The 57671-nt window shown below is 65.5% G+C and carries 53 protein-coding genes (2 of these 53 cut by a window edge); 25 read left to right on the plus strand and 28 right to left on the minus strand.

The genetic code is table 11. The features are described from left to right. From KVP10_RS13585 to KVP10_RS13615, 7 genes are all read left to right on the plus strand, one after another. Window positions 1–91 carry the end of an ABC transporter substrate-binding protein gene (locus KVP10_RS13585; protein ID WP_217965259.1) on the plus strand. Its footprint begins 1517 nt before the window's first position, so the window shows 91 of its 1608 coding nt (coding positions 1518–1608); its start codon lies off the left edge, out of view; it ends in the stop codon at window positions 89–91. Between the two features lie 46 nt (window positions 92–137). Then, window positions 138–1115 (plus strand): ABC transporter permease, encoded by a 978-nt coding sequence (locus KVP10_RS13590; RefSeq protein WP_217965140.1) that lies wholly within the window; start codon window positions 138–140, stop codon window positions 1113–1115. Window positions 1116–1121: 6 nt separating this feature from the next. After that, window positions 1122–2036, plus strand: coding sequence for an ABC transporter permease (locus tag KVP10_RS13595; protein WP_217965141.1), 915 nt, complete (start codon window positions 1122–1124; stop codon window positions 2034–2036). Then, a complete protein-coding gene (locus tag KVP10_RS13600; protein ID WP_217965142.1) occupies window positions 2033–3022 on the plus strand; it encodes an ABC transporter ATP-binding protein in 990 nt (329 codons plus the stop codon). Before KVP10_RS13595 ends, KVP10_RS13600 begins: the two co-directional genes overlap by 4 nt. A 170-nt stretch (window positions 3023–3192) precedes the next feature. Then, on the plus strand, window positions 3193–4167 hold the full coding sequence (locus KVP10_RS13605) for an ABC transporter ATP-binding protein (protein ID WP_217965260.1): 975 nt from the start codon (window positions 3193–3195) through the stop codon (window positions 4165–4167). Window positions 4168–4204: 37 nt separating this feature from the next. Then, window positions 4205–5122, plus strand: coding sequence for an alpha/beta hydrolase family protein (locus tag KVP10_RS13610; RefSeq protein ID WP_217965143.1), 918 nt, complete (start codon window positions 4205–4207; stop codon window positions 5120–5122). Window positions 5123–5198: 76 nt separating this feature from the next. Further along, window positions 5199–6323, plus strand: a complete 1125-nt coding sequence (locus tag KVP10_RS13615; protein ID WP_217965144.1) for a M20 family metallopeptidase — start codon at window positions 5199–5201, stop codon at window positions 6321–6323. Between the two features lie 91 nt (window positions 6324–6414). On the opposite strand, the gene KVP10_RS13620 is transcribed toward KVP10_RS13615, so the two are convergent. The 6 genes from KVP10_RS13620 to KVP10_RS13645 form a co-directional block, all read right to left on the minus strand. Further along, on the minus strand, window positions 6415–6729 hold the full coding sequence (locus KVP10_RS13620; RefSeq protein ID WP_217965145.1) for a helix-turn-helix domain-containing protein: 315 nt from the start codon (window positions 6727–6729) through the stop codon (window positions 6415–6417). Then, on the minus strand, window positions 6729–7067 hold the full coding sequence (locus KVP10_RS13625; RefSeq protein ID WP_217965146.1) for a type II toxin-antitoxin system RelE/ParE family toxin: 339 nt from the start codon (window positions 7065–7067) through the stop codon (window positions 6729–6731). Before KVP10_RS13625 ends, KVP10_RS13620 begins: the two co-directional genes overlap by 1 nt. Window positions 7068–7360: 293 nt before the next feature. After that, the gene (locus tag KVP10_RS13630) at window positions 7361–8803 is read right to left on the minus strand and encodes a TolC family protein (protein WP_217965147.1); all 1443 of its coding nucleotides are present in this window, start codon (window positions 8801–8803) and stop codon (window positions 7361–7363) included. Next, window positions 8800–10956 carry a peptidase domain-containing ABC transporter gene (locus KVP10_RS13635; RefSeq protein ID WP_376810915.1) on the minus strand — a complete coding sequence of 719 codons (2157 nt, stop codon included), beginning with the start codon at window positions 10954–10956 and terminating at the stop codon, window positions 8800–8802. The genes KVP10_RS13630 and KVP10_RS13635 overlap by 4 nt, the downstream gene beginning before the upstream one ends. Before the next feature lie 2 nt (window positions 10957–10958). After that, the gene (locus KVP10_RS13640) at window positions 10959–12209 is read right to left on the minus strand and encodes an HlyD family secretion protein (protein WP_217965148.1); all 1251 of its coding nucleotides are present in this window, start codon (window positions 12207–12209) and stop codon (window positions 10959–10961) included. Window positions 12210–12380: 171 nt separating this feature from the next. After that, window positions 12381–12542 (minus strand): hypothetical protein, encoded by a 162-nt coding sequence (locus KVP10_RS13645; RefSeq protein WP_217965149.1) that lies wholly within the window; start codon window positions 12540–12542, stop codon window positions 12381–12383. A 362-nt stretch (window positions 12543–12904) separates the two neighbouring features. On the opposite strand from KVP10_RS13645, the gene KVP10_RS13650 reads away from it, so the two are divergent. From KVP10_RS13650 to KVP10_RS13665, 4 genes are all read left to right on the plus strand, one after another. Then, window positions 12905–13645: a FadR/GntR family transcriptional regulator gene (locus KVP10_RS13650; RefSeq protein WP_217965150.1), complete on the plus strand. Its 741-nt coding sequence runs from the start codon at window positions 12905–12907 to the stop codon at window positions 13643–13645. 32 nt (window positions 13646–13677) lie between these two features. Beyond that, window positions 13678–15084: an FAD-binding oxidoreductase gene (locus KVP10_RS13655; protein ID WP_217965151.1), complete on the plus strand. Its 1407-nt coding sequence runs from the start codon at window positions 13678–13680 to the stop codon at window positions 15082–15084. 99 nt (window positions 15085–15183) lie between these two features. Then, window positions 15184–15786, plus strand: a complete 603-nt coding sequence (locus KVP10_RS13660) for a TMEM175 family protein (RefSeq protein WP_217965152.1) — start codon at window positions 15184–15186, stop codon at window positions 15784–15786. 14 nt (window positions 15787–15800) lie between these two features. Continuing rightward, window positions 15801–16010, plus strand: coding sequence for a putative signal transducing protein (locus tag KVP10_RS13665; protein ID WP_217965153.1), 210 nt, complete (start codon window positions 15801–15803; stop codon window positions 16008–16010). A 61-nt stretch (window positions 16011–16071) separates the two neighbouring features. Here KVP10_RS13665 and KVP10_RS13670 read toward each other — a convergent pair whose 3' ends face one another. Next, complete coding sequence (locus tag KVP10_RS13670; RefSeq protein WP_217965154.1) at window positions 16072–16530, minus strand: Lrp/AsnC family transcriptional regulator; 459 nt, start codon at window positions 16528–16530, stop codon at window positions 16072–16074. 168 nt (window positions 16531–16698) lie between these two features. Between KVP10_RS13670 and KVP10_RS13675 the strand changes: the two genes are divergently transcribed. Further along, a complete protein-coding gene (locus KVP10_RS13675) occupies window positions 16699–16932 on the plus strand; it encodes a DUF6356 family protein (RefSeq protein ID WP_217965155.1) in 234 nt (77 codons plus the stop codon). Window positions 16933–17074: 142 nt separating this feature from the next. On the opposite strand, the gene KVP10_RS13680 is transcribed toward KVP10_RS13675, so the two are convergent. Both KVP10_RS13680 and KVP10_RS13685 read right to left on the minus strand, forming a co-directional pair. Continuing rightward, entirely contained in the window at window positions 17075–18478 is a 1404-nt protein-coding gene (locus KVP10_RS13680; protein ID WP_217965156.1) for a sensor histidine kinase, read from the minus strand. Then, entirely contained in the window at window positions 18475–19149 is a 675-nt protein-coding gene (locus KVP10_RS13685) for a response regulator transcription factor (protein WP_217965157.1), read from the minus strand. The genes KVP10_RS13680 and KVP10_RS13685 overlap by 4 nt, the downstream gene beginning before the upstream one ends. A gap of 304 nt (window positions 19150–19453) precedes the next feature. Between KVP10_RS13685 and KVP10_RS13690 the strand changes: the two genes are divergently transcribed. From KVP10_RS13690 to KVP10_RS13710, 5 genes are all read left to right on the plus strand, one after another. Then, window positions 19454–20464 (plus strand): ABC transporter substrate-binding protein, encoded by a 1011-nt coding sequence (locus KVP10_RS13690; protein ID WP_217965158.1) that lies wholly within the window; start codon window positions 19454–19456, stop codon window positions 20462–20464. A gap of 82 nt (window positions 20465–20546) precedes the next feature. Then, the gene (locus KVP10_RS13695; RefSeq protein WP_217965159.1) at window positions 20547–21338 is read left to right on the plus strand and encodes an ABC transporter ATP-binding protein; all 792 of its coding nucleotides are present in this window, start codon (window positions 20547–20549) and stop codon (window positions 21336–21338) included. 13 nt (window positions 21339–21351) lie between these two features. After that, complete coding sequence (locus KVP10_RS13700) at window positions 21352–22236, plus strand: ABC transporter permease (RefSeq protein ID WP_217965160.1); 885 nt, start codon at window positions 21352–21354, stop codon at window positions 22234–22236. Between the two features lie 1068 nt (window positions 22237–23304). Continuing rightward, a complete protein-coding gene (locus KVP10_RS13705) occupies window positions 23305–30204 on the plus strand; it encodes a hypothetical protein (protein ID WP_217965161.1) in 6900 nt (2299 codons plus the stop codon). Window positions 30205–30475: 271 nt separating this feature from the next. Further along, entirely contained in the window at window positions 30476–31213 is a 738-nt protein-coding gene (locus KVP10_RS13710) for a haloacid dehalogenase type II (RefSeq protein WP_217965162.1), read from the plus strand. Window positions 31214–31350: 137 nt separating this feature from the next. Here KVP10_RS13710 and selD read toward each other — a convergent pair whose 3' ends face one another. The 5 genes from selD to argF all read right to left on the minus strand — a co-directional run bounded on the left by selD (window position 31351) and on the right by argF (window position 35948). Then, entirely contained in the window at window positions 31351–32445 is a 1095-nt protein-coding gene (gene selD, locus KVP10_RS13715) for a selenide, water dikinase SelD (RefSeq protein ID WP_217965163.1), read from the minus strand. Further along, entirely contained in the window at window positions 32442–33530 is a 1089-nt protein-coding gene (gene mnmH / locus KVP10_RS13720; protein WP_217965164.1) for a tRNA 2-selenouridine(34) synthase MnmH, read from the minus strand. Before mnmH ends, selD begins: the two co-directional genes overlap by 4 nt. Beyond that, on the minus strand, window positions 33527–34198 hold the full coding sequence (locus tag KVP10_RS13725; RefSeq protein ID WP_217965165.1) for a glutathione S-transferase family protein: 672 nt from the start codon (window positions 34196–34198) through the stop codon (window positions 33527–33529). The genes mnmH and KVP10_RS13725 overlap by 4 nt, the downstream gene beginning before the upstream one ends. A gap of 195 nt (window positions 34199–34393) precedes the next feature. Beyond that, a complete protein-coding gene (locus KVP10_RS13730; protein ID WP_217965166.1) occupies window positions 34394–34855 on the minus strand; it encodes a GNAT family N-acetyltransferase in 462 nt (153 codons plus the stop codon). Between the two features lie 151 nt (window positions 34856–35006). Continuing rightward, a complete protein-coding gene (gene argF / locus KVP10_RS13735; RefSeq protein ID WP_217965167.1) occupies window positions 35007–35948 on the minus strand; it encodes an ornithine carbamoyltransferase in 942 nt (313 codons plus the stop codon). 374 nt (window positions 35949–36322) lie between these two features. Here argF and KVP10_RS13740 point away from each other — a divergent pair, with 374 nt between their 5' ends. Then, window positions 36323–36610, plus strand: coding sequence for a DUF3579 domain-containing protein (locus KVP10_RS13740; protein ID WP_343218737.1), 288 nt, complete (start codon window positions 36323–36325; stop codon window positions 36608–36610). Between the two features lie 202 nt (window positions 36611–36812). Here the strand turns inward: KVP10_RS13740 and rpsT are convergent, their stop codons facing one another. The 12 genes from rpsT to KVP10_RS13800 all read right to left on the minus strand — a co-directional run bounded on the left by rpsT (window position 36813) and on the right by KVP10_RS13800 (window position 46745). After that, window positions 36813–37076, minus strand: coding sequence for a 30S ribosomal protein S20 (gene rpsT / locus KVP10_RS13745; protein WP_217965168.1), 264 nt, complete (start codon window positions 37074–37076; stop codon window positions 36813–36815). Window positions 37077–37211: 135 nt separating this feature from the next. Further along, window positions 37212–37613, minus strand: a complete 402-nt coding sequence (locus KVP10_RS13750) for a Csu type fimbrial protein (protein ID WP_343218738.1) — start codon at window positions 37611–37613, stop codon at window positions 37212–37214. 38 nt (window positions 37614–37651) lie between these two features. Continuing rightward, entirely contained in the window at window positions 37652–38713 is a 1062-nt protein-coding gene (locus tag KVP10_RS13755) for an isocitrate/isopropylmalate dehydrogenase family protein (protein ID WP_217965170.1), read from the minus strand. Between the two features lie 109 nt (window positions 38714–38822). Next, complete coding sequence (locus KVP10_RS13760) at window positions 38823–39809, minus strand: tripartite tricarboxylate transporter substrate binding protein (RefSeq protein ID WP_343218739.1); 987 nt, start codon at window positions 39807–39809, stop codon at window positions 38823–38825. 215 nt (window positions 39810–40024) lie between these two features. Beyond that, window positions 40025–41587: a murein biosynthesis integral membrane protein MurJ gene (murJ, locus tag KVP10_RS13765; RefSeq protein ID WP_217965171.1), complete on the minus strand. Its 1563-nt coding sequence runs from the start codon at window positions 41585–41587 to the stop codon at window positions 40025–40027. Between the two features lie 110 nt (window positions 41588–41697). After that, entirely contained in the window at window positions 41698–42456 is a 759-nt protein-coding gene (locus KVP10_RS13770; protein WP_217965172.1) for a 3-hydroxyacyl-CoA dehydrogenase, read from the minus strand. Window positions 42457–42593: 137 nt separating this feature from the next. Next, window positions 42594–43250 carry an adenylate kinase gene (adk, locus tag KVP10_RS13775; protein ID WP_217965173.1) on the minus strand — a complete coding sequence of 219 codons (657 nt, stop codon included), beginning with the start codon at window positions 43248–43250 and terminating at the stop codon, window positions 42594–42596. 174 nt (window positions 43251–43424) lie between these two features. Beyond that, entirely contained in the window at window positions 43425–44189 is a 765-nt protein-coding gene (kdsB, locus tag KVP10_RS13780; RefSeq protein WP_217965174.1) for a 3-deoxy-manno-octulosonate cytidylyltransferase, read from the minus strand. Further along, window positions 44186–44377 (minus strand): Trm112 family protein, encoded by a 192-nt coding sequence (locus KVP10_RS13785; RefSeq protein WP_217965175.1) that lies wholly within the window; start codon window positions 44375–44377, stop codon window positions 44186–44188. The genes kdsB and KVP10_RS13785 overlap by 4 nt, the downstream gene beginning before the upstream one ends. 267 nt (window positions 44378–44644) lie before the next feature. Further along, window positions 44645–45715 carry a tetraacyldisaccharide 4'-kinase gene (gene lpxK, locus KVP10_RS13790; protein ID WP_343218740.1) on the minus strand — a complete coding sequence of 357 codons (1071 nt, stop codon included), beginning with the start codon at window positions 45713–45715 and terminating at the stop codon, window positions 44645–44647. After that, complete coding sequence (locus tag KVP10_RS13795) at window positions 45712–46122, minus strand: ExbD/TolR family protein (protein WP_217965176.1); 411 nt, start codon at window positions 46120–46122, stop codon at window positions 45712–45714. Before KVP10_RS13795 ends, lpxK begins: the two co-directional genes overlap by 4 nt. Then, on the minus strand, window positions 46119–46745 hold the full coding sequence (locus KVP10_RS13800; protein ID WP_217965177.1) for a MotA/TolQ/ExbB proton channel family protein: 627 nt from the start codon (window positions 46743–46745) through the stop codon (window positions 46119–46121). The genes KVP10_RS13795 and KVP10_RS13800 overlap by 4 nt, the downstream gene beginning before the upstream one ends. Window positions 46746–47608: 863 nt before the next feature. On the opposite strand from KVP10_RS13800, the gene xseA reads away from it, so the two are divergent. From xseA to pcaF, 4 genes are all read left to right on the plus strand, one after another. Further along, complete coding sequence (xseA, locus tag KVP10_RS13805) at window positions 47609–48979, plus strand: exodeoxyribonuclease VII large subunit (protein WP_217965178.1); 1371 nt, start codon at window positions 47609–47611, stop codon at window positions 48977–48979. Between the two features lie 228 nt (window positions 48980–49207). Continuing rightward, a complete protein-coding gene (sodB, locus tag KVP10_RS13810) occupies window positions 49208–49786 on the plus strand; it encodes a superoxide dismutase (RefSeq protein WP_217965179.1) in 579 nt (192 codons plus the stop codon). A gap of 202 nt (window positions 49787–49988) precedes the next feature. Next, on the plus strand, window positions 49989–51443 hold the full coding sequence (locus KVP10_RS13815) for a chloride channel protein (RefSeq protein WP_217965180.1): 1455 nt from the start codon (window positions 49989–49991) through the stop codon (window positions 51441–51443). Window positions 51444–51753: 310 nt separating this feature from the next. Further along, window positions 51754–52962, plus strand: coding sequence for a 3-oxoadipyl-CoA thiolase (gene pcaF, locus KVP10_RS13820; RefSeq protein ID WP_217965181.1), 1209 nt, complete (start codon window positions 51754–51756; stop codon window positions 52960–52962). Window positions 52963–53000: 38 nt separating this feature from the next. Here the strand turns inward: pcaF and KVP10_RS13825 are convergent, their stop codons facing one another. After that, window positions 53001–53609: a DUF192 domain-containing protein gene (locus KVP10_RS13825; protein WP_246600661.1), complete on the minus strand. Its 609-nt coding sequence runs from the start codon at window positions 53607–53609 to the stop codon at window positions 53001–53003. A 29-nt stretch (window positions 53610–53638) separates the two neighbouring features. Further along, on the minus strand, window positions 53639–53881 hold the full coding sequence (locus tag KVP10_RS13830) for a cold-shock protein (protein ID WP_088606076.1): 243 nt from the start codon (window positions 53879–53881) through the stop codon (window positions 53639–53641). A gap of 444 nt (window positions 53882–54325) precedes the next feature. Between KVP10_RS13830 and clpS the strand changes: the two genes are divergently transcribed. From clpS to KVP10_RS13845, 3 genes are all read left to right on the plus strand, one after another. Then, a complete protein-coding gene (gene clpS / locus KVP10_RS13835; RefSeq protein ID WP_217965182.1) occupies window positions 54326–54649 on the plus strand; it encodes an ATP-dependent Clp protease adapter ClpS in 324 nt (107 codons plus the stop codon). A 170-nt stretch (window positions 54650–54819) separates the two neighbouring features. Continuing rightward, window positions 54820–57138, plus strand: coding sequence for an ATP-dependent Clp protease ATP-binding subunit ClpA (gene clpA / locus KVP10_RS13840; RefSeq protein ID WP_217965183.1), 2319 nt, complete (start codon window positions 54820–54822; stop codon window positions 57136–57138). A gap of 250 nt (window positions 57139–57388) precedes the next feature. After that, on the plus strand, window positions 57389–57671 hold the 5' portion of the coding sequence (locus KVP10_RS13845; protein ID WP_343218741.1) for a paraquat-inducible protein A. Its footprint extends 866 nt past the window's final position; 283 of the gene's 1149 nt are visible here — the first part of the coding sequence; its start codon is at window positions 57389–57391; the stop codon falls past the right edge of the window.

Genomic DNA, 57671 nt, shown 5'->3' on the forward strand with positions numbered 1-57671 from the left:
AAGCTCCATCTGGGCCTTCCGCAAGGGCCTGACCTACGAAGGGCGGGCGGATCAGTACACGCTCGCCACTTCCGTGCACGCAGTGCATTGAGCGCCGCGGTTCATGCGTGCCGTACCGATAGCGACGAGGCCATAGCGTGCTGCTGTTTACCTTGCGCCGGCTGATCCAGAGCTTGTTCGTGCTGCTGGCGGTTTCGATCGTGGTATTTCTCGCCGTTTATGCGGTGGGAGACCCGGTCGAACTGCTGGTCAGCCCTGAATCCACGGTGCAGGATCGCCTCGACCTGATCGCGCACCTGGGGCTGAACCAGCCGATCTGGAAGCAGTACCTCATCTTCCTGTGGGGGGCGCTGCACGGCGACCTGGGCAATTCCTTCGTCTACAGCACCCCGGCCATAGATCTCATCATCTCGCGCATGCCCGCCACCTTCGAACTGGTAGTGGTAGCCATATTCCTGACCTGCGCCATCGGCATTCCGCTGGGCCTGGTGGCGGGCCTGTACCGCGACCGCGTGCTCGGGCGCGGCATCATGGCGACTTCGGTGCTGGGCTATTCCCTGCCCAATTTCTGGCAGGGCATGATGCTGATCCTGATGTTCGCGGTCTGGCTCGGCTGGCTGCCCGCCTCGGGCCGCGGCGACACGGTATCGGTGCTGGGCGTGCCGCTGTCGATATTCACCGCCAGCGGCTGGCGGCACATCGCCATGCCGGCCGTCAACCTGGCGCTGGGCAATATCGCCCTGGTGCTGCGCCTGACGGCGGCGGGCGTCGCCGAGGCGCAGTCGCAGGAATACGTGAAGTTCGCGCGGGCCAAGGGGCTGCGCCCGGGCCGCATCGTGCGGCGCCATATCCTGCGCAATATCCTCATCCCCGTCGTCACCGTGGTGGGCATGGAATTCGGCGGCCTGATCGCCTATTCGACCATCACCGAAACGGTCTTTGCCTGGCCCGGCATGGGCAAGCTGCTCATCGACAGCGTGTATCAGCTCGACCGCCCGGTGGTGGTGGCCTACGTGATGCTGGCCACGCTGATTTTCGTAGTCGTCAACTTCGTCGTCGACCTGCTGTACGCCGCGCTCGACCCGCGCGTGCAACTGGCCGCCGCCACGCAATAAGCCGCCATGACACAGTCCGCAAGCAGCGAACGCACGCCGCCCGTTGCGCCCCTGGCGCAGACGCCGCGCCGCGCCGCCATCCTCAAGAAGCTGCGCAGCCGGCCCACGGTGAAGGGCTCGGCGATTTTCCTCGCGGTGCTGATCGTGCTGGTGTTCGCCGGCCCGTACCTGGCGCCGCAAAACCCCTACGACCTGGCCGGGCTGAACCTGCTCGATGGCGGCCTGGCGCCCGGGGCGCATGCGATGGACGGCCATATCTATTGGCTGGGCACGGATTCGCAGGGGCGCGACATGCTCAGCGCCATCCTGTACGGCCTGCGCATCAGCCTCATCGTCGGGCTGTCGGCGGTCGGCATCTCCGCCGCCATAGGCAGCATGGCCGGGCTGGTCGCGGCCTATGTGGGCGGTTTTGTCGACACCCTCATCATGCGCCTGGTCGACTTCATCCTGGGTTTTCCCACCATCCTGGTCGCGCTGGTGCTGCTGGCCATGATGGGACGCGGCGTCGACAAGGTCATCCTGGCCCTGGTCATCGTGCAATGGGCGCATTACGCCCGCATCATGCGCAGCCGGGCCCTGCAAGAGCGCAACAAAGAATACGTCGAGGCCGCCGCCAACCTGGGCTATCCGACCTGGCGCATCCTGGTCTGCCACCTGCTGCCGAATTGCCTGGGGCCGGTGGTGGTCTATGCCACGATCCACATCGCCTCGGCCATTGCGCTGGAAGCGACCCTGTCTTTCCTGGGGGTGGGGGTGCCCGTCACCGAGCCTTCGCTGGGCCTGCTCATAGCCAACGGCTTCCAGTACCTGCTGTCGGGCGACTACTGGATCAGCATGTTCCCGGGCGTGGCGCTGCTGGCGCTGATCCTGGCCATCAATATCGTCGGCGATCGGCTGCGCATCGCCCTGGATCCGCGATGACGCAAGGCGATTTCCTGTTGCAGGTGCGCGGCCTGTGCACCGCGTTCCATACCGAGGCGGGGGCGTGGCCGGCCGTGGACGGCGTGGATCTCGACGTGCGCCGCGGCGAGATACTGGGCTTGGTCGGCGAGTCGGGCTCGGGCAAATCGGTGACTGGCTTTTCCTTGCTGGGCCTGATCGATCCGCCCGGCGAGGTCGTGGCCGGCGAGGTCCTGTTCAAGGGGCGCGACCTGCGCGCTCTCGACGAAGAGGGCATGCGGCGCCTGCGTGGCGACCGCATCGCCATGATCTTCCAGGATCCGCTGATGACGCTCAACCCGGTGCTGCGCATCGGCGAACAGATGATGGAGGCGATACAGGCGCATGAAAACGTGGCGGCCGGGCCGGCGCGCGAACGCTGCCGCGAGGCATTGGGCATGGTGGGCATCCCCTCGCCCGGAGAGCGCCTGGACAGCTATCCGCACGAATTTTCCGGCGGCATGCGGCAGCGCGTGGCGATCGCCATCGCCATGCTGAACCGGCCCGATCTGATCATTTGCGACGAACCTACTACTGCGCTGGATGTGACCATCCAGGGCCAGATCCTGTATCGCATGCAGGAAATCTGCCGCGACAACGACACGGCGCTGATCTGGATCACGCACGACCTGGGCGTGGTGGCGGAACTGGCCGACCGTGTCGCCGTCATGTATGCCGGCCGCATCGTCGAGTCGGGGCCGGTCGGCGAGGTGCTCGATGCGCCGCGCCATCCTTATACCAAGGGCCTGCTGGAATCCATGCCCGCCGCCGCGGCGCCGGGCGCGCGCTTGCGGCAGATCGACGGAATGGCGCCGAGCCTGACGGGCCGCCCCGGCGGCTGCGCGTTCCGCAACCGCTGCCCTCGAGCCATCGCGCGCTGCGCCGAGCAGGAGCCCGGCCTTACCGAGGAAGGGCAGCGCGGCTACCGCTGCCATCTGCCGCTGGAAGCGAAGGAGGGGGCGGCATGACTTTCCCCGAAAAGCATATTGCCCTGGAACCGGAGGCCGATCCTGTGCGCGGCGCCGGATCGCCCAGGCTAAGCGATGCCGGCGGGGATCGTGGCGCCTTGCACGAGGATGTCGCGTCGCAGCGCCACGACGGCGCGCGCGCCGCTCAGCCCGACGCGCCGGTCATCGAAATGCGCAATCTGCACAAGCGCTTCGAGAGCCGGCGTCCCGACCTGGCGCAGCGCATACTGGCGCTGGCCGGCCGGCCCGTCGATCGCCGCGTCGTGCACGCCGTCAATGGCGTCGACCTCGTCATACGGCATGGCGAAGTGCTGGGCCTGGTGGGGGAATCCGGCTGCGGCAAGTCCACGCTGGGCCGCATGGTCGCCGGCCTGTATCGCCAGACCGAAGGAGAACTGTATTACCAGGGCCGCCCGGTCGCGGCGCTCAAGGGCCGCGAGCGGCTGGCCTATACGCTGGGCGTGCAGATGATCTTCCAGGACCCGCAGGCCTCGCTGAATCCGCGCCAGCGCCTGTACCAGATCCTCGGCGAACCGCTGAAGGTCCACGGGCTGGTGCCGTCCGCGCAGGTTCCCGGGCGTGTCGACCAGGCACTGTCCGAGGTCGGCCTGCAGCGCGAATACCGCGACCGCTATCCCCACCAGATATCCGGCGGCCAGCGCCAGCGCATAGGCATTGCGCGGGCGCTGATGGTGTCGCCCGGCTTCCTGGTGTGCGACGAGCCGGTGGCGGCGCTGGACGTGTCCATCCAGGCGCAGGTGATCAACCTCTTCATGAACCTGCGCGAGCGGCACGGCTTGACGTACCTGTTCATCAGCCACGACCTGGGCGTGGTCAGGCACATTTCCGATCACGTCGCCATCATGTACCTGGGCCGGATCGTCGAGCGCGCGCCGGCTGCCGAGATTTTCGCGCGCGCCAACCATCCATACACGCAAGCCTTGCTCGCCGAGGTGCCCGATATCAAGCGGCGCGGCCGGAAGTTCATCCCGATCAAGGGCGAGATCCCGTCGCCCTTGAGCCCGCCGCCGGGCTGCGCGTTCCACCCGCGCTGCCCGCAAGCGCTGCCGCGTTGCCGCGAGCAGACTCCGGAACTCCGGGAGATCGCACCGGGCCACTGGTCGGCCTGCCACCTCAATCCTTGAGACCACTGAACCAACCGAGAGAAGGATCGTTCCCGACATGTCCAGCGACACCCATGCCCAGAATCACAGCCATGGCGCCGATCTCGCCCGCGAGCTCGCGCAGACCGGCCGCAACGCCATACCCTATGTCGACCAAGGCCATAACCCGGACCGGCCCGTCACGCTGAATACCTACCGGCCGCAAGGCTATGCGCCCGACCGTCCGCTGGTAATCGTGCAGCATGGCATGCTGCGCAACGGCGACGATTACCGCGACTTCTGGATCCCGGCCGCGGACCGCCACGGCTTGCTGATCGTGGCGCCGACGTTCTCGAATGAGGCCTGGAAGGGGGCGGACAACTACAACAACGGCGCCGTTTTCGATACCCCCGACGGCAGCCCGCGGCCCGTGGACGATTGGGGCTATGCCCTGGTAGGCCGCGTCGTGGACGCGCTGCGCGCTGCGGGCGTGAGCCGGGGCCAGGCCTATTTGTTCGGGCATTCCGCGGGAGGGCAGTTCGTGCATCGCCTCATGAGCAGCCAGCCGCATGCGCGCTTCCACGCAGCCGCCTGCGCCAATGCCGGCTGGTATACGCTGCCCGGTTTCGATCATGCTTTCCCCGAAGGGCTGGGCGGCGTGGGCCTGGACGATGCGCATCTGGCGCGGCTATTGGCATACCCCTTGACCATCCTGGCCGGCGACCAGGACACTGCCACCGACGACCCCAACCTGCCATCGGGCGAGGCGGCGTTGCGCCAGGGCCCGCACCGCTATGCCAGGGCGCACAACTACCTGGAGACCGGCCGGCGCGAGGCCGCCGCCCGCGGGCTGCCTTGCAACTGGACGCTGCAGACGGTGCCTGGCATAGGCCACAACGGGCGCGCCATGTCCGCCGCTTGCGCCAGCCTGTGGTTCGAGGGCAGGCTGCCCAGCGCGCAGGCCCTGGCCGAGCTGGCGGGAAATCACGTGGCCTGATGGTCTTTGACTCGATGCGCGCGTACGCTGGCGGACGCGTTGCCGGATCGCCGCCGCCTGTGTATGCTTTCTTGCCATGACTACTGACACCGACAAGCTGGTCGCAGGCATCCAGGACTGGATCCGCTGCGAATCCCCATCGAACTCGCCCGCGGGGGTGGCCGCCATGGTAGAGCGCGTGCGCGCGCAGGCCGACGCCGCCGGCCTGCATACCGAGGTCACGCCGCTGGGCGAGGGCGTCGGGCCGCTGCTGTACGTGGGCAATCGCGCGCCCGGCGACGATCGTCCGGGCATCCTGGTCATCGGGCACCTCGATACCGTGCATCCCATAGGCACGCTGCAGGAAAACCCCTGCCGCATCGAGGGCGACCGCCTGTACGGGCCGGGTGTCTACGACATGAAGGCCGGCATCTATCTTGCGCTCGAGGCCCTGGGCGGCCTGGCGCAGGCCGGCGCGACGCGCCTGCCCGTCGATTTCCTGATGGTGCCCGACGAAGAAATAGGCAGCCACGCCTCGCGGCCCTATACGGAACGCTATGCCGCGCGCGCCAAGTGCGCCCTGGTATGTGAGCCGGCGCGCCCCAACGGCGGCAAGTGCGTGACGGCGCGCAAGGGCACCGGCATGCTGCGCCTGGGCGTCAAAGGACGGCCCGCGCATGCGGGCATGCAGCACGAGAAAGGCCGCAGCGCCATCCGCGAAATGGCGCATCAGGTCCTGGCGCTGGAGGGCATGACCGACTATCCGAACGGCATCACGGTCAGCGTGGGCACGATTTCCGGGGGCACCGTCACCAACACCGTGCCGGCCCACTGCCGCTGCGTGGTGGACTTCCGCGTGCCCACCATGGGCGCGGCCGAAACCGTGTTGCGCCGCATGCGCAGCCTGTGCGCCGTCGGCCCCGACGTCGAACTGGACATAGACGTCGAACTGAATCGCCCGCCCATGGAAAAAACTGCCGCCTCGGCCGCCTTGCTGGCCCAGGCGCAGGGCTATGCCGAGCAGGCGGGCTTCGTCCTGGAAGACGCGCCCATGACGGGCGGCGGCAGCGACGCCAACTTCACCTCGGCCATGGGCGTGCCCACGCTGGACGGCCTGGGCGCCGACGGCGACGGCGCGCATACGCTGCAGGAATACGTGCTGATTTCCACCCTGTCCCGGCGCCGCGACTTCTGGTCGCTGCTGCTGCGCCGGATGGAGTGAACGCCATCTGGCCGGTGTGCCGGGCCGCCTGCGATTCGAGACATCAGAATCTTTTTTTCGATCATGACGTCCTGCCTGCAGCGTGCCGCCGCTAGATGGAAGCCAGGCGTTCGACAGTGTCCGGATAGCGCTCCACCATCCTGATCAGCAGCGCAGCTTGCGCATTCGGCCTGGCTCGTCCCTGTTCCCAGTTTTCCAACGTGCGGGGGTTGGTGCGCAGATATCGGGCGAACACACCGCGCGACAAATTCAGGCGCAGGCGCAGCGACACTAGTTCTTGCGCGCTTACCTCGATCGGCGGCGCGGGATCAATGCAGTGGCGGCGCAGAGTGAGCTTGCCTTTGCGCTCATCGGCGAGGGCATCGAAACCTTCGCTAAGTTCTGCGTATAAATTCCGCCTGGCCATCAAGTTCTCTCTTGCAATTCGCGGCTCAACATCGCGGCAAGCGCTTTCCGCTCATCTGTGCTCAGGTCGTCCATTTCGTCTTTGTCATAGAGAGTGAACAACCAGAATTGGCGGCCGGCCGGCCACCAGTAGTAAATCACCCTCAAGCCGCCGCGCTTGCCTTTTCCTCGCCTCGGATCGCCATGACGTATTTTCCGCAGGCCGCCGGTGCCGCTGATGACATCGCCCGCTTCGGGGTATTGGATCAATACATCCTGGAAGGCGCGCAGAGCCGCATCGTCCATGTATTGATCCCGATGGCGTTGAAATGCCGGCAGCTCGACGAAAACAGCCTTCATGCTTATATATAAATATACGCAATTAACGGATAGTTTGCAAAATACGGCATTGTTACTCTTATCGGGCTTTCCGCAGATATACGCATGAAAGCGCTGCCGAACCATTGGTGTCTGTGGATTCATTGGCCGCATGGCGCAATGATAGGCGCGGCTATGGACGCCGGGAACGGGGACCGAGACCAATAAGTCTCGGAAAAGAGGCCGAAAAGTAATGAGGCTGGAGAGCACCGCTGGGCGCGTGATGCAGCCAGGGCCTTGCCGCCTGAATCGTGCCGGCTGCGACCGCTATAGATTTACCGTGCGTCTTGCAGCCCGAGCCGTCCGAGGCTTGCGGCCAGTTCGAAGCGTGCGGTCTTCCAGGAGCTCAGGGCCAGGATGCGCTGCTGCTGCGCGTCGGCGAGGTCGCTTTGGGCGCGCAGCAGTTCCAGCAGGCTGCCTACGCCCGCTTTGTAGCGGCCCAGCGCGACCCGTACCGACTGCCGGGCGCTGTCCAGCAGCGACTCGGCGGTGGCGACGGCTTGCAGGCCGGAGGTGAAGGCTTCGTCGCTTTTCCAGACTTGCTGCGCTACCGATTTCCTGGCGTCGTCGAGCTCGGCCTGCTTGACCCGCACCTGGGCATCGGCTTCATAAACCTGGTGGCGGCGGCTGAAGCCGTCGAAGATGGGGATAGTGACTTGCAGCCCGATGCTGCGGTTATTGATGACCTGCCTGCTGGTCACCTCTTCGATAGGCGTGTCGCTGCGGTCCAGCGTCGCGCTCAGCGAGATTCTCGGGCGGTCCTGGCTGCGCGCCGAGTCGGCCTGGGCCTGTGCCGCCTTCAGCTGGGCCTCGGCCTCGGCGATCCTGGGGTTGCGCGCCAGCGCTTGCCGCACCAGGGTATCCACGGCGGCGCGGTAGTCGCCGCGATGCTTGCCGCGGTCCTCGGCCGCGGGCAGGCGCAGCGGCGTAGCGGGGTCCAGGCCGAGCGCCAGCGCCAGCGTGCCGATGGCGCTGCGCAACTGGCTGTCGGCCTGGATGCGCTTGAGCGTGGCCTGGGAATAGGCGGTCTGCGCCTGCAGCTTGTCGGCCAGGGTGGCTGCGCCTGCTGCGAATTTAGCCCGAGCGATGTCGAAGCTTTCGCGGGCGACGCGTTCCGTTTCGCGGGCGGCGTTGCGCAGCGTCAGATCGGTCTGTGCGTCATAGTAGGCGTGTACGGTATCCAGGAAAACAGTCTGCAAAGTGTCGTCGCGCGACGCGATCGCGGCATTCAGCAACTGGCGCGCATGCTCGAGCTGCGCCGCGCGCAGGCCGAAGTCATACAGGACCCAGTCCAGGGTCAGGCCCATCTGGGTGCTGCGCGTATCCAGCGTGGATTCCAGGCCTGGCAGGTCCGTGTAGGTCACATGCTGGTGGACACGCGCGATACTGCCGCTGGCGGTTACCGTCGGCAGATAGGCCGCGCGGCTCACGCCTACCTCGCCGCGCTGGGTTTCGATATAGGCCCAGGCCTTGCGCGTGCGCGGGTCATGGCACAGGGCGCGCTGCACTGCGTCCAGCAGGCTGAGCGGGGCTGCGCCGGGAGCGGCGAACGCGCATGTCGCGGCGCCTTGCGGGCCGTCGTTCGCCCCGCGCAGGGCGCTGGCCGCGCGAGTGTCGGGCGGCGCAGCCAGTTCGAAGGGCGTGGCCCGGGCCGGACCGCCGGCGGCCAGAGCTGTGGCCACGGCCAGGCCCAGGCCGAGCAGGGCGGCCCGGGTCATGGCGCAGCCGCCGCGGCTTCGGCTGCCGCCATTGCGGGCCGCGCGCTGTCGTGTACGACGCGTCCGCCCGCAAGCACAATGCGGCGTCCCGCGCTGGCTATGGTTTCGGGGCGATGCGCCACGATCACGCGCGTCATGCGCAGTTGCAGCACGGCAGTATTGACCTGCTGTTCGCGCTCGATGTCCAGGTGGCTGGTGGCTTCGTCCAGGAACAGCACGCGCGGCTGCTTGTACAAGGCTCGCGCCAACAGCACACGCTGCTTCTGGCCGCCGGACAGTACCGTGCCCATGTCGCCCACCAGCGTGTCGTAGCCCATGGGCATGGCGGCGATGTCGTCATGGATGGCCGCCAGCTCCGCGCAGCGGCGGATGCGTTCGTGGTCGGGCTGCACGTCGAAGCAGCAGATGTTCTCGGCCATGGAGCCCGCAAACAGGACGTCGTCCTGCAGCACGGTGCCGGCCAGCCGCCGCATCGTCCCGGCGCCCAGCTGCCGCAGCGGCTTGCCGTCCAACAGGATCTCGCCCGCCTCGGGCTGCAGCAGTCCGAGCAGCACCGCGATCAGCGTCGATTTGCCGCTGCCGGAGGGCCCGGTGATAGCCACCGATTCGCCGGGCTCGATGCGCAGGTCTATGCCGTCCAGCACATAAGGCTCCTGGTCGCCGTAGCGAAAGCGCAGGCCGCGCACTTCGATCGACGGTTGCGGCCCTATGTCGGGCTCGAACGCCGCCGGCTGTGCGTCGGGCTCGGGCGGGTGGAACACGATGTCCGCCAGGCGTTCGCCCTGCAGTTGCAGCATGCGCACGTCCACCAGTTTGTCGAGCAGGGAACCGACCCGGCTGTCGAACTGGCCCTTGTAGGCATAGAAGGCGATCAGCGCGCCCACGGTGAAAGCCCCGTCCAGCACCAGTTGCGCGCCCAGCCAGATGACCAGGATGTTCTCGATGCCGAACAGCAGCCCGTTCAAGGTCTTGTACAGCAGGGTCAGCTTTTGCGTGCTCAGGTCTGCATTGATCTGCTCGACCAGCAGCGCCAGCCATGCCGAGCGGCGTTCCTGCTGGCGCTCGAACAGTTTGATCGTCCTGACCCCGCGCAAGGTTTCCAGCAAATGCGTTTGTTGCTTGGCGGCATGCACGATGCGTTCTTCGGTCGCGCGGCGCAGCGGCGCATACCAGAGCCATCGGCTCAGCGCATACAGCGCCATGGCGCCCACGGCGATGCCGGCCAGGGCCGGGCTGTACAGGAACATCAATAGCAAGGTCACCACGGACATCACGCCGTCGAGCAGCGCTTCGACGAACGAGGTGGTGAGCGTCTGCTGGATAGTGTCTATCGAGCCGAAGCGCGACACCACATCGCCCAGGTGGCGCTTTTCGAAGTAATTGACAGGCAGCCGCAGCAGATGGGTGAAAACGTTGGCGCGCCATTGCACGTTCAGCATGGTGCCGACATACATCAGCATCCAGCCGCGCGCCGCGCTGGTGGCCTGCTGCACCAACAGCAGCAGGCCGAAGCCCAGGGCCAGCGTGGCCAGCAGGCTGCGGTCGGCCGACACCAGCACCTGGTCGATGACCCACTGCAGGAAGAAGGGATTGACGACCGTGAAGACTTCCAGCGCCAGGGCCAGCAGCAATACCTGGGCGAACGAGCGCTTCAGGCCTGTGACCGGCCCCAGCAACTGGCGCAGCCGCAGCGCCGGACGGGCGGGTTCGCGCTCGAAGCCGGTGTCCGGCCAGAGTTCCAGCGCCACGCCGGTAAACGAACGGGACAGCTCGTCCAGGGAGCATTTGCGTATGCCCGTCGCCGGATCGTGGATGACGGCGTATTGCCGATTGACCTCGCGCAACACGACGAAATGGTTGAAGTTCCAATGCAGGATGCAGGGCAGCCGCAGTTTCGACAAGTTGTCCAGGTCGAGTTTCAGCGGGCGCGCGGCGAGCTTGAGCTGTGCTGCGATGCGCAGCAGGCCGGCCAGGGTCGCGCCCTTCAGCGATACGGGAAAGCGCGTGCGCAGCGCCGCCAGGTCGACGTGCCGGCCATGAAAGCCGGCGATCATGCCCAGGCAGGCCAGCCCGCATTCGGTCGCCTCGGTCTGCAGCAGCATGGGCAGGCGGTTCCCCAGGCCCAGGGACAGTCCTTGCAGTCGTTCGAGCATGTTCAGAGTCTGCCCCACAGGCCGTACAAGGGTTCGAGCGCCCATTGATACAGGCGCCGTTTTTGCAGCATGATGTCGGCCTCCAGCGTCATGCCGGGCAGCAGCGCCAGGCGCTGTCCGCGCGCGGCGGTAGTTTGCGAGTCCAGCCCCACGCGCACCAGGTACAGCGGCTCGCCGTCGGCGTCCTTGTGCATGGCGTCGTCGCCGAACTGGCTGGCCGCCAGGCCGGCCTGTGCCACCGACAGCACCGTGCCGGGCTGCTGGCCGTAGGTCTGGTAGGGATAGGCCTGATAGCGGATGAGCACCGGTGTGCCGGGCCGTACGAAGCCGATGGCGCGGCTGGGCGCATAGAGTTCGGCGACCAGCTTGGCCCCCGTCGGCGTCAGGGTGGCCAGCGGGCGGCCGCTATCTATAGTCTGGCCGGCCTGGGCCAGGGCCGTCGTAACCGTCCCCGCCACCGGCGCGCTGACCATCAGGCGCCGCTTGGCTTCGCTTTGCGTCAGGGCCTCGGCGGCATTGCTCAGGTCGCGCTCGAGCTGCGCGGATTTATTGCGTTGCTTCAGGTCGAGCTGGGCCAGGCCGGAGCGTTGCGCGGCAAGCTGCTGGCTCAGTTCGATGCGATTGCGCCGCAGCGCCTGCAACTGATTGCCCTGGTCTATGGCGTCTTCCTGAGTGTGTTCGAGCTGTTCCTGCGACACATAGCCCTGCGCCACCAATTTGCGATAGCGCGAGACGGCGCGGCGCGCCAGCGCCAGGCGATCGCGCTGGCCGGCTATCTGGGCGTCCAAGGTCGCGATCTGTGCTTGCAGCGAAGAGATCTTTTGCTCGGCGTCGGCGTGCTCGGTCTGTTCGATCAGCCGGCTTCTGCGCTGTTCCGCCCGCAGGCTGGCCTCGCGCCGGCCGACCTCGGAGCTGATCGCCGCCTGCGTGGAGCCTAGCTGATTCTGTGTATCCGTAGATACTACGTAGAGCAGATCGCCGGCCTTCACCACTTCGCCCTTGTGCACGCGGCGCTCGACCACGATGCCGGTGTGCGGCGCATACAGCTTGATCAGGCCGCTGTCGGGAACGAGCTGGCCGCTGACTGTGACGCGCTTGGTATAGGTGCCGAACGCCAGGAACAGACATACGGCGATCGCGCACGCGGCGGCTGCGCAGGCGGCGACGCCGAAGGAAATAGGGCGCGCCAGTACGATTTCGCCCAGCCAGGGCGTCTGGCGGGCCTGCAAGGCTTCTTTACGGAATAGGGACACGCGCTCTTATGTTCTTGTTCTGTGCTTGTTCGTTTCGTGCCCGCACGCTGCTCGTGGCGGGCATCTACGGCGCAAGGCCTTCGGGCCTTTGCCGATCCGGCCCTGTGCTGACCACAGGGGCCGGATCGAAATTCGCGAGTGCGGCGCGGTCAAACGCGCCGCGGGCGAATATCAGCCAAACCTGCACTGCAGGTAGGAGCCGGGATTGGTGGTGTACAGATTGCAATAGCTGAATTCACCGTTGTAGTCCCAGGGCGCTGCCAGGCCGCCGCTGACCATGTCGATCTCGGCTGCGGTGAGTTCCTGTACGTCTTGTTGTTGTTGGTTTTCCATGGATTGGATTTTCCTTCTTGCTGGCGCTGGTGATAAAGGCCTCACCAGCTTTGGCCTCCGGCCCGCCCCCGGTGTTTGTGGCACAGGATGCGGGATCGAACCGTCAACGGCGGCCAAGCCGTTCCGATCTTCTGAATCGGAGGCAATGATACAAGTGGTAAGGACTGTTCTTTGTAAGAGTTCGCTTCATTTTTTTTCGGGATTATTTTTCGGGCCTTGAAATGCAGGCGTGTCGGCGGCACATGCCGCACCGGCATATATGCGATGCATGCATGGCCGGAACTGCACGCGGCATGCTGTCCGGCGCTTGCATCGAGGCTGCCTGAACTTATCTGATAACCTGATATGATGACGGCATGCAGATGAACCGCCGCACACTCACCAGCCGCGTTGCCGATACCCTGACCGAACGTATCCGCAAGGGCGTCTATCCGGTGGGCTCCAAGCTGCCCTCGGGGCGGCTGCTGGCCGAGGAATTCTCGGTCAGCGCCGCGGTCATCCGCGAAGCCACCGAGAGCCTGCGCGCCAAGGGCTTGATCGAAAGCCGCCAGGGCTCGGGCTGCATGGTGCGAGCCGCGGTGGTCGATGCGGGCTTTCAGCTGGCCTTGCCGCCCGACGCCGGCAAGCTCGCGCTGCGCCACATCTACGAACTGCGCTGCGAGATCGAGTCGGGCGCCGCGTGCCTGGCGGCGCAGCATGCCACGGCGGCCGAAATCGCCGCCATGCAGGGCATACTCGCTCGCCTCGAAAAATACCTGCAGGTGCCCGGCAAGGCGCTGCAATGGGACCTGGCCTTTCACAAGGCCATCGCCAAGGCCACGCACAACCCGCAATATGCGCAATTGCTGCAATACCTGAACGAGCAATGGCGCGGCAGCGTGCAGGCGGCGCGCCGCCACACGGCGGCCGTCGATCGGGGCGACACGGATGCGCGCGCGGGTGCGGCGGTGCCGGGCCGGCTGGCGCGCCAGGTACATAAAGAGCATGTCGCCGTCCTGGACGCCATCCGGCGGCGCGACCCGGCCGCGGCGCGTGCGGCCGCACGCGCGCACCTGCTCGGGGCCAGCCGGCGGCTGGGCCTCGATGCCACGGAAAACGAATGACTTTGACCTACTGATTGAACGGGAATTTTTCGATGGACACCTTTCTGCAGCAATTGCAAAGCGAGCTGGGCCAGGACGTGGTCTACGGCGCCGAGCCGGATATCGAACCGTGGCTGAGCGACTGGCGCGGCATCTACAAGGGCCGGGCGCAAGCCGTGCTGCGCCCGCGCAATACCGGACAGGTGGCACAGGCCTTGCGCCTGTGCCAGGCCCATGGCGTGCCGGTGGTGCCGCGCGGCGGCAATACCGGCCTGTGCGGCGCGGCCACGCCCGACTCCAGCCCGCGCAATGTGATCCTCAGCCTCGACCGCATGAACAGCGTCCGGTCGCTGGACACCATAGCCAATACCCTGGTGGCCGACGCCGGCTGCATATTGGGCGATCTGCGCCGCGCCGCCGCCGAGGCCGGACGCATGCTGCCGCTGAGCCTGGCCGCCGAAGATTCCTCGCAGATCGGCGGCAATCTGTCCACCAATGCGGGCGGCGTCAATGTGCTGCGCTACGGCATGGCGCGCGAACTGGTGCTGGGCATCGAGGCGGTGCTGCCCGACGGAGAGATCTTCAACGGCCTGCACACCTTGCGCAAGGACAATACCGGCTACGACCTGAAGCAGCTCTTCATCGGCGCCGAGGGCACGCTCGGCATTATCACCGGCGTGGCATTGCGCCTGCAGCCCCAGATGCGCGAACGCGCCGTGGTCCTGGCTGCGGTGCAATCGGCGCAGCAGTCCCTGGAATTCTTCCGCCTGCTGTTCGGCCTGTGCGGCCCGCGCCTGCAGGCTTTCGAGTTCTTCACCGATGCCTGCCTCGACCTGGTCCTGGCGCATTCGGAAGGGGTGCAGGTACCGTTCGGCGAGCGCCACCCGGCCTATGTGCTGGTGGAACTGGCCGACACCTCCGACGCCGAGGGCTTGCAGGCCTTGCTCGAAAAGTGCATGGAACAAGCCCTGGAGCAGGAGCTGTGCCTCGATGCCGTGGTCTCCTCGTCGCTCGCGCAACTGCAAAGCCTGTGGCGCCTGCGCGAAGATATTTCCGAAGCGCAGCGCGCCGACGGCCCGCACCTGAAGCACGATATTTCGCTGCCGATCGAGCGCATACCCGAATTCATGGACAGCGCCGCGCGCCGCCTGCAGCAGGCCGAGCCGGGCTGCAGGCCCTACATCTTCGGCCATTTCGGCGACGGCAACCTGCACTACAACCTGTCGCGCCCCGCCGGCGCGGACAAGGGCTGGGCCGCCGAGCACGAACATGCCGTGGCCGATCTGGTGTTCGACGAGGTCATGGCCTACGGGGGCAGCATCAGTGCCGAGCACGGCATAGGGCAGCTCAAGCGCCAGGCCTTCCTGCGCTGCAAAGACCCGGTGGCGCTGCGATTGATGCGCGGCATCAAGAGCTTGATCGATCCGGGCAACATCATGAATCCCGGCAAGGTGCTGTAGCGCCTGCCGCGCCGGTTTCCGCCAGGCTCCGGCCCGCTGTTGCAGGGCCCGGGGCCGCTTTCTACAATGTAGCGGTTTGCGGGACATGAGGTCGAAACTATGAACAAGAACCGCCTCGAGGCATTCAGCGACGGGGTACTGGCGATCATCCTGACCGTCATGGTGCTGGAAATGAAGGTGCCGCACGGCGAACAGTTCTCCGCGCTGCTGCCGGTGCTGCCGGTGTTTCTCAGTTATGTGCTCAGCTTTGTCTATCTGGGCATCTACTGGAACAATCACCACCACATGCTGCACCTGGCCGGCACGGTCAATGGCGGCATACTGTGGGCCAATCTGCATCTGCTGTTCTGGTTGTCGCTGCTGCCGTTTTCCACCGGCTGGATGGGCGAGAATCATTTCGCCGCCCCGGCCCTGTTCCTGTATGGCCTGAACCTGCTGTGCTGCGCCATCGCCTACTTCATCCTGCAGCAGCGCATCATCGCCGCGCAGGGGGCGGGCTCGGTGCTGGCGCACGCGATCGGGCCTGACATCAAGGGCAAGCTCTCGCCCGTGCTGTACTTGCTGGGCATAGCGACGTCTTTCGTGTCGTCGTGGCTCTCGGGCGCTTTCTATGTCATTGCCGCCTGCATGTGGCTGGTGCCCGACCGGCGCGTAGAGCGCGAGGTCATGAAGCATGCGGGGCCCGGAGGTTCCGGCGACTGATCGAGAGGTGTGGCGTGGTACCCGTCTATACCCCCAAATCCGAACCCGAGACTGCAGTGATCGTGGCTTTGATGGAAGCCTATGGCATTGCCTATTTCATGCAGGGCGGTGCCTTCGGCACCATGTATCCGGGGCCGGTTTCCAACAGCCTCAACGCCCGAACCTTGATGGTGGAAGACGATCAGGCCGAGCTCGCACGCGAGCTGATCCGGCCTTTTCTATGAGGCGCCTGGCGAGCCGCTACCCGAGCCGGCGTATCGGCTCGTGGACGTTGCTTCGGCCTTTCTAGACGAAATCCAGGGGCAGGGCAGTGGTGTTCTTGAGCTCTTCCATGGCGAAGCTGGAGCTCACGTCGGATAACTGGGTGTCCTTGATGAGGCGCTTGTAGACCTGGTCGTAGGCCTGGATGTCGGGTACGACGATGCGCAGCAAATAATCGACCTCGCCGCTCATGCGATAGAACTCGACCACTTCGGGTATGTCGCGCACCACCTCGGAGAATTTGCGCAGCCACAGCAGGTCGTGGTGGCTGGTCTTGATGGTGACGAACACGGTCATGCCCAGGTTGAGCTGCGCCGGGTCCAGCAGGGCGACGCGCTTGCGGATGACGCCGCGCTCCTCCAGGTTCTGGATGCGCTTCCAGCAGGCGGTGGTGGACAGGTGCACAGCCTCGGCCACGGCGCCGACGGACAGTGTTGCGTCATCCTGCAGAATATGCAGAATTTTTTTATCTGTTTTGTCCATTTGAATAAAAATAATTCTATATATACGGGGAATCTGGTGAAAATGCAGAAGCAATTTCCGGGAATATAAGCCTAGGATATCCACTTGTGAAGAGGTCGGCGCATAAAGCGCCGACGCCAAGTCGAAATGAATAGCCAAGATCCCAAGCCAGCATCCCCGGAGGCCCCTATGTCGAGATCCGTCGCCAGCCTGTTTACCGCGCATCCCGCCACTGTGGGCGAGACCTATCTGCAGCATCTGCATTCGGCCGCCAAGTTTTCCGCATTGATGTTTTGCGGCGCCGCGGCCTGCCTGGTGCATGCCGTGCTGCCGTTTGCGTTCGTGCGCACCGGCAGCTCCCTGATCGAGCGCCTGCACCACATGATGGTCACCGCCCGGGCGCGCCACGCCGGCGGCAAGTAGCGGACGGCCGTCCGCGGGCGCGAGGGCGTAACGACAGGCACGCCGGCATCAATCCCCGGATTGGCGTCGACAGGCTCCGGGCCCGGGCCCGTTTTGCATCGCCGCCCGCGTCTTCGGTGCGCCGGCTCCGCGCCTTGCGATCTCAGGCAACAGGTTCGTGCCCATGCGCGCCGGGCCTGAACACCACTCTGACTCTCAGCCCCTTGTGATTGCGCCCGCTGTGCAGGCTGACGCTGCCGCCGCAAGCCCGCGCCGCTTCCTGGACGATGGCGAGCCCCAGGCCTGTGCCTTCCTGGTCGGTGGCGTTGCCGCGATTGAAGCGCTCGAACACCCGGGTGCGCAGCTCGGGCGGGATGCCGGGGCCGGTGTCTTCCACTTCCAGCACGGTGATGGCTTCCGGCGTGCGCGTGACGCAGACCGTGGCGACTCCGCCGGGCGGCGTATAGCGTATGGCGTTGTCCAGCAGATTGAACAGCAGCGCCCGCAAGGCAGGGCGGTGCGCATGCAGCTGCGCCTGCTCGTGGCGCGGCCCCAGGCCCAGTTCGATGTCGCGCCCGGCGGCCAGGGGAGCCAGTTCCACCATCACCTCCTGCACCAGCGGGTCGAGTTCCACGGGCGTCGGCGGCATGGGCGAACCGCGCAAGTTCTCGGCCTGCGACAGGCTCAGCAACTGGTTGACCAGCTGCGTGATCTGCTGGCGGCTCTGGCCCAGCGCCGTCAGGATTTTCTTCAGCTCCGGCGTGTTTGCCAGGCCGGCCGCATAGTGCAGTTGCGTACTCAACAGCGCCATGGGAGTGCGCAACTGATGCGCCGCATCCTCGATGAAGCGCTTGCGCGAGTCGATCTGCCGCCGCAGGCGCGCGCCATACTGATTGATGGTGTCCACCACGGGCCGCAGTTCCAGCGGCAGGTCCTTCAGGCGTATGGGCCGCAAATCGGTCTGGTCGCGGTTCCACACCGCGCCGCGCAGCGCGGCCAGCGGCTTGAGCTCATGGCGCAGCCCCAGCAGCATCAGCACCAGCACCAGCACCAGCATGCCCGTTTCGCGCAGGGCATTGGGCCACCACAGCGCATGGGTCTCGGCGGCGAGCTGGTCCTGAGTCTGGGCCACGGTAATGACCACCCGGGTGGATTTGCCGGTATCGAAGAAGTCGCGCGCCATGCTGTAGGCGCGCAGCTCGCGGCCCTGGTAATGCAGGTCCCGGTAGGCCTCCATATGCCCGCGGGCGGGCGTGAAATCGATGCGCAGGTCGGGCCAGCCTGCCAGCAACTGGCCGTCGGCCGTCGACACCGAGAAGAACACCTGGTCGTGATGCGAGGAGGCGAAGACCTCCAGTGCCACCGGCGGCACCGGCGCGGCCAGCATATGGCGCCCGGTCCACTGGACCTGGCCAGCGATGATTTGCGCCGAGGTCCACAAGCGGTGGTCTTGCCGGGCCTGCGCGTCGTGCAGGCTGTCGAGATAGGCGAACCAGATGCTCAGCGACAGCGCCACCGCCAGCGGCAGCAGCACCCACAGGGCCAGGCGCACGCGCAGGCTGTTCATGACGCCTGGCGCGGGGTCAGCAGGTAGCCCAGGCCGCGCAGCGTGACGATGGCGGCCTGGGACGCCTCCAGCTTGCGGCGCAGGCGGTGCACATAGATTTCCAGCGCGTCCTCGCTGGCCTCGCCTCCGAGGCCGAACACACTCTGCATCAGGCTCGCCTTGCTCATGGTGCGGCCCTGGTTCAACAGCAGCGCTTCCAGCAGGCTGTGTTCGCGCAAGGGCAGCGCCAGCGGCTGGCCGGCCAACTGGAACTGGCGCGTGTTGGTGTCGTAGCTCAGGTCGGCGCAGCTCAGCGTGGGCGTGGCGCTGCCGCCGCGGCGGCGGATCAGCGCCTTGATGCGCGCCACCAGTTCGCGCACCTCGAAGGGCTTGACCATATAGTCGTCGGCCCCGGTTTCCAGGCATTCCACTTTCATGTCCAGCGAGTCGCTGGCGGTCAGCACCATCACCGGGGTCTGGTCCTGCTGGCGCCGCAGGCGCCGCAGCACGCTCTGGCCGCTGGCATTGGGCAGCTTGAGGTCCAGCAGCATCGCGTCGTAATGCCCGCCGCTCAGCAGCGCATTGGCCATTTCCGCGTCGTGCACGCAATCCACGTGGAAGGCTTCTTCCTGGAGGACGGCGGACAGCCACATGGACAGTTCCTGATTGTCTTCGACGAGCAGCAGTCTCATGGATGCGAAAGCGAGGAATATCGGGGCGGCGCCTGGAAAACGCCGGGAATCCGGCGCCGGAGCAGGCGCGACTACAGGGGTCCAGTATTCGTGCCCGGGCTGACTATAACCTTAAAAACAGGCCCGGATGGCGGGGTGGACAGGCGGATTTCGGGCCCGGCAGGGGTTATCACCTATGTTTTGGGGGCGGCGGCGAAAGCTCGATGAAAGTCCCGCTGTCTAGCATGGAGTCCGTGGCATGGGCGTGGCGTCGCCGCCTCGTGCCTAGCCGGAAAACTTATCGAAATCCAAACAGGAGACCCTCATGTCCCGCATTGCCAGCATTGTCAAATATACCGCCGTCGCGTCCGCCCTGGCGGCCTGCGCGCTGGGTTCGGCCCAGGCCAGCGAGAAAATCACGCTCATGGTGGGCGGCATCAGCAAGATCGCCTATCTGCCGGCCAAGCTCACCGAGAACCTGGGGTACTTCAAGGACGAAGGCCTGGATGTGCAATTGCTGTCCGAGCCGGCCGGCGTGAATGCCGAGAACGAGATGCTGGCTGGCGCCGTGCAGGGCGTGGTGGGCTTCTACGATCACTCCATCGACTTGCAGGCCAAGGGCAAGGAAGTAGAGTCCGTGGTGCAGTTCTGCCAGGTGCCGGGAGAAGTCGAGATCGTCGCCTCCAAGCAGGCCGACAAGATCAAGAGCCCGGCCGACTTCAAGGGCAAGACGCTGGGCGTGACGGGCCTGGGCTCGTCCACCGATTTCCTGACGCAGTACATGGCCTACAAGGCCGGCCTGAAGCACGGCGACTACTCGATACTGCCGGTGGGTGGCGGCAACACCTTCATCGCCGCCATCCAGCAAAACCGCATCGACGCGGGCATGACTACCGACCCGACCGCCACCCAGTTGGTTGCCCGCGGCGAAGGCAAGGTGCTGATCGACATGCGCAACCCCGAGTCCACCGCCAAGGTGCTGGGCGGCCTGTACCCCGCCTCCAGCCTGTACATGCCGAATGCCTGGGTTTCCAGCCACAAGGCCGACGTGCAGAAGCTGGTGAATGCCTTCGTCAAGACCATGAAGTTCATCCATACGCATTCGGCCGAGGAAATCGCCGACAAGATGCCCAAGGACTACTACGGCGGCGACAAGGCCATGTACGTCAAGGCCTTGACGGCCTCGCTGCCGGCCTTCACCGCCGACGGCCGCATGCCCAAGGACGGCCCGGCCACCGTGCTGCAGGTGCTGGCGACCTTCAAGCCCCAAGTCAAGGCGGCTCACATCGATCTGTCCAAGACCTACACCACGGCCTTCGTGGACGCCGCCAAGTAAGCATGGCGGCGGTCGGGGCCGGCCGCGCCGCGCTGGCCCCGATCATGAGATCCATCCTCCTCATTGCATTGCAGAGTGAACCATGTCAGACCCATCTTCAACACCCGCCATCGAAATGGAGCACGTCACCTGCCGTTTCATTTCGGCTGACGGCAAGGCCACGATAGCCCTGCAGGACTTCAGCATGAGCGTTGCGCGCGGCGAGTTCTGCGCCATTGTCGGGCCCACGGGCTGCGGCAAGTCGACCACGCTCAGCCTCATCACCGGCCTGCTCAAGCCCACCACGGGCCGGGTGCGCGTGATGGGCCAGCCGGTCGAGGGCATAGATCCGCGCATCGGCTTCGTATTCCAGAACGACGCCATCTTCCCGTGGCGCAATGTCATCGACAACGTGGCCTCGGGCCCGATGTTCCGCGGCCAGAAACCGGCGAAGGCCAAGGAAATGGCGCGCGAATGGCTGCGCCGCGTGGGTCTCGAGGGGTTCGAACTGCACTATCCGCACCAATTGTCGGGCGGCATGCGCAAGCGCGTTTCGCTGGCGCAGACTTTCGTCAACAGCCCCGAGATCCTGCTCATGGACGAGCCCTTCAGCGCGCTCGACATGCAGACGCGCACCATCATGCAGGACGAGCTGCTGCAGTTATGGGCCGCCAGCGGCGGCTCGGTGGTGTTCGTCACACACGACCTCGAAGAGGCCATCGCCCTGGCCGACAAGGTCATCGTGCTGTCGGCGCGCCCGGCCACCGTCAAGCAGATCTACGACATCGAGCTGCCGCGTCCGCGCGTCATGTCCGAGATCCGCTACGAAGAAAAATTCATCAGTTATGCGCGCGAGATCTGGGACGATCTGCGCGCCGAAGTGAAAATCGGTTGAGGGAATGACCACCATGAACACTCAAGTCCAAGCGCAAGCTGCCGACAGCCTGCGTGCCAACGCGGTGAAGGACACCTTGCAGCAGGCCGAGGCCGAGGCCCAGCGCCTGATCCGCAGGCGCCGCAACCTGATTATTTTCTGGCGCGTCGCCATCCTGGTGCTGGTGCTGGCCGGCTGGGAAATTTCCGCCACGCTGCACTGGATCGATCCGTTCTTCTATTCCAAGCCTTCGCTGATCGCCAAGCAAATCTACGACTGGAGCATGAACGGCACCTCGCAGGGGCCGCTCTGGCTGCAGGTGGCGGTGACGCTGGAAGAAACCCTGATCGGCTTCTTCATAGGGGGGATCGGCGGCATCATCTGCGGCATCCTGCTCGGGCGCAATAAATTCCTGGCCGATATATTCAGCATCTACATCAAGATCGCCAACTCGATTCCGCGCGTGGTGCTGGGCTCGGTGTTCGTCATCGCCCTGGGCCTGGGCATGGCCTCGAAAGTCGCCCTGGCTGTGGTGATGGTGTTCTTCGTGGTGTTCGGCAATGCCTTCCAGGGCGTGCGCGAGGCCGACCGCTACATGATCGCCAACGCGCAGATCCTGGGCGCCTCGCCGCGCCAGGTGACCACGCAGGTGGTCATCCCCTCGGCGCTGAGCTGGATCCTGGCCAGCCTGCACGTGAGCTTCGGCTTCGCGCTGGTGGGCGCCGTGGTGGGCGAGTTCCTGGGCGCCCGCGTGGGTATCGGCCTGTTGATCGCCACTGCTCAGGGCGCGTTCAACGCCAGCGGCGTGTTCGCGGCCATGATCGTGCTGGCGGTGGTGGCCCTGATAGCCGAATACATCCTGACGCTCATCGAGAACTGGCTGCTGAAGTGGCGGCCGGCGCAGTTCGAGAACGCCTGACGGCGGGCGGGCCGGGCGGCGCGTCTGCTGCCTGCCCGGCGGCAATCGCAAGCAGGCCTGCTTGCGACTTGCACCCCAAAAGCTGGACACTGATCCACGCTTTGGGGTGTTTTTACCTATGCAGGCCACGCTCATCGGCGTGCGTCCTGCGCGGCGTGCTTCCTGCTTGGCAAGTATCCAGCGCCGTGATGACCATCTCCCCATGATCGCTTCCCTTTTCGTCGACAGCCCAGAGTCGGCGGGCGGCAGGCTCTTCCCCGCCTGACTGCGCTGCATGAGGCCAGGACCGCCCGACCAGGGTGGCCGTTGAACACTTCACGGATCGGCCCGATCACAACCCTGCCGCGCGCAAGCGCATGACATTCCGACAAGTGCCGACAGCGCAGCATTCGGCGCCTCGGCTGAAGTCCTGTCTGGCGTCAGTGGCAGCTCCAAACCGCCCCATCGAGGCGATCTCTTGCGGCGCTTCCCTCATTGCCGAAACGCCCGGGCCGATCCATTTCTGCGTGAAACGAATCCGAAGCACCATCCGCGGGCATGCGGCTCACGGCCCCCGCGGACGGATTTTTGCTGTATTGCCGTTTTGGGCATTCCAGAAAAGGGTTTTGACTGGATTTAAAAAGTCATTTCTAAAATTTACAAATAGAATTCGCCCCGCTATTGAGGTTCGGAGTGCCTCTCGAGAGTCCGGAAATTTTAGATTTAAAGCGGCTTTTTCACTGAAATTCATCAATAAAAGATTTTCAGACGCCTGTATTTGATCTGAGTTTTCTGTTCATAAATTTGGCGCTTTTCAACCGAGTTTTTACTTCCGTAACGCAACCCATTTCAAGGAGAGGATGCCGTAAGGGGCCAGGCAGTGTAAATCGATGGAGTGATGGTGTTTGCAGTCAATGCGCTGGCCGGAATGGTTCAGCAGCTTGACGGGATGCGCTCTCTGGGAATCTGTTGGTCGCTCCAGCGGCGGCATCCGCGTAAAAAGGCATGGTGGCTTCATCGACACACATGGGAAGCCGGTCGGCTTCCCGCAATTTCGCGGGGCGCGACGGGCGCAAGGCATCGGCAGCCATGAGTCCGGCTGCCGGCCATCCGGCTCCGCACCTGCACGGGCTGGCGCGCGCTTTGCGAGATGTCTTCGCCGCGGGTGCGGTTCTTACCGGCATTGCCGGGATTGCTGCCATACCGGTGCCTGCTTGGGCGGCGGGTGGAGCCGGTGGCGGCTCCCTGAGCGGCGCGGCCGGCGGAGCTGGGGGGAATGGCTACTCCGGCGCGGGTGGGTCGAATGGCGCCAACGGCGGGTTCCTGGGTTCGGGGGCCGGTGGCGGCGGCGGTAGCGCCGGCGGAGGCGCCGGCGGCAATGGCGGCAGCGGCACTCTGGGGAAAGGCGGCGCAGGCGGAAAAGGCGGGACCAACGGTAACTCGGCCGGCCATAGTTCTATACACGTCAGTTCCAGCCTGTCGGGCGAAGACGGCGAAGACGGCGGCAACGCCCAGAGCAAGCCGTTCATCGGCGCCTTTGGCGGCGGCGGTGGCGGCGGTGGCGGCGGGGCCGGCGGTTTCGGCGCCATCGTGACCGGTGACCACGGTTCCAATAGCAATTCTTCCAGCATCGCGGGCGGCGATGGCGGTTCGGGGGGCAGTGGCACCCATGGCGGCAGTGGCGGCGACGGTGGTGGAGGGGTGTTGTTCACTAATCCAGGCCAGGGATCCCTGACCAACAGCGGCGGATTCTTCAGCAGCGCGAGTATCGCCGGCGGCAGCGGTGGCAACGGCGGCAGCAGCAGTGGCAACGGGGCGAATGGCGGAGCAGGTGGCGATGGCGTCAACGGCTCCGGCACGTCCTCGGGTTCGCGGAACATCACCAATGGCAGCCCGTTTGGCGGCGCCAATCGCATCGACGGCGGCGCCGGAGGCAGCGGAGGCGCCGGAGGCCTGGCTGGCGGTACCGGCGGGGCTGGCGGCGCGGGCATCAACGGCTCGTATCTGAATGTCGGCAATGGCAGTTTGTCTGGCGGCACCAATAGCATCAACGGTGGAGCGGGCGGGAACGGTGGAGCCAATGGCGGCGCCGGCGGCGCTGGTGGCGCCGGCATCAGCGGCTCGAACATCGATGTCGCCAATGGCAGCTTGTTATTCGGCGGCGGCAACAGTATCAATGGCGGTGCAGGCGGCAGTGGCGGCGCTGGTGTCGACGGTTTTGTGGCCGGGAGCAGCGGCGGCAGCGGCGGTGCTGGCGGTGCCGGCATCAGCATCGGGGCTAACGGCTCGACCATCAACAGCGGCAAGATCGCGGGCGGCGCCGGCGGCAATGGCGGCAATGGCGGCAACGGCCTCGGTTTCGGCGGCAACGGCGGCGCGGGCGGTGCAGGCGGCGCGGGTATCGATGGCGGGGATCACAGCAGCATCGTCAACAGTGGCACGATTGCCGGCGGCGCTGGCGGTGCCGGCGGTGCTGGAGGTAGCGGCTTCTTGGCCGGAACCGATGGCGCAGGCGGAGCGGGCGGTGCCGGCATCATTGGCTCGAACCTCAGCATCACCAACAGCGGCACGATCTCGGGTGGCGCCGGCAGCACCGCCGACAATTCGGGCAATTCGCTCGAATTTACCGGCGGATCCAATACGCTGACGCTGCAAGGCTCGCATTGGCAACTGAACGGTGATATCGGTCTGGATAATGGCAGCAGCCTGACATTCGACCAGACCCAGCAGCAGACTGTCGACAATCACATTACCGGCGACGGCTCTCTGGTTCAGGGCGGCAGGGGGACTTTGACCCTCACCGGCGTCAATGACTACACCGGCGGCACGACGGTGTACGGAAACCTGAACGTTGGCACCACCGGGGCGCTGGGCACCGGCGACGTAAAGGTAAAGGGCGGGCAGATACCCGGAGTCGACAACCCGCAGCTGACGTTCCAGGCCGACACCAGCGCGCAGTCCCTGCACATCGCCAATACGAATGGCGGCGGGACGGTCTTCCAAAGCACCTCCACGGCAGACCATGCACGAATCTACAATGCCGATGGCGGCAGCACGACCTTCCAGAGCGACTCGACGGCCGGCAATTCGAGAATCTTCAACGGCGATGACGGCACCACGACGTTCACCGGAACGGGCGCTACGGCCGGCAACGCGTTCATCGTCAATGCCGATCCGGGCCTGACGGTCTTCAATAACGGCGCGGACGCGGGCGACGCGCTTGTCTTCAACACCGACGGCGGCCGCACGACGTTCTCCGATACGGGCACCAGCGCCGCGTCGTCGCACATCGTCAACGTGGCCGGCGGCAGCACCTCGTTCGACACCCAGTCGACGGCGGGCGATTCGACCATCACCAACGTGTACGGCGGCAGCACCTCGTTCGCCGATGCGGGCACCACCGCGGGTACGTCGGACATCACCAACGGGCGTGGCGGCCGCACGTCGTTCAGCAGCGGTTCGACGGCCGGCGAGTCGGACATCACCAATGACCGGGGCGGGCGTACGACATTCGCCGATGCGGGTACCACCGCGGGCACGTCGAACATCACCAACGAGCGCGGCGGCCGCACGTCGTTCAGCAGCGGCTCGACAGCCGGCGGCTCGACTATCACCAACCAAACGGGTGGCCGCACGACGTTTGCCGGCACGGGCACTACTGCGGGCTCGTCGCACATCAGCAACCAGACCGGCGGCAGCACAGCCTTCTACTGGGGCTCGGACGCAGGTTCGTCGCACATCAGCAACGCCGACGGCGGCAGCACGACGTTCAACGACAACTCGTCGGCCAGCCTGGCCAGTATCAGCAACAAGTCCGGCGGCAACACGACCTTCAACGACTGGTCCAGCGCCGGCGGTGCGAAGATCAGCAATACCCTGGGCGGCAGCACGGCCTTCAATGATCGCTCCAGTGCCGGTAGCGCGACGATAGGCAATACCCTGGGCGGCAGTACGGCGTTCAATGACCGTTCGAACGCCGGTGATGCGACGATAGGCAACACCCTGGGCGGCAGCACGGCGTTCAATGGCCGTTCGAACGCCGGCGATGCGAAAATCAGCAACATCGCCGGCAGCACAGCCTTCAACGACCGGTCTAACGCGGGTGGTGCCACGATCACCAACGTGGCCTTGGGCAGCACGCAGTTCAGCGATCGTTCCGACGCGGGTCACGCGACCATCAACAATGGCGCGCTTGGTGGCACCTCGTTCGCCGATCGTTCGAGCGCCGGCCGTGCAACCATCACCAATACGACCCTGGGCAGCACGACCTTCAACGATCATTCGAGCGCTGATCGCGCGACGATCGACAACAATGGCGGCAGCACGTCCTTCAAGGACGATTCGAGCGCCGGTCGGGCGACGATCACCAACGAGAACCGCGGCGGCACGACGTTCAGCGGCGACTCGTCGGCGGGCCGTGCCGATATCACCAATGGCAATCGCGGCAGCACTACCTTCAACGGCAATTCGACGGCCGGTGGGGCGCACATCACCAACGAAACCCGCGGCAGCACGACGTTCAACAACGGGACGGATGCCGGTTGGGCGCGCATCGACAACGAAGGCGGTTCGACGACGTTCAATAATGGTTCGTCGGCCAAGCATGCTCAGATCGCCAATACCGATGACGGCAGCACGACCTTCAACGGAGGCTCGACGGCCGACCAGGCGTTTATCTACAATGCCGACGGTGGCGGCACGACTTTCCAGAGCAACTCGACGTCTCGGCTGGCGACAGCTGGGCAGGCTTTCATCTATAACGGTGATGACGGCGTCACGACATTCACTGGTAAGGGGGCCACGGCGGGCGAAGCTTTCATCGTCAATGCCGATCCGGGCTTGACGATCTTCAATAACGGCGCGAATGCGGGCGACGCGCTTGTCTTCAACACCGACGGCGGCCGCACGACGTTCTCCGATACGGGCACCAGCGCCGCGTCGTCACACATCGTCAACGTGGCGGGCGGCAGCACCTCGTTCGACACCCAGTCGACGGCGGGCGATTCGACCATCACCAACGTGTACGGCGGCAGCACCTCGTTCGCCGATGCGGGCACCACCGCGGGTACGTCGGACATCACCAACGAGCGCGGCGGCCGCACGTCCTTCCGCAGCGGTTCGACAGCCGGCGACGCGACTATCACCAATAAAACGGGTGGCCGCACGACGTTTGCCGGCACGGACACTACCGCGGGCTCGTCGCACATCAGCAACCGAACCGGCGGCAGCACAGCCTTCTACTGGGGCTCGGACGCGGGTTCGTCGCATATCAGCAACGTCGGCAGCGGCAGCACGAGCTTCAACGACAACTCGTCGGCCGACGAGGCCCGGATCAGCAACAGATTCGGCGGCAGCACTGTCTTTAACGACAGGTCGACAGCCGGCGACGCCACCGTCAACAACGCGTTTGGCGGCAGCACGGCGTTCAATGGCCGTTCGAATGCCGGCGGGGCGACGATCAACAACGTCCTGGGTGGCAATACGGCGTTCAACGACCGATCCAATGCCGGTGGCGCGACGATCGACAACGTCTTGGGCGGCAGCACGGCATTCAACGACCACTCGTCGGCGGGCCATGCTGATATCGCCAATAGCCGTGGTGGCAGCACGGCCTTCAGCGGCGGCTCGACGGCTGACGAATCGACCATTTTCAATGGCCGGGGTGGCCGCACGACTTTCGCCGATGCGGGCACCTCTGCCGGCACGTCGACGATCGCCAATAAGCGCGGTGGCAGCACTGCGTTCGGCGGCGGTGCGACGGCGGACGGCGCAAGCATCACCAACGATCGCGGCGGCCGTACGACGTTTGCCGATGCTGGCACTACAGCCGGAACATCGACGATCGTCAACGAGCGTGGCGGCCGTACTTCGTTCGGCAGCGGGTCGTCGGCCGGCGAGGCAAGCATCAGCAACAGCCGCGGTGGCCACACCTACTTCGGCTATCAGGCCTCGGCCGACGGGGCGGCCATCACCAACAGCCGTGGCGGCACGACCGCCTTCGGCAACGGAGCGACGGCCGGCGGGGCGAGCATTACCAACAGCCGCGGTGGCAGCACCACATTTGCCAAGGGCTCGGATGCCGGCTCGGCCATCCTAGCCAACAGCAAGGGCGGCAGCACGCTGTTTGCCGACGGCTCCATGGCAGAGTCCGCCCAGATCACCAACAGCTCGGGCGGTTATACCTCCCTGGCCGGCAACGCCGCTCTCGGGGCATCCACCGTCACCAACAACGCCGGCGGCGCTCTGTTGATAGGCGGCCAGGCCAACGCAGCCGGCGCCACGGTCATCAACAACGCCGGCGGCAAGGTGGACATCAGCCGCAGCTCGGCGGGCGCGAGCATCGGTTCGCTGTCGGGCGCCGGCAATGTTTACCTGGGTGGCCAGGCGCTGACCGTAGGCGCGTTGAACCGCAACGAGACGATCGGCGGCGTGATCTCCGACGGTGGTGTCGCGGGCGGTACTGGCGGCAGCCTGGTGAAAGTCGGCACGGGCACTCTGATCCTCGACGGCGTGAATACTTACACCGGCGGCACCGCCATCAATGGCGGCACGCTGGAAGTGGGAGATGCAAACACACCCTCGGCGAGCATCCTGGGCGATGTGTCGGTCAATTCGGGCGGCACCCTGCGAGGCCACGGCAGCGTCAACGGCAATGTGGACAACAACGGTGGCATGGTGTGGCCGGGCGGATCGATCGGCACCCTGACCGTGAACGGCAACTACACGCAATCGCCCACCGGCACCCTGCAGATCGAAGTCAGCCCAACGGTGGCTTCGCAACTGAAGGTGTCGGGCACGGCCACGCTGGCCGGCAACCTGAGCCTGCTGTATGCGCCGGGTACATACTCCAGCCAGACGTACACGCTGGTCAATGCGACTGCCGTCAACGGCACCTTCTCGACGGTGACGGGCAATGTCCCGGCGGACTCGAAGTACGGCGTGTCGTACCTGTCTAGCGCGGCCAACCTGAGCGTGGCACCCATGGTGGTGGCGCCCACCCAGGCGACCATATACGGAGCGGTGGCTTCGTCGGCCCTGCGTGAGTCGCAGCGCGTCAACGATGCGCTGCTGGAGCGCCTGGCCGGGCCTTGCGGCGTGGTGGCCAAGGCTGGCGGCAAGAATGCCGGCAGCAGCGCCGGCCAGACTCCCGACATCTGCGCCCGCCAGGGCAATGGTGTCTGGATTCAGGCACAGGGCACCAACACTAAGGTGGACGGCAATCACGATGCGCCGGACGTCACCGATCGCCGCTTCGGCTTCTTGACTGGGCTGGATCACCAGTGGAAGGGCTGGACGGTGGGCGTGGCCGGCGGCTACAGCCATGCCGACGTGCTGGAAAGCGGCAATGGCTCCAAGGGTACGCTGGATACTCTGCGCATCGCAGGCTACGGCGCCAAGGATCTCGGTGCCTTCACCTTGGGCGGTACGCTAGGCTATGCGTACGACTTCGCGTCGACCACGCGCTCCTTCGGCGGACTGGGCAATGCCAAGGGCAGCAGCAATGGCCAGGAAGTCACGGCCGGCCTGCAAGGCAGCCGTTCCTGGACGCTGGGCTCCGTGGTGCTTACGCCGCGGCTCGGGGTACGCTATGCCTATCTGGACGGATTCGGCATGGACGAAAGCGGTCCGACGGCGCAGAACCTGAGCGTGGCCAATCAGCACTTGCAGAGCCTGCAGCCGTACCTGGGCGTCACGCTGGATTATCCGTTCGCGATGCGCAACAGCGATCGTCCGGCGTCGGTGCAACTGCGTGCTGGTTATGCCTACGAGACCCTGAGCACGAGCCGTAATGTCTCGGTAACGGCGGCCGATGGTACAGGTTTCGTGATTCCGGGCACGGTAGACACCCGCGGCATGGTGACGCTCGGCGCGGGGGCGACCCTGCCGATCGGTAAGTCGGCTAGCGGCTATCTGCGCTATGACAGCGTGCTGCACACTGGCAATGTGAACGCGCAATCGCTACAGGCTGGGGTGGAATACCGGTTCTGAGGCGGCAGCTAGGTCCGGGCCGGCCGCTTCGGTGGCTGGCAAGGTCGGGGTTGGTGCTCGTTGGAGCGCCAACCCCGCTGTGTTTCATGCCAATCGGCTTTCAAAGGGCGCATTCAATGCCAGCGGCGTGTTCGCGGCAGCCTCGTACATCGTACGGGGCTGTTTTTTTTATGGGTTGGGCCCGGGCCGCCGTGTTATACACTGCATGAGCATGCAGCCGCGGCATCCGCTCGGGGCCTGGAATCGCATGAACATGGCAATGGAGACGGGAATGAGTCTGGATGCGGTCAAGGCCCTGGTATTCGATACCTTCGGCACGGTGGTGGACTGGCGCACATCAGTGTCGCGCGATCTGGCCGCGTTCGGCAAGCGCAAGGGCATCGAGGCCGATTGGCTGGCTTTCGCCGACGCCTGGCGCGCGGGGTACAAGCCTGCCATGGATACCGTGCGCAAGGGGCTGCGCCCCTGGGCCAACATCGACGTGCTGCATCGCGAGCGGCTGGAACAGTTGCTGGAAGACTTCGGCATACACGGCCTGACCGAAGACGAGCTGCGCTACCTGAACGACACCTGGCACCGGCTGGCCCCCTGGCCCGATGTCCTGCCGGGCTTGCAGCGCCTGAAGCAGCATTACATTCTTTCGACGTTTTCCAACGGCAGCGTGCCGTGCCTGGTGGGCATGGCCAAGCACGCGGGCCTGCCCTGGGACGCCATTTATTCGGCCGATATCGCGCGCCACTTCAAGCCCGATCCCGAGGTCTACCTGGGGGTTATCGATTTCTTCGCCCTGCAGCCCGGAGAGGTCATGCTGGTGGCCGCGCACAACGGCGACCTGCGGCATGCCCGTTCCCACGGCATGCGCACGGCTTACATTCATCGTCCGACGGAATACGGTCCGGCCCAATCCAAGGACTTGCGCGCCGAAGAGGACTGGGACGTGATCGTGCCCGGCATGGACCGGCTGGCCGATACCTTGCTGGGGGAGCAGGCGCCGGGGCGGCCGGCTTGATCCGCATGGCCTGCCGTTACACGGTGGCCGGAGCTGTTATTTCGTGAGGGGCGGCGCATAGCCGCAAGCATCAGACCGTCTTGCCCCGGGCCGCAAGGCGGCGCTGCGGCCACGCTGCGGCGCCGATGTCGCGCCGTTCAGGCGACGACGATGCGTGCTTCGCCTTCGGCCATGTGGCCGATCAGCGCAGCCTGCCCAAAGCCGCCATCGCGGAATATGGCCAGCACTTCGTCCGCGGCCGCCGGGTCGCAGGACACCAGCAGGCCACCGGAGGTCTGCGGGTCGGTCAATAGGGTCTGCGCCGTGGCCGGCAGAGCGCCGGACAGTTCTACTTCGGCCGAGCACGAGGCCCAGTTGCGCGCGGACGCGCCGGTGCGGATGCCGGCCTCGGCGAATTCGCGCGCACCGCGGATCCAGGGCAGGGCGTCATAGCGGATATGCGCCGCCAGCTCGGCGCCGCGGCATAGCTCCAGCGTGTGCCCGAGCAGGCCGAAGCCTGTGACATCGGTCATGGCGTGCACGCCGGGCAGAGTGGCCAGGCGCGTGCCGGGCCGGTTCAGCAGCGTGGTCGAGGCGATCATCTCGCGGTAGCCATCGTCGCCGAGCAGGTTTTTCTTCAGTGCCGCGGAAAGTATGCCGACACCCAGCGGCTTGCCGAGTATCAGTGCGTCGCCGGCGCGTGCGCCGACGTTGCGGGCAATGCGCTGCGGATGCACCAGGCCCAGCGCCGCCAGGCCGTAGATGGGCTCGACCGAATCGATCGAATGGCCGCCGGCTATCGGTATTCCGGCTTGCGCGCAGACCGAGGCGCCGCCTTCCAGCACGCGCGCGATCACGTCGTGCGGCAGCACATTGATGGGCATGCCCACCAGCGCCAGGGCCATGATGGGCTTGCCGCCCATGGCATAGACGTCCGACAGCGCGTTGACCGCCGCGATGCGCCCGAAGTCGTAGGGGTCGTCGACGATGGGCATGAAGAAATCGGTGGTGGCGACAATGGCCTGCTCGTCGTTGATTCGATAGACGGCGGCATCGTCGCTGGTGTCCGAGCCTACCAGCAGGTCGGGAAAGCCCGTGGCCGGTGACAGGCGTCCGAGCAGTTCGGACAGTACCCCCGGCGCGATCTTGCAGCCGCAGCCGCCGCCGTGCGAGAGTTCGGTGAGCCTGGGAGACGTGGCGCCGGACGGCGCGGCGTTGCAAGCAGTCGTAGCGGGGGTGTTGGCAGCAGTCATGGTGTCGGTACGGTAATGCCGGAAATTCGTGGGGCCGCCTCGTCGAGCGTACGCAGCAGTTCGCGGGCCTGTGCGCGGCAGTCGTCCGCATCGCCGGTCAGCGTGCAGCGCAGGGCGCGGTCCAGGCCCCGGAAATGCGCGCCGCTGCTGCGGGCGTAGGCCGGGTCGTAATGCAGTTCGATAAGTTCGGTGAACAATTGCGCGCGCGCATCGGCGTCTATCATGTCCTGCCAGCGCTGCACGACCTTCTTGCCGTGCAGCAGGGTATAGCGGGCCAGGGTCTGCTTGAAGCCTTCGGGCTCGTCGAACAGATGGGCATAGTCCTGCAGCAGGAAGGCGACGCGATCGCGGATGCTGGCGCGGACCTCGATGCAGTCGCCGCCGTGCACGCGTTCCAGCAAGGCGGCCGGCACGCTGATGCGGCCGATGCGCGAACTTTCCGCTTCGACGAAAACCGGGCGTGCGCGATCGAACCCGGACAGCGTTGCGACCAGGCCCGTCTCGAAGCGCTTCTGCGAGGGCTGCGGCTGTCGCGGCAGGGCGCCCAGCAGCGAGCCGCGGTGCGCGGCCAGCCGTTCCAGGTCGAGCGCCTGCGCGCCCTCGGCCGCGAGCGCTTCGAGCAGGCGCGTCTTGCCGGTGCCGGTATGGCCGGTAAGGACTACGTAGCGAAATTGCGCAGGCAGGGTCTCGAGCCTGTCGAGCACCGAGCGCCGGTAGGTCTTGTAGCCGCCATCGAGCTGGCGCGCCTGCCAGCCTATCATGTTGAACCAGGTCGTCATCGAGCCCGAGCGCTTGCCGCCGCGCCAGCAGTAGATCAGCGGCTTCCATGAGCGCGGACGGTCGGCGAACACGGTCTGGAGATGTTCCGCGATGTTGCGGGCCACCAGCGCGGCGCCCAGCCGCGTGGCCTCGAAAGGCGAGACCTGGGCGTACATGGTGCCCACGGTGACGCGTTCCTCGTTGCTGAGCACCGGCGCGTTTATCGCGCCGGGTATATGGTCGTCGGCGTATTCGAGCGGCGTGCGCACGTCGACGATTTCGTCGAAGTCGCCCAGGCGATCCAGCGGGACGATCAGGTTCTTCACTTCGCGGCCGACCCGGGCAGTGTGAAATAGGGCGGCTCTATGCCTTCGGCCGCGAAACTGCGCCGTATGGCCGGGCGCGCCGCGACCTGGTCTATATGCCGGGCGAGATGAGGGCGCGCGGCGGCTGGGCGGGCCATGCCGCGCGTCCAGCGGCACAGCATCATCAGGTAGATATCCGCGAGGCTGTACGCGTCGCCCGCAAGAAAGGCGCCGCCATTGCCATTGCCGGCCAGCTCGGCCTCGATGATGTCCAGCATGCCGCCTACGCGTTCTTCGGCGTGGCGCTTGACTTGCGCTGCGCCGGCCGCGTCGTCGGCCAACCGCTCGGGGTAGAAATAAGTGATCAGCTCGGTCTGCAAGGTGGTGGCCAGGTACATCAGCCATTTGTAGAAATGCGCGCGCGCGGTGCTGCCGGGCGCCGGGGCCAGCCCGGCCTCGGGATGACGGTCGGCCAGGTGCAGGCAGATGGCGGCTGTCTCGAACAGCGCCAGGTCGCCATCGATCAATACCGGAATGCGGCCGCTGGGGTTGAGTTTCAGGTATGGCGCGCTTTTATGCTGGTCATGGGCGCGGTCGACGAACACGAGCTCGTACTCGGCGCCGATTTCCTCGAGCACCGCGTGCGGCGCCAGGCTGGCGTTGCCGGGATGGTAATAGAGCTGGTACATGGTTGCGTGATTTGCCGGAATAGCGCGAGTCGTATGTGATGGGTTGTTGTATCTGGCGGGTTGTGCGGATCGTGCAAGTTGCCGGGGCTCGGCCGCGTGGCTTCCTGAGCCGGCGGGCCGGCTTGCGGCTTCCCGTCCGTACGCCAAGGGAGCCTTCGGCCGGCCTTCGGCTTTTTTGGAAGAGCCGGCTTCGGACTACAGCGGCTTGCGATACACGATGAACCCCGACTTGTCGGCCACGCTGTCGTAAAGCCGCATGGCCGTCGCATTGGTTTCGTGCGTCTGCCAGTATACGCGCTGCGAACCGGCCTGCCGGGCGTGTTCGTAGACGGCCTCGATCAAGGCCCGGCCCACCCCCTGGCCGCGCGCGTCGGCCGCCGTGTAGAGGTCTTGCAGGTAGCAGATGGGGCCGATCATGGTGGTGCTGCGGTGGTACAGGTAATGCACCAGGCCCAGCAGCTTGCCGTCGCGTTCGGCCACCAGGGCGTGCACGGGTTCGTAGGCGTCGAAGAAGCGCGACCAGGTGGCCTGGGTGATGCGCTCGGGCAGCGCAGTCGGGCCGCTGCGACCGTAGAAGGTGTTGTAGCCGTCCCATAGCGGCAACCAGGCGGGAAAGTCAGATTCGGCAACGGGACGGATGTGCACGAGGCTGGGCATGGCAGTTTCCTAGGTATGGCGGCAGCGCTTGCGCCTGTGCGCCGTGGCGGCATGAAGCCGGATATGGCCCGGTACAAGGCCTGCCTCTGGCGCCAGGGGCGTCCTGGACCAGGCCGGCGCGGGCGCGACAAAGCGTGCGCCCGCGCCGGCCTCAGGCCACCTGGCCCAGAAGCAGGAATTCCATGAGCGCCTTCTGCACGTGCAGGCGATTCTCGGCTTCGTCCCAGACCACGCTTTGCGGGCCGTCGATGACGTCTCCCGTGACTTCTTCGCCGCGGTGGGCGGGCAGGCAATGCATGAAGAGCGCAGCCGGATCGGCCACGGCCATCATCTCGGCGTCCACGCACCAGTCGGCGAAGGCCTGGCGGCGCTCTTCGTTCTCGGCTTCGTAGCCCATGCTGGTCCAGACGTCGGTCGTGACCAGGTGCGCGCCGCGGCAGGCTTGCATGGGGTCGGCGAATTCGCGCAGCACGGTCTCGGGAGGCTGACCGATGCGCTTGCGGTCGAGCTGGTAGCCTTGCGGGGCCGAGACGTGCAGGCGGAAACCCAGTATCTCGGCGGCTTGCAGCCAGGTGTAGGCCATGTTGTTGCCGTCGCCGATCCAGGCCACGGTCTTGCCTTCGATGGAGCCGGCGTGTTCTATGTAGGTGAAGATGTCGGCCAGGATCTGGCAGGGGTGGAATTCGTTGGTCAGGCCGTTGATCACGGGCACGCGCGAATGCGCTGCGAAACGCTCGATGCGCGTCTGCTCGAAGGTGCGGATCATGACCAGGTCCACCATGCGCGAGATGACTCTTGCGGTGTCTTCGATGGGTTCGGCACGTCCGAGCTGCGAGTCGCCGGTGGTCAGGTGTATGACCGAGCCCCCCAACTGGTACATGCCGGCCTCGAACGAGACCCGGGTGCGGGTGCTGGCCTTTTCGAAGACCATGGCCAGGTTGCGGTCATGCAGCGTGTGATGCGGCTGGTAGCGCTTGAACTTGTCCTTGATGAGGCGGGCGCGGTCCAGCACGTAATGGATTTCGTCCCGGGACAGGTCACGGAATTGCAGGAAATGCCGCAGGGGGCCGGTTTGCGATGGGGTGGAAGCCATATCGAGCCTTGATCGAGAAAAACTCGGCCGGCGCTCCGGTAAGGAGCGCTTTTGCAAGTGATGATGGGAAAAGATCAATGATATACATAATCACATAATCGGCGCCAGACGGGGAGTCCCGCGTAGGCAATTCGAAAGCTCAAATTGGGTACAATTCGGACGCGGATGTCGATGGCGGCGGCCGCTCGTGCCCCTGGCGGCCCTGTTTGCCGGGTCGGTTCCACCGAACCAGGGCGCCGGCCGCCTGTGCCCGCGCCTGTTCCGGCTCCATTTGCCCGGGTAGTGCGTTTTCGCGTGCATGGGGCTCTTGCGACTCGTGCCCCCCAGGGGCAGCCTGCACCGAAAGCGGCACTCTTTTTAGCGTAAACAGCCTAGTGCAACAACTCATCATTCATGGCGTCACCCTCGATGGGCAGCGCTTTCGCCCCAGCGACTGGGCCGAGCGCCTGGCGGGAGTGCTCTCGCCGTTCCGGCCGGCCGGCAGCGCCGGCGGCCACCTGACCTATTCGCCGTATGCCTTGCCCACTCTCATAGAGGGAGTTCGTTGCGTGGTGGTCGATGCGCGCCTGCGCGAACTGGAACCCCTGGCCTGGAAGTTCGTGTACGAATTTGCGCGCGACAATAATCTGCGCACCAGCGAAGTGCCGGACGCCGCGGCCTAGCGGCGCCACGGCCCGGCATGCAGGAAATCAGCCGGAAAAAAGACGCTGCTTAAAGACGCCTCTCGATCCTTCGGGGGCGGCGGCAAGCGCCGCTGTCATGGGCCGGGCGGCAAGATCGCCGAACGAAACAAAGGGGCGCCGTAGCGCCCCTAGTCTTGTGCGGCCGCGCGTAGCGCCGCCGCTGCAAACCCGGTCGAATCTATCAGGCCAGCGCCTTGACGGCAGCGGCCAGGCGGCTCTTGTGGCGAGCGGCCTTGTTCTTATGGATGATGTTCTTGTCGGCAACGCTGTCGATGACGCTGGTAGCCTTGCGGAAAACTTCGGCAGCAGCAGCCTTGTCGCCGGCGGCGATAGCCTGGCGCACGCGCTTGATCGACGTACGCAGCATCGAGCGCAGGCTGGAGTTGTGTTTGTTGCGCTCAACCGACTGGCGGGCGCGCTTGCGAGCTTGGGCGGAATTGGCCATGAGTGTTTAGATTAAACCTGAAAGTAAACCGGGCAAACGTAAATTATATAGGGAAAACATACACATGTAAATACCTGTGCCGCCTTGACCCGCCAGGCCCGGCCGCCGGGCTGTGTCCGTCTTCTGTCCGTCTATCTAATAGTAAAGCGTGGCGATAACCGTGTCGATGTACTGGCCGGCCCTGGCGTCGGGCTGGGGGGGAACTTCGCCATAGACCGACAAGGTAACGGTATTGCCGGCAACGTCGGTCTTGCCCGAGACCCTGTTCTGGTCCTGGTCGTCCGCCCAGACGTGGGTGTGGCTTTCGTCCGTATATAACTGGTATTTGACGTAGCCTCCGCTGCCGAACATGCGGCGCGCCTGCCCATCGTGAAACTGGCCGTCGCTCAGGCCCACCCGCCATTCGGCGCCCGGCGTTGGTACCAGGGGCGCGACGGTGGGCCGCTGACTGGGCTGTGATCGGGAGAAGGTGCGAGTTTTCGATCGAGTAACCCGCGCGGGCCGGCCGTGTCGCCGATAGTGTCGCCCTTGGTACACGGAGCGGCCCGTGTCGGGGCCAAGTCAGGCAGATGTCTTTAATGCCCGGATAGCCGGTGGGCGAGGGCGAGGCCGGTTTTCCGTGTTCCCAGTTTGCCGCCGATGTCGCGTGTTGCTTCGCCGGCTTCTATGGCCTGGGCCACCCCTTGGAAGATGGCATTGCCGGCGTCCAGAAAGCCTGGTTTGCCGGATTTCTGCCCGTACCAGTTCAGCAGCATGGCGGCGGACAATACCTGTGAAAATGGATTGGCGAGATCCTGCCCTGCAATATCTGGAGCGGACCCGTGTGCAGCCTGGCCCATCGCATAGTGCGCGCCGGCATTGAGCGATCCTCCCAGTCCCAGGCTGCCGGACAGTTCGGCCGTCAGATCGGACAGGATATCCCCGAACATATTGGTCGTTACTATGACGTCGAAGCGTTGCGGGGCCCGCACTACGTGCGCCATCATCGCGTCGACGATGAAGTCGTCCACCTGCACTTCGGGAAATTCCTCTGCGACCCGATGGCAGATGTCGATGAACATGCCGTCGCCCATCTTCAAGACATTTGCCTTGTGCACGATGCTTACGTGCTTGCGGCGGGTCATTGCCAACTGGAATGCCGAGCGCGCTATACGTTCGCAACACTGCCGGGTGATACGGCGCAGAGAAATGACGACGTCCGGCGTAATCAGCATTTCGCTGGCACCCGATTCGATATTGCGGTCTGCGTAAAACCCTTCCGTATTCTCGCGCACCACGGTCAGGTCGAACTCGCCGAGGCGGGCGGGCATGCCCTTGTATGTGCGGGCTGGACGAATATTGGCATAAAGATCCAAGTGCTTGCGAAAGTACTTGGAAGGGTTGATTTCACCCTTGGATTCATCCTTGAAATCGTAGGTGGCCATGGGGCCCAGCATGAGCCCATCGGCGGCCTTGACCTTTTCGAGCAGTGCATTGGTAACCGTGGCGCCGTGCTGTTTCAGGCTGTCGTGGCCCGCTACGTCATATGTCAGGTTCAGTTCGAGCGCGAAGCGACGCGACACGGTTTCCAGGATGTTGGTCGCGACAGCCATGGTTTCGGGGCCGATGCCGTCTCCGGGAAGAACTACGATTCTCATGTGAGTAAATACTCCGATATAGGGGCTGCGGTGCTCGCCCGCTTGGGGATAAGCGAGGCTTGCGGGCCGGCAGATGCCGGCCTTCTAAAACCGGTAGATGGCGGTATTGCTATTTATGGTTAATACGTTGGACGACGCCTTGCCACATGGCCAGTTCCGTATTCAGCTTGTTCCGGAAATCAGCCGGGCTGCCATGGAAAATGGTCGCGCCTTCAGTGTGCAGTCGATCGCGCACCAGTGCCTGGCCGGTAATCTTGTTGGTTGCCGCGTTCAGCTTGGCAACGATATCTGCCGGCAGCTTGGCGGGTCCGAGCAGACCCCACCAGGTAGAAATATCGAAGCCTTTCACTCCCGCCTCGTCGAGTGTAGGTACCGCGGGAAACAGCGAAGAGCGTGTCGCTGTCGTGACGGCAAGCACCTTTACATTTCCCGCGCGGGCTTGTTCCAGCATGGTGGGCATGGTCGAGAAAAAGATTTGTACTCGGCCGGCGAGCAGATCCATGGTGGCGGGGCCGCTGCCGCGATAAGGAACGTGACTGATGTTCGTCCCGGTCTTTTGCTGGAATAGCGCGCCTGAAAGATGGTTGATGCTGCCGGGGCCTGCAGAACAATAATTGATGGTGCCCGGCTTATCGTGAATTTGTTTGAGCAGATCGGATACCGAATCGATGCCGAGGTTTTTGTTGGCCACCAGCATTAGCGGACCGGAGCCCAGTAACGCGATGGGAGTGAAGTCCGCTCGCGGGTTATACGCTTTGCTGCCCTCCCAAGCCGCGTTAGTGGCGAAAGTAGAGGTTGCAAACAATAGCGTATAGCCATCTGGTTTGGCGTGCGCCACGCGCGCGGCCCCGATCGAGCCGCCCCCGCCGCCCCGATTCTCGACTATGACGGATCGTCCTAGCGACTTGGAGAGTTCCTGGGCGAATTCGCGGGCGATGCTGTCGGTGCCGCCGCCCGGCGCAAATGGCACGACTAGAGTCACGGCTTGCTTGGGCCAGTCTCCGGCGTCGGTGTTGGGCGCCGCGCTCGTGCTAATCCCGCTGAGAGCCCCAATCAGCGTGGCGCATGCCACGAACAAGCTTCTTGTCGATATCACTCTATGTTCTCCTGGTATGTGTTTGTGCGTTAGTGTTTGTGTGATGGGTTTCGCATATTTAAATATATTTTTGCATACAAAAAAATAAAAAACAATTAAGCGCTGGTGCGCGCGAGCATGTCGTGCGCCATCGCATGGCGGCGGACTTCAGGCCCAGAAGTACAGGGGAATCGAGAGCGTTTTGTAGCTGGCGGCAGCCGGATTATCGGCTGCGTTCAAGCCTGCGAATGCCGGCGGGTGAAGTCCCGCATCCGGAAGCCGCAGATGAACAGGACGGCGAAGTAGACGATGCCCGAGGCCGCCAGCACGCCCAGCAGGCAGAGCACGCGGCGTCCCGGATGCGCCGCCAGGGCCAGCCAGTCCAGGGCGTGATTGGCTGCCAGCAGCACGGAGCCCAGCGCAGCCAGGGCGGGCAGTACGCGCAGCACGAACAGCGTCCAGCCCGCGTGCGGGCGGTATACCCCGCGGCGGCGCAGTATGACCACCAGGCACAGGGCGTTGACGCTGGCTCCCAGGCCGATCGACAGGGCCAGCCCCGCGTGCGCGAATTGCGGCACGAATATCAGGTTGAAGACCTGGGTCAGCACCAGCACTGCGATGGCAACCTTGACCGGGGTGCGGATGTCCTGGCGGGCATAGAAGCCCGGGGCGAGGATCTTGACGGCCAGCAGGCCGATCAGGCCGACGGCATAGGCCATGACCGCCAGCCGCGTCTGCATCACGTCATGGCCGTTGAACGCGCCGTAGTTGAACAAGGTCGCCACCAGGCCCTTGGACAGCAGTGCCATGCCCAGGGCGGCCGGCAGTCCCAGCAGCATGACCAGGCGCAGCCCCCAGTCCAGCAGCGCGCTGTAGCTGTCGGCATCCTTCTTGGCGTGGGCCGCCGAGAGGCTGGGCAGCAGCACGGTGCCCAGGGCCACGCCCAGCAGGGCGGTGGGAAATTCCATCAGGCGGTCGGCGAAGGACAGCCAGGTGACGCTGCCAGCCTTGAGCCAGGTGGCGATATTGGTGTTGATGAGCAGCGATATCTGCGCCACCGAGACGCCCAGGATGGCGGGCAGCATCTGCTTGAGGATGCGCTTGACGGTGGCGTCGTGCCACGCGGCGCGCAGCCGCAGCGTATAGCGCGGCAGCAGCCCCAGCCGCGCCAGCGCGATCCATTGCACCGCCAATTGCAGCAGGCCCCCCAGCAGCACGCCGGCGGCCAGCGCGTAGATGGGCTGGGGGAACCAGGGCGTCATGAACAGGCAGGCGCTGATCAAGGCGATGTTCAGCAGCACCGGCGTGATCGCCGGCACGGCGAAGCGGCTCCAGGTATTGAGCACGCCCGAGGCGAAAGCCACCAGCGACATGCAGACGATGTAGGGGAACATCATCCGGGTCATGGTCACCGCAGCTTCGAATTCGTGCCGCCGCGCCGTCGCGCGCATGCCGCTGGCCATGGCGCTGACCACCCAGGGTGCGGCCGCCATGCCGGCCAGCGTCACCAGCATCAGGGCCGCGGTCAGCAGCAGGGCCACGCGGTCCAGCAGCAGCCGTACCTCGTTTTCCGAGGTGCGCGCGCGCGCCTGGCCCAGGATGGGGACGAAGGCCTGCGAGAACGCGCCTTCGGCGAACAGCCGGCGCAGCAGGTTGGGGATACGGAAGGCCACCCAGAAGGCGTCGGTGAGCGGCCCTGCGCCGAAAGTGCTGGCGATGAGCACGTCGCGCACCATGCCCACGACGCGCGACGCCAGCGTCAGGCTGCTGACCGTGGCGGCCGAACGGAACAGGCTCATGCGGGGAAGCTCCGGCGTGCTGCGCGGCCGGTGCGCGGCGCGCGCCCCGCCGCAGCGGGGCGCCTTCCGGACGACGGCCTTGCGGACGCGTTCATGCGTTTACGGCGGCCTTATTTCGGCGCCATGCGGATCGCGCCGTCCAGGCGGATCGTCTCGCCATTGAGCATATCGTTGGTGATGATGCTGTGCACCAGCTTGGCGTAGTCTTCGGGCCGGCCCAGGCGCGACGGGAAGGGGATGCTGGCGGCCAGCGAGTCCTGCACTTCCTGGGGCATGCCGAAGATCATGGGCGTGCCGAAGATGCCGGGGGCGATGGTGCAGCAGCGTATGCCCAGCTTGGCGAGGTCGCGTGCGATCGGCAGCGTCATGCCGACCACGCCGGCCTTGGAGGCCGCGTAGGCGGCCTGCCCGATCTGGCCGTCATAGGCCGCGACGGAGGCCGTGTTGATCAGCACGCCGCGCTCGCCCGTGGGCTCGGGCGTGTTCTCGCTCATGGCGGCTGCGGCCAGGCGCGCCATGTTGAAAGTGCCTATCAGGTTGATCGAGACGACTTTCTGGAACAGTTCCAGCGTGTGGGAACCGTTCTTGCCCACGACGCGCGAAGCGGGGGCGATGCCGGCGCAGTTCACCAGCCCGAACACCGGGCCGAGCGCGCGCGCGGCTGCGACCGCAGCCTGGCCGTCGGCCTCTTGCGTGACGTCGCAATGCACATAGGTCTGGCCCAGTTCGCGGGCCAGGGCCTGGCCGGCCTCGTCCTGCAGGTCGGCCAGCACCACGCGCGCGTCGTTTTCCGTCAGCATGCGCGCGGTGCCCGCGCCCAGCCCGGACGCGGCGCCGGTGACGATGAATACTTTGTCCTTGATTTCCATGGGGTGTCCTCTTCGGTGTCTGTGACGCCGCGCATGCTTGCACCTGCATCGGCAGGTTTGCATGCGCCTGTCCGCGGATTGTCCGTGCGCGCCGCGGCGCGAGGCATCGCCCCGGGCCGGCGCATTCGGGCCCGTGCCTAGTCTTGCAGGGCCTGGAAGATGCGGTCGCGGATTTCTTCCACGCTGCCCAGCCCGGATACCTTGCGAAAGCGCGGGGCCCCGGCCGTCCCGGAGGCGGCCCACTGCGAGTAGTAGTCGACCAGCGGCCGGGTCTGGTCGCGGTAGACGGCCAGGCGATGGCGCACGGTTTCCTCGCGGTCGTCGTCGCGCTGCACCAGCGGCTCGCCGGTGAGGTCGTCGACGCCGGGCGTCTTGGGCGGATTGAAATGCACGTGGTAGCTGCGCCCGCTGGCCGGATGCACTCGCCGCCCGCTCATGCGTTCGATGATGTTCTCTTCGGGAACCACCATTTCCACCACATAGTCCAGGGGAATATGGGCGTCTTTCAGCGCGTCGGCCTGCGGCAGCGTGCGCGGAAAGCCGTCGAACAGGTAGCCCGGCTTGCAGTCGGCTTGTTCCAGCCGGTCGCGCACCAGCCCGATGATCAAGTCGTCCGACACCAGGGCGCCTGCGTCCATGATTTTCTTGGCCTCGATGCCCAGAGGGGTCTGGGCTTTGACGGCGGCGCGCAGCATGTCACCGGTGGAAATCTGCGGAATGCCGAATTTCTTGGTGATGTACGCAGCCTGGGTGCCTTTGCCGGCGCCCGGGGGACCGAGCAGAATCAGTCGCATGAAAATTTCTCCTGGAGTCTTTCGAGTTTTTGTCGATTATGCCGCAATGCAGCAATCCCTGCATGTCTTGTTCGTTTTGCGGGCTTGCCTGGGGCCCGGGCCGCGCGCCGATTTCAAGGCAGCCGGCCGCGTACCGGGTGCCGGCGTCCTGGCCGGTTCGAATTCCGGCAGGATTTATAACCGATTTCCGTAGACCTCGCGTACGCGCGCCAGATCGGCCTCGGTATCCACGCCCGCGGCCGGATGATATTCGGTGCGCAGCACGGCGATGGCGTGGCCGTTTTCCAGAGCGCGCAGTTGTTCCAGCGATTCGTAGCGTTCCAGCGGGCCCACCGGCAGCTTGGGGAAGCGCGCCAGGAATCCGGCGCGGTAGGCGTACAGGCCGATGTGATGCAGGGCCGGCAGGCCGGTAGCGAGCTTCCGGCGCCCATCGGCCAGGGCGTCGCGGGCCCAGGGTATGGGGGCGCGCGAGAAATACAGCGCGCGGCCGCGCTGGTCGCACACGACTTTCACGGCATTGGGGTCGAACAAGGTGTCCGCGTGGCCGATGGCGCTTGCGCAAGTGGCGATCGCGGCGTCCGCGTCGCGCGCCAGCAATTGTGCCACGGCGTCGATCTGGCGCGGGTCGATGAGCGGCTCGTCGCCCTGGACGTTGACGACTACGCTGTCCTCGGACAGCCCGAGCCGCGCCGCGACTTCGGCCAGGCGGTCGGTGCCGGTGGGGTGGTCGGCGCGGGTCAGCAGCGCCTCGAATCCGTGCGCCTGCACTGCCGCCTGGATCTCAGCGGTATCGGTGGCCACGATGACGCGGTCGGCGCCGGAGCGCGCCGCCTGTTCCGCCGTGCGCACTATCATCGGCTTGCCGGCGATGTCCAGCAGCGGCTTGCCGGGCAGGCGCGTAGAGGCCCAGCGGGCGGGGACTATGGCGATGAAGCTCACTGCGCGCCGGCCTGCGGTTCGGCGGCGTTCAAGTCGCGGGCCTCGCTTTCGAGCATTACCGGAATGCCGTCGCGTACGGGGAAGGCGAGCCGGTCGGCCGAGCACACCAGTTCCTGGCGCTCGCGATCGTAGCGCAGGCGGCTCTTGCACAAGGGGCACACCAGAATTTCGAGCATGCGGGATTCCATGCCGGGCTCCGTAAACCTATGAAGAATAGTGGGGGCGCATGCGGACCGGGAAGACCGGCTCGCGCATGCACGGCGAACATGCAAGTGTAAATCGCCCGCTGTGGTTTTGAAACCGGAGGCCGCCAGGAGCTCTCCGGCCGGCAGGGCCGGTACGGCTGGCATGACAGATGCGACAGATGCGACAGATGCGGCCCTGGCTTGCGCGGCGCCGCCGGGAACAAACCCGGCACGCTTCCGATGAATGACGGGACGAGACGCGAGGGCGTCTCAGGACAATTGGGCCGCCGCCTTGCCCGGCGCCAGCGCGGCCAGCCGGGCGTGCAGTTCGTCGAACCAGCCGGCCGGCGCGAAACGCGGCACGGCCTCTACCACCCATACCCGCTCGTCGGCCCAGGCGTGGCATTTCACGGCGTCCTTGGCCGTGAGCAGCACCAGATCGGTATCGAAGCGCCCGAATGGGGCTTGCGCATATTGCGCATGATCCGGCAGGGCCAGTGTCTGGGCCAGTTTCAGCCCGTGCGCGCGCAGCATGTCGAAGTAGCGCTGCGGCTGCCCAATGCCGGCCAGGGCGCCGGCACGCGCGTGCCGGTATTCCGACAGCCAGGCGTCCCAGTCCAGCTCGCGCCCCGAGGCGAGATGCCGCATGCGGCCCGGCGCCAGGCGCATGGTGACCCGATGCGCCGGTGTGGCCGGGCCGGCAGGTTCCTGTTCGCCCGCGGACAGGTTGGTGACGATATAGTCGACTTCGGCCAGGCGCGCGGCCGGCTCGCGCAGCGGCCCCGCCGGCAGCAACCGCCCATTGCCCAGGCCGCGCACGTCCTGCACCACGATTTCCACGTCGCGCGCCAGGGCCAGGTGTTGCAGGCCGTCGTCGGCGATGATCAGGTCGACCTCCGGGTGTTGCGCTTGCAGGGCTTGCAGGGCGAGTGCCCGGCGCGGGTGCACGGCGACGGGCACTCGCCCGGCCTCGGCAATGAGAGCGGGCTCGTCGCCATACAGCTCGGCCGGCAGCCGGCCCTGGCCGACCAGCGGCTCGCCCCGCGCGCGGCCGCCGTAGCCGCGGCTGACCACGCCCGGATGCCAGCCGCGCGCGCGCAGCGCCTCGATCAGGGCCAGTACGACTGGCGTCTTGCCTGTGCCGCCCACGTAGAGATTGCCCACCACGATGACCGGATGGGGCGAGCGCGTTGCGTATTGCGGGTTGTCGCGGTAGCGCCGCCGCTTGCGGGCCACGATGCCGGCGCTGATCCAGGACAGGGGCAGCAGCAAGGCGCTGGCCAGGCCCTTGCGCCGCCACGCCGCATGCGCGGCGCGGGCCAGGGCTGCAGCCGGTTTCACGGCGCGTCCCGGGTTGCGAAGTCGACCCGGCCGATGCGGGCCAGGCGCGCGGCCTGCATGACGCGAACCACGGATTCGTGGGTGCTTTGCGCATCGGCATTGATGACCAGCACCGGGTCTTTCCTGCCGCGGGCTGCCTCGGCCAGGGCCGCCGCGACGGCGGCAGTATCGGCATTTTGCAGCCAGCGGCCGTCCAGGGCGTATTGGCCGTCGCGGCTGACGGCGATATTGATGGCCTTGGGGTCCACGGCGTCGGCCTGGGCCTGCGGCAGGTCTATGCCGAGTTGCTTGATGCGCGTGAACGAGGTGGTCGCCGTCAGGAAGATGAGGATCACCAGCAGCACGTCGATCAGCGGTATCAGGTTGATCTCGGGCTCGTCTCCCCGTTGCGGCGGACGGAAGTTCATGCGCCCGTCTCCGGCCCGCGGCGTGTGCGCGCGCCCAGCAGGCGGCTCAGGGCGCTGGCCTCGCGTTCCATGCGGTGCACGTAATAGTCGACCCGCGAACGAAAATAGCGATGGAAGATCAATGCCGGCACGGCGATGATGATGCCGAAGCCCGTGTTGTACAGCGCCATCGAGATGCCGCGCGCCAGTTGCGCCGGATCGCCGCCGGCCGGGTTGTAGGCGCCGAAGATCTCTATCATGCCCACCACCGTGCCGAACAGGCCCAGCAGCGGCGCCACCACGGAAATGGTCGCCAGCGCCGGCAGATACCGGTAGAGCCGGTAGGCTACATCCTTGCCGGCTTCTTCGGCGGCATTGATGCGCGCCTGTTCGCTGTCATCGCGGTGCAGCAGGACTTCGGCCAGGATGCGGCCCAGCGGCGAGTTGTCGGCCAGGCGCGTGAGCGCCTCGGGCGTATCGCCGTTCTGGCGGATCATTTCCATGACCTGGGAGGCGAGGCGCGGGGGAATGACGAGGCTCTGGCGCAGGGACAGCAGGCGTTCGATGATCAGGGCCAGGCCCAGAACGGAGGTAGCCACCAGCAGCCAGATGGGCCAGCCCGCTTCGCGTACGATTTCCAGCAAAATGTCTCCCGTGGCCGATAGCCTGCAGTGGATGGAGGGCTTGTTATTTTAAGGGCAAGCCATGGCCGCCGGCACGTGGGCCGGCCATGGCCGTATATCCGCCGTATCTGCGGGTTTGGGGCGGTGCGGCCTGCAAAGCCGGTGCGCATGGCCGGCTTGCGTGTATACGGCTCGGGCAAGCGCCCGCATGGCGTACATTTGGGGCGGCGGACGGCCTGTAATGCCCATGATGTCTGCGTGGCTGAGGTCAAAATGGCGTGGAACCTGACTCTCCGGATGGTATCCACAAAAACTGTGGATAATTCTGTGCAGAACTTGCGGAACACGCGCAATTCCGTAGGGCTGGAGGTCGATTGGGTAATTTTGAGTCAGGCTTGTTTGCTAATATTTAATGATGTAAATCAATTGGTTAGTGAAAAAAATTAAAGTGTATGCTGACCATTTGGGCTGATTGGATTGATATTTCAGGAGTTTGACAGGGCGGCGCATGCTGTGGACAGCGCCATGCGTTTTCGGCGCGTGTGCCCGGATTTCGTCCCGCTGGCATAGTGCCGGATAGCGGCCTGGGCCCGGCCCCTATAGGCCCCCTATAGGAGTATCCTGCTGGACCGGAATCCGGCCTTTCGCGCGATAATCTTCGCAGGGAGCAATGGGGCCTTGCCTCGGCCCTGACCCCGGCCATGGCCTGGAAAGACGATTTCGACGGCTCGAGCAATTATTTCCTGGCGTGGCCGCGGGGCGGGCGACGGAATGAGAAATACGCCCGAGATACGCCCGATCTCTCGGTGCGCCGGGCCAGGCGGCTGCATTGCATGACTTTGTAGATCCAATCATCGGCTTAATATTCATCTAGTACATACTGTATGTATCAAGACAAAGAAGACGGCGCGGCGAGCCGCGAGTCCGCAGCGGGCAGCGAAGTCCTGTCGGTCTCGGAACTGAACCGCCGGGTGGGCAGGCTGCTCGAGACCCAGGTGCCCACGGTCTGGGTGCGGGGCGAGGTCTCCAATTTCACCCAGGCCGCCTCGGGCCACTGGTATTTCACCATCAAGGACGAACGCGCTGCGGTGCGCGCCGTGATGTTCCGGGGCAGGGCGCAGGCGGTAGGCTTCGTGCCGCGCGTCGGCGAGCGTTTCGAGTTCCGCGCCGCGGTCACGCTCTACGAGGCGCGCGGCGACTACCAACTGCAGGTCGAGGCCTTGCGCCGGGCCGGGCAGGGCAATCTGCACGAAGCCTTCATGGCCTTGAAAGAAAAACTGGCCGCCGAAGGCTTGTTCGATCCCGAGCGCAAGCGGCCCTGCGTGCCGATGCCGGCGGCGGTGGGGATCGTTACCTCATTGGCCGCCGCGGCCCTGCACGATGTGCTGACCACGATGCGGCGCCGCGCTCCGCATGTGCACGTCATCGTCTACCCGGCCCCGGTGCAGGGGGCGGACGCCGCCGGCCGCCTGTGCCAGGCCTTGGCCTTGGCGTACGAGCGCGCAGAAGTAGATACATTGTTGTTGGTGCGCGGCGGCGGCAGCATCGAGGATCTCTGGAGCTTCAACGACGAAGCGCTGGCGCGCATGATCGCCTCCAGCCCGGTGCCTGTCATCAGCGGCGTAGGCCATGAAACCGACTTCACGATCGCCGATTTTGCCGCCGACCTGCGCGCGCCCACTCCCACCGCGGCGGCCGAACTCTGCTGTCGTGCCCGCAGCGAATGCCTGCGTAGCATAGAGACAGCTCTCGGGGCCCTGCAGAACCAGCAGCGGCGCCTGCTCGAGCGCGCCGCGCTGCGGCTGGACCGCGCCGTGGCCATGCTGGTGCCGCCGGCCCAGCGCCTGGCGCGCCAACGGGATGTGCTGCATGGGCTGTGCGACAGGCTGCAGCGCGCCGGCGCTGCCGCGGCGCAGCAGCGCCGCGCCAGGCTGGACGCGCTTCGGGCGCGCCTGCTGCAGGCTACTCCCGATCCGGCGCGCGCGCGCCTGGAACTGCTGCGCCATCGGCAGCAACTGGCCCGCGCCGCCGAGCGCGTCCTGGCCTTGCGGCGCGCGCGCCTGGACGCGGCGGCGCAAATGCTCGAGGCGCTCAGCCCGCGCAAAATACTCGGCCGCGGCTATGCCCTGGTGCGCGACGCCAGCGGCGCGCTGGTGTACGACGCTCGTGCCTTGCAGCCGGGCGACCGGCTCGCGCTCGAGCTCGCGCAGGGTGGGGCGCAGGTATCGGTGCTGCAGGCGCATGGCTTGCTGTAGGCGCCTCGCGGGCGGATTTGCAAAGACTGCTGGCCCCGCGAGCGGAACCCGCTGCGCGCCGCCGCATCCGTTGCGCGCGCCGGCCGCAAGGCGCCGTTTTGCCGAGGCGCTTGCACGGGCTTATATACTTATGTCGAGGGTTATCACGATTAATCGTCGCGTTCCCGATACAATAAACAAGCTGACCGCATTTTGCTGATTGCTTTTTTAAGAAGGAAACTGCACATCATGGCTCATACGCTTCCCCCTCTTCCTTACGCAATGGACGCCCTGGCTCCGCATATTTCGAAAGAAACGCTGGAATACCACTACGGCAAGCATCACCAGGCCTACGTCACCAACCTGAATGCCCAGATCCAGGGCACCGAATTCGAATCGGCCTCGCTCGTGGACATCATCAAGAAGGCCTCCGGCGGCGTGTTCAACAATGCCGCCCAGGTCTGGAACCACACCTTCTACTGGAACAGCCTGTCGCCCAAGGGTGGCGGCGAGCCCAGCGGCAAGCTGGCCGACGCCATCAATGCCAAGTGGGGCAGCGTGGCTGCCTTCAAGGAAGCATTCAGCAAGTCCGCCGCGGGCAACTTCGGTTCGGGCTGGACCTGGCTGGTCAAGAAGTCCGACGGCTCGCTCGACATTGTCAATACCAGCAATGCCGCTACGCCCATCACTACCAGCGACGTGCCGCTGCTGACCTGTGACGTCTGGGAACACGCCTACTACATCGACTACCGCAACGCGCGGCCCAAGTACCTCGAGAATTTCTGGAACCTGGTGAACTGGAAGTTCGCCGCCGACAATCTCGGCTGATTCCCGGCTTCATTGCTTCGATGCGAACCCTCGCCCATGCGAGGGTTCGTTGTTTTCGACGGGGCTGCCGCGAATATCGGCCGGCAGCGCGCAGGCTTCGAGCGACGCGGCGCATGGCCGGGTCCGGAATGCGGCGCCGCCCCAGATGTTTTCCCACTCCGATAAAGAAGGGCGCAGGCCCGGCGAGGACAGATTCCAGATCATGAGCGTGATTGCACAGTTGCGGCGTCTACCATCCCAGGCCCGGCGGGCGATACGCCGCAAGGCGCGCCAATTGCGGCGGCTGTCGCGCAAGACCTTGCAACTGACTCTGCTGCTCGGCGGCGCCGCTCTCGTGGCCCTGGTGTCACTGGGCTTCGCCCGGCTCGCCGATCTCGCCATTTCCCTGAACGGCCGCTGGCTTGCCGCGATGCCCTGGCTGGGCTGGGTGTTGTTGCCCTTCGGCCTGGCGCTGATCCGCTGGGCGACCTTGCGCTATGCGCCCAACGCCGCCGGCAGCGGCATTCCCCAGGTCATAGCCTCGCTGTCGCTGGCGCCCACTGCGGGACGGCGCCAGCTTACTTCGCTGGCCCAGGCGCTGTGGAAGATTCCCCTCACTTTCGCGGGGCTGGTGTTCGGCGCCTCCATAGGCCGCGAAGGCCCGTCGGTGCAGGTAGGGGCCGCGGTGATGCTGACCTGGGGCAATTTCTGGAAGAAGATGGGGGTGCCCCTCAAAGGGTTCCACGCCAGCGAACTGATCGCCGCCGGAGCCGCGGGCGGCCTGGCGGCGGCCTTCAATGCGCCGCTGGCCGGCGTCATATTCGCCATCGAAGAACTGGGCCGCGGCACCGCACTGCGCTGGCAGCGCCTGGTGCTCATAGGGGTACTGGCCTCGGGCTTCCTGGTCGTGGCGCTGGTCGGCAACAACCCGTATTTCGGCACCTTCTCCGGCCACTCCCTGTCGCACAACATGCTGGCCTGGACACTGGTCTGCGGCCTGGTCAGCGGCGCGCTGGGCGGCATTTTTTCACATGCCCTGGGCAAGGGCCCGGCGGCTTTCATGCCGGCGCGCTGGCGCGGCTGGGCGCGGCGCCACCCGGTGCAACTCGCATTTGTCCTGGGGCTGGGAATGGCGGCGCTCGGGCTGTACAGCCATAACACGGTCTACGGCACAGGCTACGCACACGCATCCCAGGCGCTGGCCGGCGCCGCGCCCGAGGTCGCCGGCTTCGGCGTGGCCAAGCTGGCGGCGACCCTGGCTTCGTACTGGGCGGGCATACCCGGCGGCATTTTCACTCCGGCCCTGACCACGGGGGCCGGCATCGGCGCGCAGATCGGGCAATGGGCCGGCGCGGCGGCCGATCCCAGGGTGCTGGTGCTGCTTTCCATGGCGGCCTTCCTGGCGGCCGCCACCCAGGCTCCCCTGACCGCCAGCGTCGTGGTCATGGAAATGACGGGCAGCCAGCCCATGCTGTTCTGGCTGCTGGTGGGCTCGCTGTTTGCGTCCGTCGTGTCGCGCCAGTTCGGCCCTCATGCCTTCTATCACAATGCCGCCGGCCGCTACCGGCATCGCGCCATAGAATATGACCAGGCCCAGCGCGCCCAGGCTCAAGCCCGGGCGCAGGCACAGGACCCGCCTCAAGCCCAGGCTTCGAGGCGCGACCAGGGGCAGGCCTAGGAGGCCAGGGAGGCCCAAGGGCGAGGAGAGGCCCAAGGCGTTGGCGCGGTTCGAGGGCGGACTGGGGCCGTGAGACGGAGCCTGCGCCGGATGGCCCTGCCGGCCGCGTGGCCGCATGGCTGCCTTGTCTGGGAAGATCTCCGTGGCACCTGACCATGGCGTGGACAGCGGAGGAGATTTCGAAAAAAAAGTCCACCTGGTGCGATAAGATAGGCGAAAAATCCGCCGGGAAGGGCGGATTTCTCGCCATTCTGCCATCCGCTACATCTCGTCTTTTTCTTATTTAATCCTTCTCGATCACGGGTTTTTCATGACTACACCTCAAGCTTTCATTTGCGATGCCGCGCGCACGGCTTTCGGCCGCTATGGCGGCGCCCTGGCCGGCGTACGCACCGACGACCTGGCCGCCGTTCCCATCAAGGCCCTGGTGGCGCGCAACCCGGGCGTGGATTGGGCGCGGCTGGACGATGTGCTGCTGGGCTGCGCCAACCAGGCCGGCGAAGACAATCGCAATGTGGCCCGCATGGCCAGCCTGCTGGCCGGCCTGCCCGTGGACGTGCCGGGCGCGACCATCAACCGCCTGTGCGGCTCCGGGCTGGACGCCCTGGGCAGCGCGGCCCGCGCGATCCGCGCCGGCGACGCGCAGTTCCTGCTGGCGGGCGGTGTGGAAAGCATGAGCCGTGCGCCTTTCGTCATGGGCAAGGCCGAGTCGGCGTTTTCGCGCAACGCCGCGATCTTCGACACCACCATAGGCTGGCGCTTCGTCAACAAGCGCCTCAAGGCCGAGTACGGTGTGGATTCCATGCCCGAGACGGCCGAGAACGTGGCCGAGCAGTTCCAGATCTCGCGCGCGGACCAGGACGCTTTCGCCCTGGCCAGCCAGACCAAGGCCGCCGCAGCCCAGAAAGCGGGCGTGTTCCGCGACGAAATCGTGCCGGTGCATGTTCCCCAGAAAAAAGGCGACCCCCTGGTCGTCGACACCGACGAGCATCCGCGCCAGACCTCGCTCGAGGCCCTGGCCCGCCTGAAGCCTGTGGTGCGTCCCGACGGCAGCGTGACCGCCGGCAACGCTTCGGGCGTGAACGACGGAGCCTGCGCGCTGCTGGTAGCGTCCGAATCCATGGCGGGTTCCCTGGGCTTGAAGCCGCGCGCGCGGATCGTGGCCATGGCTACGGCCGGCGTCGAGCCGCGCATCATGGGTATAGGGCCTGCTCCCGCCACCCGTAAAGTGCTGCAACTGGCCGGCATGACGCTCGATCAAATGGACGTCATCGAGCTGAACGAGGCGTTCGCAGCCCAAGGCCTGGCGGTGCTGCGCATGCTGGAAGTGGCCGACAACGACCCGCGCGTCAACCCCAACGGCGGCGCCATCGCGCTGGGCCATCCGCTGGGCGCCAGCGGCGCGCGCCTGGCCATTACCGCCGTCAACCAGTTGCACCGCAGCGGCGGGCGCTATGCGCTGTGCACCATGTGCATAGGCGTGGGGCAGGGCATCGCCCTCATCCTCGAGCGCGTCTGAACCTGCGTCCGAGCGGCCGGGCTTCCGGCCCTCGGTACTCAGGGTCGCGGCAGGTCCGCGACCTTTTGTCCGGCATGCACTCGGTGGCGGACAAACCATCCCTGCTGCATTTCCAGCGCGTACAGCACCGGCTTGACCGGGCAGTGCGCGTTTTCCGTCTGCGGCTGCATGTCGGCAATGTTCACGATTGCGCCATCGGCCGCGATGAAGGCGATGGACAGCGGCACCAGTGTGTTTTTCATCCAGAAGCAGAACGGCCCGGGCCGCTGGAATACGAACAGCATGCCGTGATCGGGCGGCAGCGACTTGCGGTACATCAGCCCCTGCTGCTGGCTGGCCTCGGTGGCGGCGATCTCGGCCCGGACGGCATGGCCGCCCACATTCAGCCGCGTTTGCGGCAGGTGCATATCTTGTGGAATCATCGTGGCGCCCGTGGCACCGGCCGGCAGGGCGATGGCCCACATGGCCGCACCCGCCAGGGCGCAGGCGGCGGCGCGCCGGATTTCGCGCAGGCCGGGAACAGGCCGCGTGGTGGCGCCGGTCGGCGCGGCCGGCGGCTGCCCGCTGGGGCGTTTTTTACCTCGGGACGCGAGCGGGGCAAAAAAAACGGGGCTGTTAAGCCCCATGGTCTTGTATGTATCGAACATCTTTTATGGTGTGAAAAGCATCGAGAGGATCAGGCAGCCGTGATGTTCAGCGCTTGTTTGCCCTTCGGGCCCTGGGCGATTTCGAACGCGACCTTCTGGCCTTCCTTGAGCGTCTTGAAACCGTTCATCTGTATGGAGGAAAAATGGGCGAAAAGGTCTTCGCCGCCATTATCGGGGGTGATGAAGCCGAAGCCCTTGGCATCGTTGAACCATTTGACGGTTCCGGTAAGTTTTTGCGTGTCCCCTGCGGAGGTTGCGGTTGAATCTGACATGCGGACTGCCTCTCGACTATAGTGTTGACTTGAATGCCCGGCGCGCCGGGTTTAGCCTATTTCTGTTCATGTAGCCTTCATGTTGCCTATGCTGACAAATACATGAAAACATTCAGAATATTATGATAATGCTTAATGTAACCCAAGCTGGTCAACTATGGAAAGCACTTATATAGACTTTGGCGCCACATTTTGACGATTTTTCGGTCAATTTGTGGCCTGTCTGCGCGTGCGTTGCGCCGTCCCCGGCCCAATTCGACGAGAATGCCGCTTTCGAACGCCGTTTTCCGGGCGTCGATTCCGCCGGGCGGCGAGTGCGAGGCATGGCGGCCAGTCCGGCGTTCGCCGGAGACACACGCCACGGTTTTTCCAGGTTCGCGTTTCCGGGAATTTTCGGGCTTCGGCATTCGCGCTCCAGTTATCCAGGCTTCTTAGTTTCAGTCTATGGCCATACAAACCGACAACCAGCAGGACACAGTGCTAGACCGGCAGGCGAGCAAGGTCGCGCCGCCGCCGATGTATCAAGTCGTGTTGCTGAACGACGATTACACTCCGATGGAATTCGTGGTCAGCGTATTGCAGCGGATATTCGGCAAGAACGAAGACGAGGCGGCGCGCATCATGCTGCTGGTGCACCACCAGGGCCGCGGCGTCTGCGGCGTGTACACGCGCGACATCGCCGCCACCCGGGTCGAGATGGTGCGCCAGATGGCGCGGGCGCGCCAGCATCCTTTGCAATGCATTATGGAACCGGCGCCGGATGCCTGAGTCCAATCCCCCGAAGTGGCGCGCGAATCGCGCCCGCAAGCCCGCCGCATGCGGTTTTTGATGCAATCCGGTAACACTCGGGCCGTCGCGAACAATACGCGGCCGCGAATTAGTCATAGAATAGGCTATGCCGTTTTGTTTTGTCCGCTTCGATATGTCATGGAGGAAGCGTGATTTCCGAAGAACTTGAGGTCAGCCTGCATATGGCCTTTGTCGAGGCCCGCACGGCCCGGCACGAATTCATCACCGTAGAGCACCTGCTGCTGTCGCTGCTGGACAATGCTTCCGCGGTCGAGGTTCTGCGCGCCTGCTCCGCCAACATCGACGTCTTGCGCAAGGACCTGCGCAAATTCATCACCGAGAACACACCGGTATTTCCGGGCGAAGACGAAGTGGACACCCAGCCCACTCTCGGCTTCCAGCGCGTGATCCAGCGCGCCATCATGCATGTGTCCTCGGGCAACTCGTCCAAGACCGCGGTGACCGGCGCCAATGTGCTGGTCGCCATGTACGGCGAGAAAGACTCGCACGCCGTCTACTACCTGCTGCAGCAGGGCGTGACGCGCCTGGACGTCGTCAACTATCTGTCGCACGGCATCACCAAGACGCCCGAAGAACCGCCGGCCGAACAGGCTGCCAAGCAACAGGCCGGCACCGAAGGCGAACACAAGTCCGATCAGCAGAAGTCGCCGCTGGAACTCTACGCGCTCGACCTCAACGCCGAGGCGCGCCAGGGCCGCATCGACCCGCTCATCGGCCGCGAACAGGAAGTCGAGCGCGTCATCCAGGTGCTTTGCCGGCGGCGCAAGAACAATCCGCTGCTGGTGGGCGAGGCCGGGGTGGGCAAGACCGCCATCGCCGAAGGCCTGGCGTGGCGCGTCATCCAGGGCGAGGTGCCCGACATCCTGGCGCGCGCGCAGGTCTATGCGCTCGACATGGGGGCGTTGCTGGCCGGCACCAAGTACCGCGGCGACTTCGAGCAGCGCCTGAAGGCGGTGCTCAAGTCGCTCAAAGACAATACCAACGCCATCTTGTTCATCGACGAGATCCACACGCTGATCGGCGCGGGTTCGGCCTCGGGCGGCACGCTCGATGCTTCCAACCTGCTCAAGCCGGCGCTGTCCTCGGGCCAGCTCAAGTGCCTGGGCGCCACTACCTACAACGAATACCGCGGCATCTTCGAAAAAGACCACGCGCTGGCTCGGCGCTTCCAGAAGATCGACGTGGTCGAGCCCACCGTCGAGCAGACCATCCAGATCCTGCGCGGCCTGAAGGCGCGCTTCGAGCAGCACCACGGCGTGCGCTATTCGGCTGCAGCAATCACCGCGGCGGCGGAACTGGCGGCGCGCCATATCAACGACCGCTACCTGCCGGACAAGGCCATCGACGTCATCGACGAGGCCGGCGCCGCGCAGCGCTTGCTGCCGCGCTCGCGCCAGAAGAAGCTCATCGGCAAGGCCGAAGTCCAGGCCACCGTGGCCAAGATCGCCCGCATCCCGCCGCAAAGCGTGTCCAGCGACGACCGCAACAAGCTGGCCACGCTCGAACGCGATCTCAAGACCGTGGTGTTCGGCCAGGACGCCGCCATCGGCGCGCTGGCCGGGGCCATCAAGATGGCGCGCTCCGGCCTGGGGCGCCCCGACAAGCCCATAGGCGCCTTCCTGTTTTCCGGCCCCACCGGGGTGGGCAAGACGGAAGTCGCGCGCCAGCTCGCGTTCACGCTGGGCGTCGAACTGCTGCGCTTCGACATGTCCGAATACATGGAACGCCACACGGTCTCGCGCCTGATCGGCGCGCCTCCGGGCTATGTCGGCTTCGACCAGGGCGGCTTGCTCACCGAGGCCATCAGCAAGCAGCCGCATTGCGTGCTGCTGCTCGATGAAATCGAAAAAGCGCATCCGGACGTCTTCAACATCCTGCTGCAGGTCATGGACCACGGCACGCTTACCGACAACAACGGCCGCAAGGCGGATTTCCGCAACGTCATCATCGTCATGACCACCAATGCCGGCGCCGAAACGCTGAATCGCAGTTCCATCGGCTTTACCAGCACGCCGCGCGTGGGCGACGAAATGTCGGAAATCAAGCGCATGTTCTCGCCGGAATTCCGCAACCGCCTCGACGCCATCATCGGCTTCACGCCGCTGTCGCGCGAAGTGATCCTGCGCGTGGTCGACAAGTTCCTGATGCAGCTCGAAGACCAGTTGCACGAGAAACACGTCGAAGCGGTGTTCACGCAAGAACTGCGCGATCACCTCGCCAAAGAAGGCTTCGACCCTCTCATGGGGGCCCGGCCGATGCAGCGCCTCATCCAGGACACGATCCGCCGCGCCCTGGCCGACGAGCTGCTGTTCGGCCGCCTGGTGGGCGGCGGTCACGTCACCATCGACCTCGACGAGCAGGGCAAGGTCGTACTGTTGTTCGACGATCGCCCGGCAGGCCCGGGGCGGCGCGCGGGTGTCGAACCGGAAGCCGAACTCGTCGACTGAGGCGGGCTGCTGATCGATGGTGGAACAAGGCGCGAGGCCGCGGACAGAACAAGCACCATGCCGGGACGCGGCAACGCCGTTATCGCATCGATCTGAAGCCCCCAAGGCGGTCCTGCCGCTGATCGCCTGCCCGCAATGCGCCTGCCTGCACGAACGCGCCCCGATCCCGGTCGGGGCGCAGGCGCGTTGCCGGCGCTGCGACCACGCCCTTTATCACCATAGCCGTCTTGGCCCTTCGGGCTGGCTTGCCGTGAATCTCACGGCGCTGATCGTATTCGCCCTGGCCAATTGCTTTCCCGTCGCTACGCTCAGGCTCAATGGCATGACGATCGAGGCCACGCTGCCCGACGCGCTGATCCTCACCTGGGAACAAGGTCACGAGGTCGTGGCCATGATGACGGGCCTGTTCGGTTTCGCGCTGCCGCTGGCACAATTGCTGTTCCTGCTGTGGGCGCTGGTAGAACTGTGCCTGCGCCGGGTGCCCGGAGACTTCGGCCTGGGCATGCGGGTGCTGGCCGCCGTGCCGGTATGGA

It is taken from the genome of Candidimonas humi, assembly GCF_019166065.1.
GTDB lineage: Bacteria > Pseudomonadota > Gammaproteobacteria > Burkholderiales > Burkholderiaceae_B > Candidimonas > Candidimonas humi.

Coding starts and splice junctions, on each gene's coding strand:
- KVP10_RS13595 (WP_217965141.1), top strand. CDS start 1,122: ATGACACAGTCCGCAAGCAGCGAACGCACGCCGCCCGTTGCGCCCCTG.
- KVP10_RS13600 (WP_217965142.1), top strand. CDS start 2,033: ATGACGCAAGGCGATTTCCTGTTGCAGGTGCGCGGCCTGTGCACCGCG.
- KVP10_RS13605 (WP_217965260.1), top strand. CDS start 3,193: ATGCGCAATCTGCACAAGCGCTTCGAGAGCCGGCGTCCCGACCTGGCG.
- KVP10_RS13610 (WP_217965143.1), top strand. CDS start 4,205: ATGTCCAGCGACACCCATGCCCAGAATCACAGCCATGGCGCCGATCTC.
- KVP10_RS13615 (WP_217965144.1), top strand. CDS start 5,199: ATGACTACTGACACCGACAAGCTGGTCGCAGGCATCCAGGACTGGATC.
- KVP10_RS13620 (WP_217965145.1), bottom strand. CDS start 6,729: ATGGCCAGGCGGAATTTATACGCAGAACTTAGCGAAGGTTTCGATGCC.
- KVP10_RS13625 (WP_217965146.1), bottom strand. CDS start 7,067: ATGAAGGCTGTTTTCGTCGAGCTGCCGGCATTTCAACGCCATCGGGAT.
- KVP10_RS13630 (WP_217965147.1), bottom strand. CDS start 8,803: ATGACCCGGGCCGCCCTGCTCGGCCTGGGCCTGGCCGTGGCCACAGCT.
- KVP10_RS13635 (WP_376810915.1), bottom strand. CDS start 10,956: ATGCTCGAACGACTGCAAGGACTGTCCCTGGGCCTGGGGAACCGCCTG.
- KVP10_RS13645 (WP_217965149.1), bottom strand. CDS start 12,542: ATGGAAAACCAACAACAACAAGACGTACAGGAACTCACCGCAGCCGAG.
- KVP10_RS13650 (WP_217965150.1), top strand. CDS start 12,905: ATGAACCGCCGCACACTCACCAGCCGCGTTGCCGATACCCTGACCGAA.
- KVP10_RS13655 (WP_217965151.1), top strand. CDS start 13,678: ATGGACACCTTTCTGCAGCAATTGCAAAGCGAGCTGGGCCAGGACGTG.
- KVP10_RS13660 (WP_217965152.1), top strand. CDS start 15,184: ATGAACAAGAACCGCCTCGAGGCATTCAGCGACGGGGTACTGGCGATC.
- KVP10_RS13670 (WP_217965154.1), bottom strand. CDS start 16,530: ATGGACAAAACAGATAAAAAAATTCTGCATATTCTGCAGGATGACGCA.
- KVP10_RS13675 (WP_217965155.1), top strand. CDS start 16,699: ATGTCGAGATCCGTCGCCAGCCTGTTTACCGCGCATCCCGCCACTGTG.
- KVP10_RS13680 (WP_217965156.1), bottom strand. CDS start 18,478: ATGAACAGCCTGCGCGTGCGCCTGGCCCTGTGGGTGCTGCTGCCGCTG.
- KVP10_RS13685 (WP_217965157.1), bottom strand. CDS start 19,149: ATGAGACTGCTGCTCGTCGAAGACAATCAGGAACTGTCCATGTGGCTG.
- KVP10_RS13690 (WP_217965158.1), top strand. CDS start 19,454: ATGTCCCGCATTGCCAGCATTGTCAAATATACCGCCGTCGCGTCCGCC.
- KVP10_RS13695 (WP_217965159.1), top strand. CDS start 20,547: ATGTCAGACCCATCTTCAACACCCGCCATCGAAATGGAGCACGTCACC.
- KVP10_RS13700 (WP_217965160.1), top strand. CDS start 21,352: ATGAACACTCAAGTCCAAGCGCAAGCTGCCGACAGCCTGCGTGCCAAC.
- KVP10_RS13705 (WP_217965161.1), top strand. CDS start 23,305: ATGAGTCCGGCTGCCGGCCATCCGGCTCCGCACCTGCACGGGCTGGCG.
- KVP10_RS13710 (WP_217965162.1), top strand. CDS start 30,476: ATGAGTCTGGATGCGGTCAAGGCCCTGGTATTCGATACCTTCGGCACG.
- selD (WP_217965163.1), bottom strand. CDS start 32,445: ATGACTGCTGCCAACACCCCCGCTACGACTGCTTGCAACGCCGCGCCG.
- KVP10_RS13725 (WP_217965165.1), bottom strand. CDS start 34,198: ATGTACCAGCTCTATTACCATCCCGGCAACGCCAGCCTGGCGCCGCAC.
- KVP10_RS13730 (WP_217965166.1), bottom strand. CDS start 34,855: ATGCCCAGCCTCGTGCACATCCGTCCCGTTGCCGAATCTGACTTTCCC.
- argF (WP_217965167.1), bottom strand. CDS start 35,948: ATGGCTTCCACCCCATCGCAAACCGGCCCCCTGCGGCATTTCCTGCAA.
- rpsT (WP_217965168.1), bottom strand. CDS start 37,076: ATGGCCAATTCCGCCCAAGCTCGCAAGCGCGCCCGCCAGTCGGTTGAG.
- KVP10_RS13755 (WP_217965170.1), bottom strand. CDS start 38,713: ATGAGAATCGTAGTTCTTCCCGGAGACGGCATCGGCCCCGAAACCATG.
- murJ (WP_217965171.1), bottom strand. CDS start 41,587: ATGAGCCTGTTCCGTTCGGCCGCCACGGTCAGCAGCCTGACGCTGGCG.
- KVP10_RS13770 (WP_217965172.1), bottom strand. CDS start 42,456: ATGGAAATCAAGGACAAAGTATTCATCGTCACCGGCGCCGCGTCCGGG.
- adk (WP_217965173.1), bottom strand. CDS start 43,250: ATGCGACTGATTCTGCTCGGTCCCCCGGGCGCCGGCAAAGGCACCCAG.
- KVP10_RS13785 (WP_217965175.1), bottom strand. CDS start 44,377: ATGGAATCCCGCATGCTCGAAATTCTGGTGTGCCCCTTGTGCAAGAGC.
- KVP10_RS13795 (WP_217965176.1), bottom strand. CDS start 46,122: ATGAACTTCCGTCCGCCGCAACGGGGAGACGAGCCCGAGATCAACCTG.
- xseA (WP_217965178.1), top strand. CDS start 47,609: ATGTATCAAGACAAAGAAGACGGCGCGGCGAGCCGCGAGTCCGCAGCG.
- sodB (WP_217965179.1), top strand. CDS start 49,208: ATGGCTCATACGCTTCCCCCTCTTCCTTACGCAATGGACGCCCTGGCT.
- KVP10_RS13815 (WP_217965180.1), top strand. CDS start 49,989: ATGAGCGTGATTGCACAGTTGCGGCGTCTACCATCCCAGGCCCGGCGG.
- pcaF (WP_217965181.1), top strand. CDS start 51,754: ATGACTACACCTCAAGCTTTCATTTGCGATGCCGCGCGCACGGCTTTC.
- KVP10_RS13825 (WP_246600661.1), bottom strand. CDS start 53,609: ATGTTCGATACATACAAGACCATGGGGCTTAACAGCCCCGTTTTTTTT.
- KVP10_RS13830 (WP_088606076.1), bottom strand. CDS start 53,881: ATGTCAGATTCAACCGCAACCTCCGCAGGGGACACGCAAAAACTTACC.
- clpS (WP_217965182.1), top strand. CDS start 54,326: ATGGCCATACAAACCGACAACCAGCAGGACACAGTGCTAGACCGGCAG.